At 72.0% G+C, this 55,493-nt stretch carries 55 protein-coding genes, 1 rRNA gene and 1 riboswitch (1 of these 57 running past the window's edge); of the genes, 34 read left to right on the plus strand and 22 right to left on the minus strand.

Features of this window, described 5'->3' with window-relative positions; translation table 11 throughout:
* Positions 1-3: 3 nt before the first annotated feature.
* The 11 genes from rrf to BGM09_RS20670 all read left to right on the plus strand — a co-directional run bounded on the left by rrf (position 4) and on the right by BGM09_RS20670 (position 10,210).
* Positions 4-120, plus strand: a 5S ribosomal RNA gene (gene rrf / locus BGM09_RS20620).
* Positions 121-235: 115 nt separating this feature from the next.
* A complete protein-coding gene (locus BGM09_RS20625; RefSeq protein ID WP_188283135.1) occupies positions 236-844 on the plus strand; it encodes a CDP-alcohol phosphatidyltransferase family protein in 609 nt (202 codons plus the stop codon).
* A gap of 22 nt (positions 845-866) precedes the next feature.
* A complete protein-coding gene (locus tag BGM09_RS20630) occupies positions 867-3,362 on the plus strand; it encodes a mannose-1-phosphate guanyltransferase (RefSeq protein ID WP_188283136.1) in 2,496 nt (831 codons plus the stop codon).
* A 63-nt stretch (positions 3,363-3,425) separates the two neighbouring features.
* Positions 3,426-4,367, plus strand: a complete 942-nt coding sequence (locus BGM09_RS20635) for a DUF881 domain-containing protein (RefSeq protein ID WP_188283137.1) — start codon at positions 3,426-3,428, stop codon at positions 4,365-4,367.
* Positions 4,364-4,696, plus strand: a complete 333-nt coding sequence (locus BGM09_RS20640; protein ID WP_033175851.1) for a small basic family protein — start codon at positions 4,364-4,366, stop codon at positions 4,694-4,696. Before BGM09_RS20635 ends, BGM09_RS20640 begins: the two co-directional genes overlap by 4 nt.
* 7 nt (positions 4,697-4,703) lie before the next feature.
* Positions 4,704-5,531, plus strand: a complete 828-nt coding sequence (locus BGM09_RS20645) for a DUF881 domain-containing protein (RefSeq protein ID WP_188283138.1) — start codon at positions 4,704-4,706, stop codon at positions 5,529-5,531.
* Between the two features lie 358 nt (positions 5,532-5,889).
* On the plus strand, positions 5,890-6,423 hold the full coding sequence (locus tag BGM09_RS38935; RefSeq protein WP_317452800.1) for an FHA domain-containing protein: 534 nt from the start codon (positions 5,890-5,892) through the stop codon (positions 6,421-6,423).
* A gap of 56 nt (positions 6,424-6,479) precedes the next feature.
* Positions 6,480-7,214: a MerR family transcriptional regulator gene (locus BGM09_RS20655; RefSeq protein WP_188283139.1), complete on the plus strand. Its 735-nt coding sequence runs from the start codon at positions 6,480-6,482 to the stop codon at positions 7,212-7,214.
* 178 nt (positions 7,215-7,392) lie between these two features.
* On the plus strand, positions 7,393-7,866 hold the full coding sequence (locus BGM09_RS20660) for a bifunctional nuclease family protein (protein ID WP_031518684.1): 474 nt from the start codon (positions 7,393-7,395) through the stop codon (positions 7,864-7,866).
* A 223-nt stretch (positions 7,867-8,089) separates the two neighbouring features.
* Positions 8,090-8,638 (plus strand): MerR family transcriptional regulator, encoded by a 549-nt coding sequence (locus BGM09_RS20665; protein ID WP_411158343.1) that lies wholly within the window; start codon positions 8,090-8,092, stop codon positions 8,636-8,638.
* Positions 8,639-8,719: 81 nt separating this feature from the next.
* Complete coding sequence (locus BGM09_RS20670; RefSeq protein ID WP_188283141.1) at positions 8,720-10,210, plus strand: DNA polymerase IV; 1,491 nt, start codon at positions 8,720-8,722, stop codon at positions 10,208-10,210.
* Here the strand turns inward: BGM09_RS20670 and BGM09_RS20675 are convergent.
* Entirely contained in the window at positions 10,126-10,503 is a 378-nt protein-coding gene (locus BGM09_RS20675) for a PRC-barrel domain-containing protein (protein ID WP_188283142.1), read from the minus strand. The two genes, BGM09_RS20670 and BGM09_RS20675, sit on opposite strands and share 85 nt — an antisense overlap.
* Positions 10,504-10,661: 158 nt before the next feature.
* Positions 10,662-10,757: riboswitch (glycine riboswitch) on the plus strand.
* A gap of 185 nt (positions 10,758-10,942) precedes the next feature.
* Here BGM09_RS20675 and gcvP point away from each other — a divergent pair.
* Entirely contained in the window at positions 10,943-13,837 is a 2,895-nt protein-coding gene (gcvP, locus tag BGM09_RS20680; protein WP_188283143.1) for an aminomethyl-transferring glycine dehydrogenase, read from the plus strand.
* Between the two features lie 161 nt (positions 13,838-13,998).
* Here the strand turns inward: gcvP and BGM09_RS20685 are convergent, their stop codons facing one another.
* The gene (locus tag BGM09_RS20685; RefSeq protein WP_188283144.1) at positions 13,999-14,205 is read right to left on the minus strand and encodes a DUF5999 family protein; all 207 of its coding nucleotides are present in this window, start codon (positions 14,203-14,205) and stop codon (positions 13,999-14,001) included.
* Between the two features lie 254 nt (positions 14,206-14,459).
* The gene (locus tag BGM09_RS20690) at positions 14,460-15,056 is read right to left on the minus strand and encodes a hypothetical protein (protein WP_188283145.1); all 597 of its coding nucleotides are present in this window, start codon (positions 15,054-15,056) and stop codon (positions 14,460-14,462) included.
* Between the two features lie 457 nt (positions 15,057-15,513).
* Here BGM09_RS20690 and BGM09_RS20695 point away from each other — a divergent pair, with 457 nt between their 5' ends.
* Positions 15,514-17,004 (plus strand): glutamate--cysteine ligase, encoded by a 1,491-nt coding sequence (locus BGM09_RS20695; RefSeq protein ID WP_188283146.1) that lies wholly within the window; start codon positions 15,514-15,516, stop codon positions 17,002-17,004.
* Between the two features lie 45 nt (positions 17,005-17,049).
* Here the strand turns inward: BGM09_RS20695 and BGM09_RS20700 are convergent, their stop codons facing one another.
* Positions 17,050-18,846, minus strand: a complete 1,797-nt coding sequence (locus BGM09_RS20700; RefSeq protein ID WP_188283147.1) for a substrate-binding and VWA domain-containing protein — start codon at positions 18,844-18,846, stop codon at positions 17,050-17,052.
* A gap of 118 nt (positions 18,847-18,964) precedes the next feature.
* On the opposite strand from BGM09_RS20700, the gene BGM09_RS20705 reads away from it, so the two are divergent.
* Complete coding sequence (locus BGM09_RS20705; RefSeq protein WP_317452801.1) at positions 18,965-19,750, plus strand: type II CAAX endopeptidase family protein; 786 nt, start codon at positions 18,965-18,967, stop codon at positions 19,748-19,750.
* 86 nt (positions 19,751-19,836) lie between these two features.
* Here the strand turns inward: BGM09_RS20705 and BGM09_RS20710 are convergent, their stop codons facing one another.
* A complete protein-coding gene (locus tag BGM09_RS20710) occupies positions 19,837-20,658 on the minus strand; it encodes a PhzF family phenazine biosynthesis protein (RefSeq protein ID WP_188283149.1) in 822 nt (273 codons plus the stop codon).
* Between the two features lie 203 nt (positions 20,659-20,861).
* Between BGM09_RS20710 and BGM09_RS20715 the strand changes: the two genes are divergently transcribed.
* Complete coding sequence (locus BGM09_RS20715; RefSeq protein WP_188283150.1) at positions 20,862-21,479, plus strand: PadR family transcriptional regulator; 618 nt, start codon at positions 20,862-20,864, stop codon at positions 21,477-21,479.
* 68 nt (positions 21,480-21,547) lie between these two features.
* On the opposite strand, the gene BGM09_RS20720 is transcribed toward BGM09_RS20715, so the two are convergent.
* Positions 21,548-22,567 carry a LacI family DNA-binding transcriptional regulator gene (locus BGM09_RS20720; protein WP_317452802.1) on the minus strand — a complete coding sequence of 340 codons (1,020 nt, stop codon included), beginning with the start codon at positions 22,565-22,567 and terminating at the stop codon, positions 21,548-21,550.
* Positions 22,568-22,814: 247 nt separating this feature from the next.
* Between BGM09_RS20720 and BGM09_RS20725 the strand changes: the two genes are divergently transcribed.
* Complete coding sequence (locus BGM09_RS20725; protein WP_188283151.1) at positions 22,815-25,034, plus strand: glycoside hydrolase family 3 N-terminal domain-containing protein; 2,220 nt, start codon at positions 22,815-22,817, stop codon at positions 25,032-25,034.
* Positions 25,035-25,107: 73 nt separating this feature from the next.
* Here BGM09_RS20725 and BGM09_RS20730 read toward each other — a convergent pair whose 3' ends face one another.
* On the minus strand, positions 25,108-25,563 hold the full coding sequence (locus BGM09_RS20730; protein WP_188283152.1) for an SRPBCC family protein: 456 nt from the start codon (positions 25,561-25,563) through the stop codon (positions 25,108-25,110).
* 77 nt (positions 25,564-25,640) lie between these two features.
* The gene (locus BGM09_RS20735) at positions 25,641-26,180 is read right to left on the minus strand and encodes an HAD domain-containing protein (RefSeq protein WP_188283153.1); all 540 of its coding nucleotides are present in this window, start codon (positions 26,178-26,180) and stop codon (positions 25,641-25,643) included.
* Positions 26,181-26,275: 95 nt separating this feature from the next.
* Between BGM09_RS20735 and BGM09_RS20740 the strand changes: the two genes are divergently transcribed.
* The 4 genes from BGM09_RS20740 to BGM09_RS20755 all read left to right on the plus strand — a co-directional run bounded on the left by BGM09_RS20740 (position 26,276) and on the right by BGM09_RS20755 (position 30,301).
* Positions 26,276-27,175, plus strand: coding sequence for a pyridoxal 5'-phosphate synthase (locus BGM09_RS20740; protein ID WP_188283154.1), 900 nt, complete (start codon positions 26,276-26,278; stop codon positions 27,173-27,175).
* 110 nt (positions 27,176-27,285) lie between these two features.
* On the plus strand, positions 27,286-27,801 hold the full coding sequence (locus BGM09_RS20745; protein WP_188283155.1) for a Clp protease N-terminal domain-containing protein: 516 nt from the start codon (positions 27,286-27,288) through the stop codon (positions 27,799-27,801).
* A gap of 12 nt (positions 27,802-27,813) precedes the next feature.
* Complete coding sequence (locus BGM09_RS20750) at positions 27,814-28,773, plus strand: EamA family transporter (RefSeq protein ID WP_188283156.1); 960 nt, start codon at positions 27,814-27,816, stop codon at positions 28,771-28,773.
* A 547-nt stretch (positions 28,774-29,320) separates the two neighbouring features.
* Positions 29,321-30,301 (plus strand): DMT family transporter, encoded by a 981-nt coding sequence (locus tag BGM09_RS20755; RefSeq protein ID WP_317452803.1) that lies wholly within the window; start codon positions 29,321-29,323, stop codon positions 30,299-30,301.
* A gap of 4 nt (positions 30,302-30,305) precedes the next feature.
* Here BGM09_RS20755 and BGM09_RS20760 read toward each other — a convergent pair whose 3' ends face one another.
* A complete protein-coding gene (locus BGM09_RS20760; protein WP_188283157.1) occupies positions 30,306-30,992 on the minus strand; it encodes an FMN-binding negative transcriptional regulator in 687 nt (228 codons plus the stop codon).
* 10 nt (positions 30,993-31,002) lie between these two features.
* Complete coding sequence (locus BGM09_RS20765) at positions 31,003-31,677, minus strand: pyridoxamine 5'-phosphate oxidase family protein (RefSeq protein WP_188283158.1); 675 nt, start codon at positions 31,675-31,677, stop codon at positions 31,003-31,005.
* 35 nt (positions 31,678-31,712) lie between these two features.
* On the opposite strand from BGM09_RS20765, the gene BGM09_RS20770 reads away from it, so the two are divergent.
* Entirely contained in the window at positions 31,713-33,062 is a 1,350-nt protein-coding gene (locus tag BGM09_RS20770; protein ID WP_188283159.1) for an aminotransferase class I/II-fold pyridoxal phosphate-dependent enzyme, read from the plus strand.
* Here the strand turns inward: BGM09_RS20770 and BGM09_RS20775 are convergent.
* Positions 33,053-34,198, minus strand: coding sequence for a DMT family transporter (locus tag BGM09_RS20775; RefSeq protein ID WP_188283160.1), 1,146 nt, complete (start codon positions 34,196-34,198; stop codon positions 33,053-33,055). The two genes, BGM09_RS20770 and BGM09_RS20775, sit on opposite strands and share 10 nt — an antisense overlap.
* Before the next feature lie 72 nt (positions 34,199-34,270).
* On the opposite strand from BGM09_RS20775, the gene BGM09_RS20780 reads away from it, so the two are divergent.
* Positions 34,271-35,176: a LysR family transcriptional regulator gene (locus BGM09_RS20780; protein ID WP_188283161.1), complete on the plus strand. Its 906-nt coding sequence runs from the start codon at positions 34,271-34,273 to the stop codon at positions 35,174-35,176.
* 160 nt (positions 35,177-35,336) lie between these two features.
* On the opposite strand, the gene BGM09_RS20785 is transcribed toward BGM09_RS20780, so the two are convergent.
* Positions 35,337-35,831: a pyridoxamine 5'-phosphate oxidase family protein gene (locus tag BGM09_RS20785; RefSeq protein WP_188283162.1), complete on the minus strand. Its 495-nt coding sequence runs from the start codon at positions 35,829-35,831 to the stop codon at positions 35,337-35,339.
* Between the two features lie 143 nt (positions 35,832-35,974).
* On the opposite strand from BGM09_RS20785, the gene BGM09_RS20790 reads away from it, so the two are divergent.
* Positions 35,975-36,604: an isochorismatase family protein gene (locus BGM09_RS20790; RefSeq protein WP_188283163.1), complete on the plus strand. Its 630-nt coding sequence runs from the start codon at positions 35,975-35,977 to the stop codon at positions 36,602-36,604.
* A 229-nt stretch (positions 36,605-36,833) separates the two neighbouring features.
* Here BGM09_RS20790 and BGM09_RS20795 read toward each other — a convergent pair whose 3' ends face one another.
* Both BGM09_RS20795 and BGM09_RS20800 read right to left on the minus strand, forming a co-directional pair.
* A complete protein-coding gene (locus tag BGM09_RS20795; RefSeq protein WP_188283164.1) occupies positions 36,834-37,361 on the minus strand; it encodes a Rieske (2Fe-2S) protein in 528 nt (175 codons plus the stop codon).
* A 76-nt stretch (positions 37,362-37,437) separates the two neighbouring features.
* Positions 37,438-39,585, minus strand: a complete 2,148-nt coding sequence (locus tag BGM09_RS20800) for a prolyl oligopeptidase family serine peptidase (RefSeq protein WP_188283165.1) — start codon at positions 39,583-39,585, stop codon at positions 37,438-37,440.
* Between the two features lie 30 nt (positions 39,586-39,615).
* Between BGM09_RS20800 and BGM09_RS20805 the strand changes: the two genes are divergently transcribed.
* From BGM09_RS20805 to BGM09_RS20835, 7 genes are all read left to right on the plus strand, one after another.
* Positions 39,616-40,437: a HipA family kinase gene (locus tag BGM09_RS20805; RefSeq protein ID WP_188283166.1), complete on the plus strand. Its 822-nt coding sequence runs from the start codon at positions 39,616-39,618 to the stop codon at positions 40,435-40,437.
* On the plus strand, positions 40,398-40,817 hold the full coding sequence (locus tag BGM09_RS20810) for a DUF3037 domain-containing protein (protein ID WP_188283167.1): 420 nt from the start codon (positions 40,398-40,400) through the stop codon (positions 40,815-40,817). The genes BGM09_RS20805 and BGM09_RS20810 overlap by 40 nt, the downstream gene beginning before the upstream one ends.
* 226 nt (positions 40,818-41,043) lie before the next feature.
* Positions 41,044-41,805, plus strand: coding sequence for a 3-oxoacyl-ACP reductase FabG (fabG, locus tag BGM09_RS20815; RefSeq protein ID WP_188283168.1), 762 nt, complete (start codon positions 41,044-41,046; stop codon positions 41,803-41,805).
* 54 nt (positions 41,806-41,859) lie between these two features.
* Positions 41,860-42,618, plus strand: coding sequence for an SDR family oxidoreductase (locus BGM09_RS20820; RefSeq protein ID WP_188283169.1), 759 nt, complete (start codon positions 41,860-41,862; stop codon positions 42,616-42,618).
* 136 nt (positions 42,619-42,754) lie between these two features.
* Entirely contained in the window at positions 42,755-43,720 is a 966-nt protein-coding gene (locus BGM09_RS20825) for an aldo/keto reductase (RefSeq protein ID WP_188283170.1), read from the plus strand.
* Positions 43,721-43,833: 113 nt separating this feature from the next.
* Positions 43,834-44,514 (plus strand): uracil-DNA glycosylase, encoded by a 681-nt coding sequence (gene ung, locus BGM09_RS20830; protein ID WP_188283189.1) that lies wholly within the window; start codon positions 43,834-43,836, stop codon positions 44,512-44,514.
* 66 nt (positions 44,515-44,580) lie between these two features.
* Positions 44,581-45,078, plus strand: coding sequence for a hypothetical protein (locus BGM09_RS20835; RefSeq protein ID WP_188283190.1), 498 nt, complete (start codon positions 44,581-44,583; stop codon positions 45,076-45,078).
* Between the two features lie 109 nt (positions 45,079-45,187).
* On the opposite strand, the gene BGM09_RS20840 is transcribed toward BGM09_RS20835, so the two are convergent.
* A complete protein-coding gene (locus BGM09_RS20840) occupies positions 45,188-45,676 on the minus strand; it encodes a hypothetical protein (protein WP_188283171.1) in 489 nt (162 codons plus the stop codon).
* A gap of 207 nt (positions 45,677-45,883) precedes the next feature.
* Here BGM09_RS20840 and BGM09_RS20845 point away from each other — a divergent pair, with 207 nt between their 5' ends.
* On the plus strand, positions 45,884-46,804 hold the full coding sequence (locus BGM09_RS20845; RefSeq protein ID WP_188283172.1) for a Gfo/Idh/MocA family protein: 921 nt from the start codon (positions 45,884-45,886) through the stop codon (positions 46,802-46,804).
* On the opposite strand, the gene lnt is transcribed toward BGM09_RS20845, so the two are convergent.
* The 3 genes from lnt to BGM09_RS20860 form a co-directional block, all read right to left on the minus strand.
* Complete coding sequence (lnt, locus tag BGM09_RS20850; RefSeq protein WP_188283173.1) at positions 46,776-48,302, minus strand: apolipoprotein N-acyltransferase; 1,527 nt, start codon at positions 48,300-48,302, stop codon at positions 46,776-46,778. The genes BGM09_RS20845 and lnt overlap by 29 nt on opposite strands.
* A gap of 222 nt (positions 48,303-48,524) precedes the next feature.
* A complete protein-coding gene (locus BGM09_RS20855) occupies positions 48,525-49,073 on the minus strand; it encodes a DoxX family protein (RefSeq protein ID WP_188283174.1) in 549 nt (182 codons plus the stop codon).
* 140 nt (positions 49,074-49,213) lie between these two features.
* A complete protein-coding gene (locus tag BGM09_RS20860) occupies positions 49,214-49,810 on the minus strand; it encodes a histidine phosphatase family protein (protein WP_188283175.1) in 597 nt (198 codons plus the stop codon).
* A 194-nt stretch (positions 49,811-50,004) separates the two neighbouring features.
* Here BGM09_RS20860 and BGM09_RS20865 point away from each other — a divergent pair, with 194 nt between their 5' ends.
* Positions 50,005-51,441, plus strand: a complete 1,437-nt coding sequence (locus tag BGM09_RS20865) for a dihydrolipoyl dehydrogenase family protein (RefSeq protein WP_188283176.1) — start codon at positions 50,005-50,007, stop codon at positions 51,439-51,441.
* Positions 51,442-51,605: 164 nt separating this feature from the next.
* On the plus strand, positions 51,606-52,052 hold the full coding sequence (locus tag BGM09_RS20870; RefSeq protein ID WP_188283177.1) for a hypothetical protein: 447 nt from the start codon (positions 51,606-51,608) through the stop codon (positions 52,050-52,052).
* Between the two features lie 17 nt (positions 52,053-52,069).
* Here BGM09_RS20870 and BGM09_RS20875 read toward each other — a convergent pair whose 3' ends face one another.
* Positions 52,070-52,777 carry an SDR family oxidoreductase gene (locus tag BGM09_RS20875; protein WP_188283178.1) on the minus strand — a complete coding sequence of 236 codons (708 nt, stop codon included), beginning with the start codon at positions 52,775-52,777 and terminating at the stop codon, positions 52,070-52,072.
* Between the two features lie 163 nt (positions 52,778-52,940).
* On the opposite strand from BGM09_RS20875, the gene BGM09_RS20880 reads away from it, so the two are divergent.
* Complete coding sequence (locus tag BGM09_RS20880) at positions 52,941-53,540, plus strand: TetR/AcrR family transcriptional regulator (RefSeq protein WP_188283179.1); 600 nt, start codon at positions 52,941-52,943, stop codon at positions 53,538-53,540.
* 140 nt (positions 53,541-53,680) lie between these two features.
* Here BGM09_RS20880 and BGM09_RS20885 read toward each other — a convergent pair whose 3' ends face one another.
* The 3 genes from BGM09_RS20885 to BGM09_RS20895 form a co-directional block, all read right to left on the minus strand.
* A complete protein-coding gene (locus tag BGM09_RS20885; RefSeq protein WP_188283180.1) occupies positions 53,681-54,190 on the minus strand; it encodes a beta-class carbonic anhydrase in 510 nt (169 codons plus the stop codon).
* Between the two features lie 73 nt (positions 54,191-54,263).
* Positions 54,264-55,394 (minus strand): LLM class flavin-dependent oxidoreductase, encoded by a 1,131-nt coding sequence (locus BGM09_RS20890; protein WP_317452804.1) that lies wholly within the window; start codon positions 55,392-55,394, stop codon positions 54,264-54,266.
* 83 nt (positions 55,395-55,477) lie between these two features.
* Positions 55,478-55,493: the 3' portion of a hypothetical protein gene (locus BGM09_RS20895; RefSeq protein WP_188283182.1), read on the minus strand. The gene runs 179 nt beyond the window's last position; only the last 16 of its 195 coding nucleotides appear in the window; the start codon falls outside the window, past its right edge — the gene reads right to left on this strand; its stop codon occupies positions 55,478-55,480.

Genomic DNA, 55,493 nt, shown 5'->3' on the forward strand with positions numbered 1-55,493 from the left:
TGTTTCGGTGGTCATAGCGTTAGGGAAACGCCCGGTTACATTCCGAACCCGGAAGCTAAGCCTTTCAGCGCCGATGGTACTGCAGGGGGGACCCTGTGGGAGAGTAGGACACCGCCGAACAATCTTTATGGAAGAGGCCCGGCCTCGGATCTTAGGATCCGGGGGCCGGGCCTCTTTTGCGTCTGCGGTAGAGTCTGGCCGGAAACGTCAGGACATACATACAGGAGGGGCCCCGGTGGAGGTCCAGGAGACAAGGGTGCAAACGGATCGGATCTTCACGATCCCCAACATCCTGAGTATGGCCCGCCTGGTGGGCGTACCCGTGTTCCTGTGGCTGATTCTGTGGCCCGAGTTCGGTGGTCCGAAGGCTGACGGCTGGGCGCTGCTCGTACTCGCCCTGAGCGGCATCAGTGACTATCTGGACGGCAAGCTGGCCCGGCGGTGGAATCAGGTCAGCAGTCTCGGCCGGGTTCTCGATCCCGCGGCCGACCGGCTGTTTGTACTGTCCACGCTGGTAGGTCTCACATGCCGCGACATCCTCCCACTGTGGGTAACGGTCCTGCTGCTTGCCCGTGAGGCCGTGATGGCGGTGATGCTGCTGATTCTGCGGAGGCACGGGTACGGACCTCCCCAGGTGAACTTCATCGGGAAAGCGGCTACCTTCAACCTCATGTACGCCTTTCCGCTGCTCCTCCTGAGCGACGGAAGCGGATGGCTTGCGACACTGGCGTCTATTTTCGGCTGGGCGTTCGCAGGTTGGGGTACAACCCTGTACTGGTGGGCAGGGATCCTCTATGTGGTGCAGGTCCGCCGACTTGTGCGGGCGGACACCACGGCTGACTGAGTCACGAGGAGGACGTTCCGACATGAAGGCGGTTGTCATGGCCGGCGGTGAAGGCACTCGCCTTCGCCCAATGACCTCGAGCATGCCCAAACCTCTGCTGCCAGTGGTGAATCGCCCGATCATGCAGCATGTTCTGACACTGCTCAAGCGGCATGGACTCACTGAGACGGTGGTGACTGTCCAGTTCCTTGCCTCCCTGGTGAAGAATTATTTCGGGGACGGCGAAGAATTTGGAATGGAGCTCACCTACGCCAACGAGGAGAAGCCGCTGGGGACGGCCGGAAGCGTCAAGAACGCCGAAGAGGCGTTGAAGGACGACTCTTTCCTCGTGATCTCCGGTGATGCCCTGACGGACTTCGATCTCACCGAGCTGATCGAATTCCACAAGGAGAAGGGAGCCATGGTCACGGTCTGTCTGACCCGGGTCCCCAATCCCCTCGAATTCGGTATCACCATCGTCGACGACGAAGGCAAGGTGGAACGCTTCCTGGAGAAGCCCACCTGGGGCCAGGTGTTCTCCGACACGGTGAACACCGGCATTTACGTGATGGAACCCGAGGTCTTCGACTACGTCCAGGCCGACGTGTCCGTCGACTGGTCGGGCGATGTCTTCCCGCAGCTCATGAAGGAAGGCAAGCCCGTCTACGGCTTCATCGCCGAGGGCTACTGGGAGGACGTCGGCACCCACGAGAGCTACGTGAAGGCCCAGGCCGACGTGCTCGAGGGCAAAGTCGACGTCGACGTCGACGGCTTCGAGATCTCCCCTGGCGTGTGGGTCGCGGAAGGCGCGGAGGTGCACCACGACGCCATCCTTCGCGGCCCGCTCTTCATCGGTGACTACGCCAAGGTCGAGGCGGGCGCCGAGATTCGCGAGCACAGCGTCATCGGCTCCAACGTGGTGGTGAAAACAGGCGCGTTCCTACACAAGGCCGTCATCCACGACAATGTCTACATCGGTCAGCAGACCAATCTGCGCGGTTGCGTCATCGGCAAGAACACCGATGTGATGCGGGCCGCGCGGATCGACGACGGCGCGGTCATCGGCGACGAGTGCCTGATCGGCGAGGAATCGAACATCGCCGGCAACGTACGCGTCTATCCGTTCAAGACGATCGAGGCCGGCGCCTTCGTCAACACCTCGGTCATCTGGGAGTCGCGCGGGCAGGCGCATCTGTTCGGCGCCCGCGGGGTGTCCGGCATTCTGAACGTCGAGATCACCCCCGAGCTGGCCGTACGGCTGGCGGGCGCGTACGCGACCACGTTGAAGAAGGGCGCGACGGTCACCACCGCGCGTGACCACTCACGTGGCGCGCGTGCGCTCAAGCGGGCGGTGATCTCCGCGCTCCAGACCAGCGCGATCGACGTGCGCGACCTGGAGAACGTGCCGATGCCCGTGGCGCGGCAGCAGACCGCCCGCGGCAGCGCGGGCGGCATCATGATCCGGACCTCACCGGGTCGGCCGGACTCGCTGGACATCATGTTCTTCGACGAGCGGGGCGCGGACCTGTCCGCGGCCGGGCAGCGGAAGCTGGACCGGGTCTTCGCCCGTCAGGAGTACCGCAGGGCGTTCCCCGGCGAGATCGGAGACCTGCGGTTCCCCGCCACGGTCTTCGACTCCTACACCGGCGCGCTGCTGCGGGCCGTCGACATCTCCGGGATCGCAGACGCCGGTCTGAAGGTCGTGGTCGACGCGGCCAACGGCAGTGCCGGGCTCGTGCTGCCCAGCCTCCTCGGACGGCTCGGCGTGGACGCGCTCACCGTCAACCCCGGTCTGGACGAGGCCCGTCCGACCGAGACGACCGAGAGCCGGCGGGCCGGACTCGTACGCCTCGGTGAGATCGTTGCCTCGGCGCGGGCCGCCTTCGGCGTGCGCTTCGACCCGGTCGGCGAGCGGCTGTCACTGGTCGACGAGCGGGGCCGGATCATCGAGGACGACCGGGCGCTGCTGGTCATGCTCGACCTCGTCGCGGCCGAGCGCCGCAGCGGCCGGGTGGCACTGCCGGTGACCACGACGCGGATCGGGGAGCAGGTCGCCGCCTACCACGGCACCCAGGTCGAGTGGACGACGACGTCGCCAGACGACCTGACCAGGGTCGGCAGGGCCGAGGGCACCATCTTCGGCGGTGACGGGCGCGGCGGCTTCATCATTCCGGAGTTCAGCAGCGTCTTCGACGGATCGGCCGCCTTCGTGCGGCTGATCGGACTGGTGGCGCGTACGCAGCTCACGCTCAGCCAGATCGACGCCCGTATCCCGCGCGCTCATGTCATCAAGCGGGACGTGCCGACACCGTGGGCCGTCAAGGGTTCCGTGATGCGGCGCGTGGTGGAGTCGGCGGGCGACCGCTCGGTGGACACCACCGACGGCGTGCGCGTGGTCGAGGCGGACGGACGCTGGGTGATGGTGCTGCCCGACCCGGCGGAGGCCGTCACGCATCTGTGGGCCGAAGGGCCCGACGACACGTCCGCGCAGGCACTGCTCGACGAGTGGGCGGAGGTCGTGGAGAGCGCCGGGCGCTGATCCTTCGGCCGAACGGCGCGCCGCGAGGGGGCCATTCGAGTGTGGCGGCCCCGACGTGCGACGATGTGCGGCATGCCGCAGCAGCAACCCGATCGGAGCAGCCCCGTCCCCGGGGCTGCCCGGCGGCGTCCTGATGCCTCGATGTCGTTGCTCACCAACGTCATGGAGCACAGTCTCGACGACGGGTACGCGGAGGCCGCGGCGCGCCGCGGCGAGGTCGGCACCTCCAGGCTGCCCAAGCGGCTGAGCGGAAAGCTGGGCCTGGCCGCGGGTCTCGTACTCGCCGCCATCGTGGTCACGGTGGGCGCGGCCCAGACGCGGGTTGCCGCGCCCACGGAGGCCAAGGAGCGGCAGAAGCTGATCGACCAGGTGAAGACCGAGACCGACAGCGCCGACAAGCTCCAGAGCAGTGTGGACAGCCTGCGCGACACCGTCGCCGCCGAGCAGCGGGCCGCGCTGGAGGACCACGGCGGCGACAGCAGCGCGCTGGTCGAGCTGCTGTCGGGCGCGACCGCGGTGGACGGTCCCGGCGTCAAGCTGGTCGTGGACGACGCCAAGGAGGCGTCAGAAGGCGGCACAGGCGGCCCGCGGGAGAGCAGCGGCTTCTCCGACACCGGCAGGGTCCGCGACCGCGACATGCAGCGCGTGGTGAACGGGCTGTGGTCCTCGGGAGCCGAGGCGATCACCGTCAACGGCCAACGGCTCACCGCACTGTCCGCCATCCGGGCCGCCGGTGACGCCATACTGGTCGACAACAAGCCGCTGGCGCCGCCGTACACGGTGCTGGCGATCGGGGACGGGGAGCGGTTGAGCGCGGCATTCCAGGACAGTGCGGACGGTCAGTACCTGCATGTCCTGGAGCAGAACTACGGCATCCGCGCGAGCGTCTCCGTCCAGGGCAAGCTGCACCTGGCCGCCGCGCCCAGCCTGATCGTGCGGTATGCCAAGCCGGTCCCCGGCCGGCAGAAAGCCGACTCCGCCACAACAGGGAAGGGTTCGAAGTGATCGCCGTACTGGGCCTCGTCGTGGGAGTCGTGGTCGGGCTCGTGGTCCGTCCCGTGGTGCCGACCGGGGTCGAGCCGTATCTGCCGATCGCCGTCGTCGCCGCTCTCGACGCGGTCTTCGGCGGCCTGCGGGCGATGCTTGACGGGATCTTCGACGACAAGGTCTTCGTGGTCTCCTTCCTGTCCAACGTGGTGGTGGCGGCGCTGATCGTCTTCCTCGGGGACAAGCTCGGGGTGGGCGCGCAGCTCTCCACCGGCGTCGTGGTCGTCCTCGGTATCCGGATCTTCTCCAACGCGGCGGCCATCCGCCGCCACGTCTTCCGGGCGTGACGACGGTATGAGCGACGAGCACAACGAGTCCGCGGACGACGGGCAGGAGCCCGAGCCGCACGCCCCGGCCCACGCCGCGCACGCCCATGAGCCGGAGCACGCCGCTCCGCCGGTCACCGGGCGGCAGCGGCTGATCGCCGGGCTGTGGCCGCCGCGGCTGTCACGCGCCCAGCTCACCGTGGCAGTCCTGCTGTTCGTCCTCGGCCTCGGGCTGGCGATCCAGGTCAGCTCCACGAGCGACAGCGGCGGCGCGCTGCGCGGCGCGCGCAAGGAGGACCTGGTCCGCATCCTGACCGAGCTGGACAACCGCACCCAGCGGCTCGAGGACGAGAAGCGGGGTCTGGAGAGCCAGCGGTCGGAGCTGGAGACCAGCTCCAACCAGGCCGCGGAGGCGCTCAAGCAGACCCAGGCCAAGGCGCAGCAGCTCGGCATCCTGGCGGGCACGGTGGCCGCCCAGGGACCGGGTATCACGCTGACGATCACCGACCCCAAGGGCGGTGTCCAGGCAGACTCGCTCCTGGACACCCTCCAGGAACTCCGGGCGGCCGGTGCGGAGGCGATCCAGATCAACGACGTACGGGTCGTCGCCGACACGTACTTCACGGAGGGTACGGACGGTGTGCTCATCGACGGACACAAAGTGTCCCAGCCGTACGAGTTCAAGGTGATCGGAAATCCGCAGGATCTGGAGCCCGCGCTCAACATCCCGGGCGGGGTCGTGCAGACGCTGGAGAAGGAGCAGGCCACGGCCGATGTCGTCAGGTCGCAGAAGATCGTTGTGTCCGCCTTGCGGCCGTCGAAGCAGCCTGACTACGCTCGGTCGTCGTCCCAGTGAGACGGGGGGTCGGGGCATCTGTGGGGTGCTGTGTGGTGGAAACTGTGTGTAGCGAGGGTTCGTCCTGCCCCACGGGCGGGTCTGTTTCTTTCAAGGGGAATCGCCCGTGAAGTTGTTTGGGAAGTTTTTCGGCAAGAGCGCGCGGCAGTCGGGTGACCCGGCGACGGCGCGTCACCGTGCTCCGCGGAACACCGGGGAGGAGAGCCAGTCAGGCGACCGCCCGCTGTTCCGGCACGAGGACCAGCAAGGCGGCGGCGAATTTTCCGGTGGCCCCGGCGTGGCGCCTGTTGACCCTGCCTCGTCCCCCCGCATAGGTTTCGGGGAACCATCAACCTCAACCCCGGGTGGAGGGTTCGGCTTGCCGGTTTGTACGAGGTGCGGGCACACGAACGCGGAGGCGAGCCGCTTCTGCAACAACTGCGGTGCGCCGCTGCGCGGTTCAGGCGCCGGGCAGGAACGCGCGTCCGAGACCACCTCCACGATCTCCATCTCGGGCCTGGAGGCGTACGAGGCGGAGGTCACCGGCCAGCATGTGACGCCGTCGCTCTCCTCCGAGGCGCAGTCGGCCGTGGACGCTCTGCCGATGGGCTCCGCGCTGCTGATCGTGCGACGGGGGCCGAATTCGGGAAGCCGCTTCCTGCTGGACGGTGAGCTGACCACGGCCGGCCGCCACCCGCAGAGCGACATCTTCCTGGACGACGTCACCGTCTCCCGTCGCCATGTGGAGTTCCGCCGCGGCCCGGACGGCGGCTTCACCGTCTCCGACGTCGGCAGCCTCAACGGCACGTACGTCAACCGGGAGCGGATCGACGCGGTGCCGCTGGCCAACGGTGACGAGGTCCAGATCGGCAAGTACAGGTTGGTCTTCTACGCGAGCCAGCGGGGGATCTAGCAGCGGGGATCTAAGGGGCCCCGGACCCGGTCCGGGGGACCCCAGGGAAGGTGTTCATGCCGAGAACGCAGGGCGGTGCCGGAGACGGCACCGCCACCGCCGACAGCGCGCTGTTGAGCATCGGCGCCGTCCTGGGGCAGCTCCAGGACGAGTTCCCCGAGGTCACCATCTCCAAGATCCGTTTCCTGGAGGCCGAGGGCCTGGTCGAGCCGCAGCGCACCCCGTCCGGATACCGCAAGTTCGCGGCCCGTGACGTCGAGCGGCTCGCCTACATCCTGCGCGTGCAGCGTGACCACTACCTGCCGCTGCGGGTGATCAGGGAACACCTGGACGCGCTCGACCGCGGCGAGCACGTGGCGCTGCCGGGTCCCGCGGAGTCCAGGGAGGCCCAGGAGGCCGCCATCGAGCCCCAGGCGCCCGCGGAGCTGCGGATCGGCCGTACGGAGCTGCTGGCCGCCACCGGGGCAGACGGCGAGGAACTGGACCAGTGGGAGTCCTACGGCCTGGTCGAGGCGGGCCGGGACGGCGGGTACGACGCCGACACGGTGAACATCGGACGGCTCATCGTCGATCTCGGCCGTTTCGGGCTCGAACCGCGCCATTTGCGGGCGGTGAAGGCCGCGGCCGACCGGGAGGCGGGTCTGGTGGAGCAGGTCGTGGCACCGCTGCGGCGGCATCGCAATCCGCAGACGCGCACCCACGCCGAGGTCACCGCGCGCGAGCTGGCCGCCCTCTCCGTTCGGCTGCACGCGGCCATGGTGCAGTCCGCGCTGCGGGTCAAGCTCCGCTGAGCGGTTTTTTGGCTTTTCCCACGCCCGGTAAAGGCGCCGGTACCGGGCGGGTACGGGCTTTCACCGGTCTTCTGCCGGGCCGGTGCCGACTTTTTGCCGGGCTTCACGAAGCCGCCGAAGTCCGGCCCAGGGGGTGCCCGACTACCCAAACCCGGCAGGCACGTCCTAGGGTTGCTGTGTGAACGAGCTCGACGTTGTGGGTGTCCGGGTCGAAATGCCCTCCAATCAACCGATCGTGCTCCTGCGTGAAGTGGGAGGCGACCGGTACCTGCCCATCTGGATCGGGCCGGGAGAGGCGACGGCCATCGCTTTCGCGCAGCAGGGCATGACGCCTGCGCGACCGCTCACGCATGACCTCTTCAAGGACGTACTCGAAGCGGTCGGACAGACGCTGACCGAGGTCCGTATCACCGACCTGCGCGAAGGCGTCTTCTACGCCGAGCTGGTGTTCGCCAGCGGCGTGGAGGTCAGTGCCCGCCCGTCCGACGCCATAGCCCTCGCGCTGCGCACCGGGACGCCGATCTACGGCAGTGACGGGGTGCTCGACGACGCCGGGATCGCGATCCCGGACGAGCAGGAGGACGAGGTGGAGAAGTTCCGCGAGTTCCTCGACCAGATCTCGCCCGAGGACTTCGGCACGAGCAACCAGTGAGCCGTTCCCGGTACGGGGACACGCCAAACCACTCGTGGGGTGAATATCACTCGGCGTGCCGAGTGTGGCGATCGTTGACGCACCCCTGGCGACTGCCTACCTTCGGAGAGGAAAGTCCCGATGGCACGTGCACGCGGCCCCGGGACGCGAAGGGACGGAGGGCGGCGTGAGAAGCACCGGCGACGGTCTGGCGACCGGCGGCCCGTATCCGACCCAGGGGGCACTGGCCCGCGCCACCGCTGACGCGGGCGGCGGCGGGGCGGCACAGGACGTAGCACCCGAGCAGATCGGCTACCGCGGGCCCACCGCGTGCGCCGCGACCGGCATCACCTACCGCCAGCTCGACTACTGGGCCCGTACCGGCCTGGTCGAGCCCAGCGTCCGCCCCGCCTACGGCTCGGGCACGCAGCGGCTCTACAGCTTCCGGGACGTCGTCGTCCTGAAGATAGTGAAGCGGCTCCTGGACACCGGCGTCTCGCTCCAGAACATCCGGACGGCGGTACGGCACCTGCGCTCCGTCGGGCCGACGGAGCTGGCAAGGATGACGCTGATGAGCGACGGTGCCACGGTCTACGAGTGCACCTCGCCCGACGAGGTGGTGGATCTGCTCCAGGGGGGTCAGGGGGTCTTCGGCATCGCCGTGGGCGTGGTCTGGCGGGACGTGGAGAGTTCGCTGTCCCAGATGCACGGTGAGCGGGTGGACACCGGCGAGACCCTGGTCGGCGACAATCCGTCCGACGAGCTGGCGAGACGGCGCAATCGGGCGGTCTGAGCGGCCGCCGGTCCAAGAGCGCGCCGCCGTGCCGTACACGTGTACGGCGATTGTCGGTGCCGTGCGGCACGATCGGTACTTGTGAGAAGTGCGCCGACGATCCTGCATCTGGACATGGACGCGTTCTTCGCCGCGGTCGAACAGGCGTCGAAGCCGAGCCTGCGGGGCAAGCCGGTGGTGGTCGGCGGCCTCGGCCCCCGCGGCGTCGTATCGACCGCGTCCTATGAGGCGCGCGTCCACGGCGTCCACTCCGCGATGGCGATGGCCCACGCCCGCCGCCTCAGCCCCAACGCCGCCTATCTCGTACCGCGCTTCGGCATCTACCGGCAGATCAGCGAGGCCGTGATGGCGCTGCTGCACGAGGTGTCACCCCTGATAGAGCCGCTGAGCCTGGACGAGGCGTTCGTGGACCTGGAGGCGGGCGGGCACGGGGCGGACCCGCGGGCGGTCGCCCGGCGGCTGCGCGCCGAGATCCGGGCCGGCACCGGGCTCACCGCCTCGGTGGGGCTCGCCGGGTCGAAGCTGCTGGCGAAGATCGCCTCCGAGCAGGCCAAGCCGGACGGCCTGGTCGTCGTCGAGCCCGGCACCGAGCGCGCGCTGCTCGAACCGATGCCGGTACGCACCCTGCCCGGCGTCGGGCCCGCCACCGCCGAGCATCTGCGGCGCGTGGGCATCACCACCGTCGGCGAGATCGTGCACGCGGGGGAGCCGGAGCTGGTCCGGCTGCTCGGCAAGGCGCACGGCACGGGCCTGCACTCGATGGCCGCCGGCTTCGACAACCGCCCCGTGGTCGCCGACCGCGACGTCAAGTCCATCTCCGTCGAGGACACCTTCGACGCCGACCTCACCGACCGCGCCCATCTGCGGTACGAGATCGACCGGCTCGCCGAGCGCTGCGTGCAGCGGCTGCGCGGCGCGGGCCGCTCCGGGCGGACGGTGGTCGTCAAGGTCCGCAGATACGACTTCTCGACCCTCACCCGCTCCGAGACGCTGCGGGCGCCGACCGACGACCCGGGACTCGTACGGGAGACCGCCAGGCGGCTGATGGAGGCCGTCGACACCACCGGCGGTGTGCGGCTGCTCGGGGTGGGCGTCGCCGGGCTCGCCGACTTCACGCAGGAGGATCTGTTCGCGCACGCGACGGGCGAGGGCGAGGAGGACGGACACGCACCCGAGGAGCTGCCCTCGGCGCCGCCGCCCGCACCGGAGCGGGCCAGGCTCTGGTGGCCTGGCCAGGACGTGGAGCACGAGACGTACGGCTCCGGATGGGTGCAGGGCAGCGGGGTCGGACGGGTCACCGTGCGCTTCGAGGTGCCCTCGGACACCGTGCCCGGCCGGGTACGGACCTTCGCTGTGGACGACCCGGCGCTCGCGCACCGCGATCCGCTGCCGCTCGGCCCGGCGGACGCGGCGGGTGCAGGCCAGAGGAAGGAAAAGGGCCAGAAAAAGGGGGAGGGAAATGGGGAGGGAAAGGGGACGGAGGACGCTCAGTCCTCGCCCGCGAGCCGCCCGAAGTCCCGGTCGGGGGGCGGCGACGGCTCCGAGCCGGACGTCGGCACGTCCATCCCGTAGTGGTGGTACAGCTGCAACTCCTGCTCCGGCGACAGGTGGCGCCCCACGCCGAAGTCCGGCGCGTCCCTGATCAGCGCCTTCTTGTACGGCACCCGCAATTCGTCGTCCACCACTTCGCTGGGCTCCAGCGGTACGAACGCGTCGCGGGTGAACAGCCCGGTCCTGACGGCCGCCCACTCCGGTATGCCGGTCGCGTCGTCGAGGTACACCTCGTCCACAGTGCCGATCTTCGTACCGTCATGGTCGAAGACGCGGCGGCCGATCAGGCTGCGCGGATCGATGTCGGTCTGCACGGTCCCTCCAACCAATGACGAGCCAATGACGAGCCAATGACGAGCGATGTCTGGGTACAGCCAAAGGCACATCCTGGCCGGTGTCGACTCGGGCGGTGATCACCGCCCCCGCCCCCGCCGGGTCCCGCCGCCTCGCTGGTAGGCTGGTGATCGGCCGCAGACCCCGTGCGGGAGAGCCTCCGAGAGAGTGTCGGAGGCGCCGAAGGAGCAAATCCTCCCCGGAATCTCTCAGGCATCCGTACCGCATGGACGAGGTCACTCTGGAAAGCAGGGCACGCACCGGGAGCGGTTTCCCGGCACGGGCCCTCACCGACGGTGAAAGCCGCTCCCACGGGGGCGGTGAAGCTCTCAGGTTCTGATGACAGAGGGGGAGGCCGTACGGGTGTCCGCGCGTCGCGGCACCCCCCGAAGGTCGTGGCAGACCAGGAGGCCTCCGCAGATGACTTCCCGTCGCATTCCCCTCGCCGAGCTGGAAGCGGGCGTGCCGTTCGCCAGGCGCCACATCGGCCCCGACGCAGCGGCGCAGGCGAAGATGCTCGCCCAGGTCGGCTACGGCTCCCTGGACGAACTCACCGAAGCGGCCGTGCCCGACACCATCAGGAGCGCGCAGGCCCTGGCGCTGCCCGACGCCCGCACCGAGGCCGAGGCGCTGGCCGAGCTGCGGGCGCTGGCGGACCGCAACCAGGTGCTGGCCCCGATGATCGGCCTGGGCTACTACGGCACCTTCACCCCGCCCGTCATCCTGCGCAATGTGATGGAGAACCCGTCCTGGTACACGGCCTACACGCCGTACCAGCCGGAGATCTCGCAGGGCCGCCTGGAGGCGCTGCTCAACTTCCAGACCGTCGTCGCCGACCTCACCGGGCTGCCCACCTCAGGCGCCTCGCTGCTCGACGAGAGCACCGCGGCGGCCGAGGCGATGGCGCTGTCCCGCCGGGTCGGCAAGGTCAAGCAGGGCGTCTTCCTGGTCGACGCCGACACCTTCCCGCAGACCGTCGCGGTGATCCGGACCCGCGCGGAGCCGACCGGCGTCGAGGTCGTCGTCGCCGACCTGTCCGACGGCATCCCGGCGGAGATCGCCGATCGGGGCGTCTTCGGCATGCTGCTCCAGTACCCGGGCGCCTCGGGAGCCGTACGGGACCCGCGCCCGGTCATCGAGCGCGCGCACGAGCTGGGCGCGGTCGTCACCGTCGCCGCCGACCTGCTGGCGCTGACCCTGCTCACCTCGCCGGGCGAGCTGGGCGCGGACATCGCGGTGGGCACCACCCAGCGCTTCGGCGTCCCCATGGGCTTCGGCGGACCGCACGCCGGGTACATGGCCGTACGCGACTCCTACGCCCGCAACCTGCCGGGCCGCCTCGTCGGCGTCTCCGTGGACGCCGACGGCAACCGCGCCTACCGGCTGGCTCTCCAGACCCGCGAGCAGCACATCCGCCGCGAGAAGGCCACCAGCAACATCTGTACGGCGCAGGTCCTGCTCGCCGTGATGGCCGCGATGTACGCGGTCTACCACGGCCCCGACGGGCTCGCGCAGATTGCCGGCCGCACCCACCGCTACGCCGCGGTGCTCGCCGCGGGCCTGCGCGCGGGCGGCGTCGAGATCGTGCACGACGGCTACTTCGACACCCTCACCGCGCGGGTGCCGGGACGCGCCGCCGAGGTCGTGGCCGCCGCCCGTCAGGCCGGGGTCAACCTGCGGCTGACCGACGCCGACCTGGTCGGTATCGCCTGCGACGAGACTACCGACCGGGCCCGCGTCGCGGCCGTCCTCGACGCCTTCGGTGTCCAGGGGAGCGCCGCCGACCTCGACGCGCTGGACGCGGCCACCGAGGACGCGCTGCCCGCGGGACTGCTGCGCACCGACGCGTATCTGACCCACCCCGTCTTCCACCAGCACCGCAGCGAGACCGCGATGCTGCGCTATCTGCGGCGGCTGGCCGACCGCGACTACGCGCTGGACCGCGGGATGATCCCGCTGGGCTCCTGCACGATGAAGCTCAACGCGACCACGGAGATGGAGCCGGTCACCTGGCCCGAATTCGGCGCGCTGCACCCCTTCGCGCCGGTCGAGCAGGCCGAGGGCTACCTGGCGCTGATCCACGGCCTGGAGGACCAGCTCGCCGAGGTCACCGGCTACGAGAAGGTCAGCCTCCAGCCCAACGCGGGCTCTCAGGGCGAACTGGCCGGACTGCTCGCGGTCCGCGCCTACCACCGCGCCAACGGCGACACCGGCCGTACCGTCTGCCTGATCCCGTCCTCCGCGCACGGCACCAACGCCGCCAGCGCCGTGATGGCGGGCATGAAGGTCGTCGTGGTGAAGACCGGCGAGAACGGCGACGTGGACGTCACCGACCTGCACGCCAGGATCGAGCAGCACCGCGACCAGCTCGCCGTGCTGATGGTCACCTACCCGTCCACGCACGGCGTGTTCGAGGACAACATCACCGACATCTGCGCGGCCGTGCACGACGCGGGCGGCCAGGTGTACGTGGACGGCGCGAATCTCAACGCGCTGGTCGGTCTGGCCAGGCCCGGCCGGTTCGGGGCGGACGTCTCGCACCTGAACCTGCACAAGACCTTCTGCATCCCGCACGGCGGCGGCGGCCCCGGCGTCGGCCCGGTCGCGGTCCGCGCGCACCTGGCGCCGTACCTGCCGAACCACCCGCTCCAGCCCACCGCGGGACCGGCCACCGGCGTCGGCCCCGTCTCGGGCGCGCCGTGGGGCTCGGCGGGCATCCTGCCGATCTCCTGGACGTACGTACGGCTGATGGGCGCGGAAGGGCTCAAGCAGGCCACCCAGATGGCGGTACTGGGCGCGAATTACGTCGCCAAGCGGCTGGAGCCGCACTTCCCCGTGCTCTACACCGGCCCCGGCGGGCTGGTCGCGCACGAGTGCATCATCGACCTGCGGCCGCTGGCCAAGGAGACCGGCGTCAGCGTCGACGACATCGCCAAGCGGCTGATCGACTACGGCTTCCACGCGCCGACGATGTCCTTCCCGGTGGCGGGCACGCTGATGATCGAGCCGACCGAGAGCGAGGACCTGGCGGAGCTGGACCGTTTCTGCGATGCCATGATCGCGATCCGCGGCGAGATCGACCGGGTCGGCGCGGGCGACTGGCCGGCCGACGACAACCCGCTGCGCAACGCCCCGCACACCGCGGCGGCGCTGGGCGGCGACTGGGCGCACCCGTACAGCCGCGAGGAGGCGGTCTTCCCCGCCGGGGTCGTCGCGGCCGACAAGTACTGGCCGCCGGTACGGCGGATCGACGGAGCTTTCGGCGACCGCAATCTGGTCTGCTCCTGCCCGCCGCTGGACGCGTACGAGAGCTGACCGCGTTGGGCCGACCGGGTCGGGCGGTACGGGCCCGGCGGTCCCGCACGGCGGTGCCCCTACATGGCGAAGCCGGTTCCGCTGTCAGCAGTGGAACCGGCTCTGTGTGTGGAGCGGCGCGCGGTGCGGCGCGGTCTCGTGTGCGGGCGGCCCCGTACCGGTCAGGCCGCGGCGGTGATCTGTTCGGCGCCCAGGGGGCGGTGCGGCGCGATGATCTGCCCGTCGGGCAGCAGTTCGCCGGTGTCCTCGAAGAGGAGCACGCCGTTGCACAGCAGGCTCCAGCCCTGCTCCGGGTGGTGGGCCAGGGTGTGCGCGGCCTCACGGTCGGGGCACTCTGCGGTGGGGCACTGGGGCTTGTGCTGGCACATGGATGGTGTCTTTCGCTGCGAGAGGTGGCTGGTGCGGATGATTGGGCTGCCTGACTGGTTCATTTCCGTTCCCCCGTTGGTACGGCCGTTCCCAGTGTTGCTCTACTGACGTCGATCCGCAGGGATTTCACGCAGGCAATCCCTTGGAGGACAGGACGCGTCACTCCGCCGGACGGTTGCGAGGGCGGGACGCGACGGTGCCCCCGCCGGCCCAGTGGCTCGCGGGGGCACCGTCGAGAGGCGGCGACAGGCCGTCAGGCGGGCGACCCCAGCAGCGGCGGCGGCGCCATCCGTACCGAGAGCAGCGGCATCAGCTCCGCCAGCCGGTGCAGCCGGTGCGGGGCGATGCCGGGCGGCGCGGGGGCCAGCGGCACCAGGATGTCCGCGGGGGTGGGCTGGGCCGTCGAGGCGTCAGCGCGCGGGTCGCAGTGCAGCCACAGCGCCAGCATGTACAGGCTCGGCACGGACAGCAGATGCGGCTGGTAAGTGGCGGGCAGCGTGTCCCCCTGGCGCAGCGCCCGCTCGGTGGAGACCAGGAAGGGCCCCTCGGAGAAGCGCGAGAAGACCCAGCCGTCAGCCGTCGCCACGGTCTCGCCCGCCGCGACGGTGCCTTGCGGCCAGCCCCCGGCGAGGATGTGGAACCGCCAGCCGGTCAATCGTGCGCGAGGCAGGCCGCCGGGGACGTCGGCCGGTTCGAACACATGGACAGGGAGCGGGTGTTCGGCCGTGAGGGGCCCTTGGGCGTTCCGCAGCGCGGGCGTCCGGGCCTCCTGGACCGCGGTGGGAGAGCTGAGTGCGGCCAGGATGCTCCGCAGGGCGGGAGCAGGTGCTGGGGGGACAAGCAGCGGCATGGTGTCGCCTCTCACTGGGAGACAAACAGCGGTGCGGGGGCAGGGGTGCGGACGGCGCATGAGGGCGGAAAGGGGATCGGCTCAGGCGCGTCCGGCGAGGGCGGATGCTTTGCCTTGTTCGCGGAGTTTATACGACGTGTGTTCGCTCCGTGTTTCGTCTAGTCGCAGCCAGTATTACGCGCAAGGCGAGAAATCGCCTTCTTCTGTGATGGCCTACGAAGCATTCGTGCAGGGTGCGCGGTGTGCGCCGCATATTTCTGCCCGCTACGGACGGCTGGATCCCGCCGGTCGTATTCACGAAGTTTTTACGCCGCGCCGTGACCGTGGTATGTGCCAAGGGAACCCACTGTGTTAGCCGTTGTGCACAGCCTAGTGGCAGACGCGGGGCCGCCGTGGCGTTATCGATCATTTGGGTGGGCATCCTCCCGTGAGTATCCGCACGAGGAAGGACGCGTCGATGGGCGAGAAGGTCGTTGCCAACGGGTTCGACCTGGCCGACCGGAGGCTGTACCGGCGCAAGCTGCGGCAGTGTCTCGTGGGGCTGGAGCGGCTGTTGGACGAGAAGCGATTCGACCGGCCGCGCAATCTGATGGGTCTGGAGATCGAATTGAATCTCGCGGATTCCGACGGGCTGCCGCGCATGATGAACGAAGAGGTGCTTGAGCGCATCGCGAGCCGGGATTTCCAGACGGAGCTCGCGCAGTTCAATATTGAAGTAAACATCGCGCCGCACCGGCTTTCCGGCCGGGTCATGGACCGCCTCGCCGAGGAACTGCGGATCGGTCTCGGGTATGCCGACCGGATGGCCCGCGAGGTGGGCGCGCACATCGTGATGGTGGGAATTCTGCCCACCCTGGAGGCCCAGGACCTGGTCTCCGCCAACCTCTCCCGCGCCGACCGGTACACGCTGCTCAACGAGCGGATACTGGCGATGCGCGGTGAGGACATCACGCTCGACATCGAGGGCGCCGAACGCCTGCTCTACACCTCCGCGTCTATCGCGCCCGAGGCCGCCTGCACCTCCACCCAGATGCACCTCCAGGTCACCCCCGGCCGCTTCGCCGACGTGTGGAACGCGGCGCAGGTCGTGTCGGGACCGCAGGTCGCCGTCGGCGCCAACTCGCCGTTCCTCTTCGGCCGTGAGCTGTGGCGCGAGACCCGCGCGCCGCTCTTCCTCCAGGCCACCGACGTCCGCCCGGAGGAGCTGGTCGCCCAAGGAGTGCGGCCCATCACGTGGTTCGGCGAGCGCTGGATCGACTCCGCCGCCGACCTCTTCGCGGAGAACGTACGGTACTTCCCCTCGCTGCTGCCGATCTGCGACGAGGAGGACCCGTTGCGGGTGCTGGACGACGGGGGAGTGCCGCAGTTGCGCGAACTCACCCTGCACAACGGCACGGTCTACCGCTGGAACCGTCCCGTCTACCAGGTGGTCGACGGCGTCCCGCACCTGCGCGTGGAAAACCGGGTGATGCCCGCCGGTCCTACGGTGGCCGACGTCGTCGCCAACACCGCCTTCTACTACGGTCTGGTCCGCGCCCTGGCCGAGGCGTCCCGCCCGGTCTGGCACAAGCTGCCCTTCGCCGCCGCCGCGGCCAACTTCGAGGCGTCCTGCCGCGACGGCATCGGCGCGGTCCTCCAGTGGCCGCGTGGCCGCAACGGCGCCCTCGCGGAGATCCCCGCCACCGACCTGATCCTCGACGAACTGCTGCCGCTGGCCGCCGCGGGACTCGACGCGTGGGGCATCGAGGCCGTCGACCGCGACCACTACCTCGGCATCATCGAACAGCGCTGCCGCCGCCGTACCAACGGCGCCGAATGGCAGTCCGCGGTCTTCCACCGGATGCGGGACCGCGGCCTCGACCGGCGGCCCGCGCTCGCCGCGATGACCCAGCGGTACCGCGAACTCATGCTGGACGGCGAGCCGGTGCACTCCTGGCCGCTGGCGTGAGCCGTGGCGCGCGGGCCCGAGGCGTCGCGGGCCCGTACAGCGGCCTCAGGGCGCCTTCGCGGCGGCGTTGGTGGCCGCCGCCACGACGGCCTTCAGCAGGACCGCCTGGATCTCCGAGGGGTCGTTGACCTGATACGCGGCCCCGCCGGCGGCCTTCGCGATACGGTCGCAGGCCGCCTTGTCGGCGTTCGCGCCGACCGCGATGGCGATCAGCGGCACCGGCCGCGCCGGGTCGTCGAGCGCCTTCAGCTTCGATGTCAGGGCGTTGAGCGAGATGCTGCCCGGGTCCTCGTTGGCGCCGTCGGTGAGGATCACCACCGCGTTGAACTTGCCGGTCCCGTACGAGGACACGGCGCTTTGGTAGACCGCGAGCGCCGTGTCGTACAGGCCGGTCGAGCCGCCCGGCACCGGCTGGAGGTCACGGAAGGCGCTGTCGAGCCGCTGGCGGCGCGTGACGCCCTGGGCGACGGTGCCGCCGAGCGGGCCGGTGCGGACGACTTCCTGGTAGTCGCGCGAGCCGCTGAGCCGGGTGGAGAAGCGCCACAGCCCGATCTCGTCCTTCGGGGTGAACTGCGACAGCGCCTGCCGCAGCGACTCCTTGGTGATGTCGAGGCGCGACTTGCCGCCCGAGCCGGGGACGACATCGGCCATCGACCCGGACACGTCCACGACCGTGGTGATCCGCGCGCTCTGCACGGTGATCTGCCACATCAGCCGGAGCTTTTGGAGCTCGGGCGCGGAGGGTGAAGGCGCGGGCGTGGCCGACAGGGGCTGCGGAGACTGGCCGCCCGCGCGCCGTACGGTCTCCGTGACCGGATCGCCGCCGGGCGTACGGAAACCCGCGTCCGCGATCGTCCGCACGCCCTCGTCGTTGCCCAGCAGGGTCAGGAAGCGGTTGGCGGCCCGGCCCTGATCGGTGCTCAGATGCAGGTCGTCGACCATCGTGTACGGGTAGTCCAGGGTCGCCGCGCCGTCCGAGGGGTAGAACAGCCGCAGCGGCGGCGCGGAACCGCCGTTGTGCGCGAACGCCGCCTGCTCGGAAAGGATCAGCGCCTGGCTCCGCCCGGGGTCGGCCAGCTCCGCCGGCGTCGTGTCGCGCGGCAGCGTCGCGACCGCCTGCTCGTCGCTCGGCTCGGTGCGCTGCGCCAGGGCCTTCGCGGCAGCCGCCGACTCGGTGTCGGAGTCGGTCCCCTCGCTCCCGCCGGTCCGCGCGATCGACTCGTTGATCATCGCCAGCGCCAGCATGCCGGTGGAGTTGAGCGCCGGATCGGCCGTACCGAACCGCAGATCCGGCCTGCTGCCCGCCACCCCGGCCAACTCCGCCCATGTGTAGGTCTTGGACGGCCAGCCCAGCGTCTTGGCCTGCGGCTGGAGCGCGCCGACCACCACGGGGGACTCGGCGACCGACCGCAGCTTCGTCAGCGCCCTGGCGCTGCCGGTGGCGGACGTCTGGGCCACCCACAGGCTGTCGTCCGGCACCCACACCGCGAAGTCCGGCTTCTTGGTGTTGCCGACCAGTTCCGCGGCGACGTCGGCGGAGTTCCGCGCGGTCACCCGGACGTCCAGACAGCGGCCGTCGGTCGTGTCGTGCTCACGGCGCGCCCGGTCGGCGACGGCGGTCAGCGCGGGCGCGATGTCGGGCGAGGCGACCGCGCCGATCCGTACCGTGCCGCCGCGGCACGCGCCGCTCAGCGGCAGCAGCCCGCCGCGCAGCACCGCGAAGGTGCCCGCGCCCGCCGTGATCACCAGCGCGGTGGCCGCCGCCGTGGCACGGCGCCGGGTCCTGGCGGGCGGCGCTCCACCCGTCGGTTCCCGGCCATCGGATATGCGGTGACGGCCCATCGCTCCGCGCCTCTCCTGGGGTGGCTACGAACAGTAGACCCCGGCCTTCGTATCTTTGCCGGAGACCATAGCCATGCGCGGACGGCGCTGAAGCGGGATGACGTAAATGGAGGTCCGCGTGCACACAGGGTCATATGAGGTGGAGGCAGGGTTGCAGCGGCGGACGCTGCGCAGCGAGACTCTGATCGTCCTGGCGCTGTCGCTGGGCGCGAGCGGTGTTTCCGCGCTGATCGACTTCATCGGTTCCGTGACGAGGCCGGGCGCGCTCAAGGACCAGGCGGCCACCCTCGTCGGCTCGCAGGCACCGGGCCGGCCGTGGCTGGATCTGGCCTGGCAGGTCTTTTACATCGCCACGGCGCTCGCCCCGGTGGCGCTGGTCGCGCACCTGCTGGCCAGGGAGCGGGTCGGCATGCCCGTGATCGGCTTCGACCGCACCCGCCCGCGTCTCGATCTGGCCCGGGGCGCGGCCGTCGCGGCCGTCATCGGCGGCACCGGGCTCGCCTTCTACCTCGGGGTCAGGGCAGCGGGCTTCAACCTCACCGTCGTGCCCGAGTCGCTGCCCGACGTGTGGTGGAAGATCCCGGTCCTGATCGCCTCCGCCGTGCAGAACGCGGTCCTCGAAGAGGTGATCGTGGTCGGCTATCTGCTGCGCAGGCTCGGCCAGTTGGGCTGGAGCCCGGCCGCCGCGCTGGCCGCGAGCGCGCTGCTGCGCGGCTCGTACCACCTCTACCAGGGCGTCGGCGGCTTCGTCGGCAACATGGTGATGGGCGTCGTCTTCGTGCTGCTGTACCGGCGGTGGGGCCGGGTGGGGCCGCTGGTGGCGGCCCACTCCCTCATCGACACGGTGGCCTTCGTCGGCTACGCGCTGCTGGCTGGGAAGGTGGGGTGGCTGCCCACGGGGTGACGCGCGAGCCGAGCCCTTGCGCCGGCGCTTACGGCGCTTACGGCACTTGCGGCCCCATGGCGCCTCGCTGTCGCGGCGCCGCGGCCCTACGGCACCGCGTGCAGTTCGCCGTCCACCACGGTGACCGCGGTGCCGGTCAGCAGCACCCGCTCACCGCGCACCCGGGTACGGACCAGCCCGCCGCGCGGGGACGCCTGGAAGCCGGTCAGCGTCGTGCGGCCGAGCCGCTGCGACCAGAACGGCGCCAGCGCGGTGTGCGCGCTGCCGGTCACCGGGTCCTCGTCGATGCCGACGGCGGGGAAGAAGCCGCGCGAGACGAAGTCGTATCCGCGTGAGTCGTCCTCGGCCGCCGCGGTGGCGATCACCCCGCGCCGCGAGTGCCGGGCGAGCGCCGCGAAGTCGGGCGCCAGCGCCCGTACGGTCTTCTCGTCGGTGACCTCGATCAGCAGGTCACCGCAGTCGGGGCCGGTGTCCAGCACGGTCAGCGGCTTGGCGCCGAGCGCCGCCGCGACACCCGTCGGCGCGGTCACCGGCGTGAGCGGGGCGGCCGGGAAGTCCAAGGTGATCGAGCCGTCCCCTGCCGCCTCCGCCGACAGCACACCCGCGCTGGTACGGAACCAGACCGTGCCCTTGTGCGCGCCGCTGGTGCGCAGCACATGAGCGGTGGCCAGCGTGGCGTGCCCGCACAGCCCCACCTCCGTGACCGGGGTGAACCAGCGCAGCGCCCAGTCCGCTTCCGGCGCGTCGGCCAGCCGGTGCGCGAACGCGGTCTCTGACAGATTCAGCTCCGCCGCGACCTGCTGAAGCCACCGGTCCGGCGGAAACTCCTCCGAGTCGAGCAGCAGCACCCCCGCCGGATTGCCGGTGAACGGGCGGTCGGTGAAGGCGTCGACTATTCGGATGCGCATGGCGAGAGCGTAGCGGCGCGCCCCACGCCCGGCGGGCCGTGTTCGGCGGATTCCGCTTCCGGTGACCGTGCCCGCTCCTGACCCGCGAGGAGCCTGCCCTGTCGCCCTTCCGCCGCAGCCCGCGACCTGGGGCCTTGCTATCCGAACAGTTCCGATATATCGTTGAGCCATCGCGAACGATCAACGATGAAAGGAGCGTCATCATGCGTTCCCAAGGACACGAACATGGACACCGCGGCCCCGGACATCACGGTTGGGGCGAGCGGGACGAGCGACGGTCGGCCTTCGGGCCGTTCGGACCGCCCTTCGGCGGGGGCCCCTTCGGGCCCGGCGGCCGGGGGCGCGGCGGACCGCGCGGCAGGGCACGGCGGGGCGACGTACGCGCCTCGATCCTGGCGCTGCTGAAGGACCGCCCGATGCACGGCTACGAGATGATCCAGGAGATCGCCGAACGCAGCGGCGGCGCGTGGAAGCCGAGCCCCGGCTCGGTCTACCCGACGCTGCAACTGCTGGAGGACGAGGGCCTGATCAGCAGCGCGAGCGAGGGCGGCAAGAAGCTCTTCACGCTCACCGACAACGGCAGGACAGAAGCCGACGCGGGCCCCGAGGCCCCGTGGGAGGACGCCGGCCGCGGCGTCGACTGGGATGCCATGAACGAGATCAGGAAGGCGGGCGGCGGTCTCATCGAGGCCTTCCGTCAGGTGTGGGCCACCGGCACACCCGAGCAGCGCGCGAAGGCGCTGACCGTGGTGAACGACGCCCGCAAGAAGCTCTACCTGATCCTGGCCGACGAGGACGTCACGGACCTCACCAAGGAGTGACGTCGGCGGTCACCGGGCGCCCGGTCCCGTACCGGCGCCGCCCGCAACTCACGAGTCGGCCCGGAGCGTCATGCTCCGGGCCGACTCGATCCGCGTATCAGGAGGCGGGTCGGGATGATCCGCGGCTCCGCCGTGTCGACCGGCGCCGCGTCGATCAGTTCGCGCAGCGCCTCCACGGCCGCCTCCCCGAGCCCGCGCTGGTCCTGCGCCACCGTGGACAGCGCCGGGCGCACCAGCGCTGCGGCGTCGATGTCGTCGAAGCCGACCACCGCCAGATCGCGCGGCACGGAAAGCCCGGCGTCCGCCGCCGCGTGCATCGCGCCGACCGCCATCTGGTCGCCCGCCGCGAAGATCGCCGTCGGCGGCTCGGCCACCGCGAGCAGCCTGCGGGCCGCCGCCTCGCCGCTGTCGAGGAAGAAGTCGCCCTCGGTCACGTACCGCGGCGGCACCGGGAGCCCCAGCCGGGCGCAGGCACGCTCGTAGCCCGCCAGCCGCTCGGCGGCCGGGGGAAGGTGCAGCGGCCCGGTGATGGTGGCGATCCTGCGGTGTCCCAGCGCGTACAGATGCTCCACCGCCGCCTCCGCGCCCGCCGCGTTGTCGGAGCTGACCCGTACCGTTCGCGGCCCGGTGAACGCGGTGTCGATACCCGCGCAAGGCACGGCGGACGCGGCCAGGACGCGCAGGCAGCGGTCGTCGGCGGGGGTGGTCAGCACGATGACGCCTTCGAGATTGTGCCGCCGCACCGCTTGCAGATGCGCGGCGTCCGGGTCCTCGGGGCCCGGCGTCGTCAGCAGCATCAGGTGGTAGTCCGCCTCGGACAGCGCGGTGCGCACCGCGCTCAACAGGCCGAGCAGAAAAGGGTTGTGGAGTCCCTGCGCCTCCTGCCCGCTGTCCCAGATCAGACCGATGGTGTCCGAGCGGCGCCTGACCAGAGTGCGGGCCGGTTCATTGGGCGAGTAGCCCAACTCGATCGCCAGTTGCCGGATTCGCGCGCGGGTGGCCTCGCTCACCTCGGCGCGGTCGTTGAGAGCCCGGGATACGGTGGCGGTGGACACACCACTGCGGCGGGCGAGTTCACGAATGTTCACGGCGTACCTGATTCTGCGCGAGGGGAACAACGTGGAAACTTGGGACAGGCGAAAGGTGACTCCTGCGTACAGTCTTGACGATCAGTCAAGGCGAGGACAGACTTCCGGCCGATCGGAAACGTTTACGGCACTAGGTCCCGCAACCCGCCGGGACCCCGACAGGAACGGGACGCCTGCGATGCCTACGAACGCACGACGACGACCACGCCTCAGAATCATTCTGACACTCGCCACCGCCGCAGCGTGTGTGGCCGCGGTCGCTTCCGTACCGGCGGAGGCCGGGGACAATCCGACGTACACCAACGCGAAAGCACCGGTCGACGTCCGGGTGAAGGATCTGCTGAAGCGGATGACACTGGCCGAGAAGATCGGTCAGATGGACCAGATCTCCGTGGTCAGAATGCAGGGCGACTGCGAGTGGAGCGGTGGCGAATTCACCGAATCCTGCATGAAGAGCGTGCTTCTCGACAACGCGGCCGGATCCGTACTGTCCGGGGGCGGCGCGGGACCGGCGGTCAACACGCCTGAGAACTGGGCGAAGATGGTCAACGCGGTGCAGAAATACGCCGTCGAGAAATCCCGGCTGCACATCCCGGTCATCTACGGCGTCGACGCCGTGCACGGTCACAACAACGTGCTGGGTGCCACGATCTTCCCGCAGGAGATCGGCCTCGGCTCCGCCTGGGACCCGAAGCTGGCCAAGGACTCCGCCGCCTCCACCGCCAAGGCGGTCGCGGCCACCGGCATCGACTGGAACTTCGCGCCGGTCACCGACATCGCGCGCGACCAGCGCTGGGGCCGCTACTACGAGACCTTCGGCGAGGACCCGCTGCTCGCGGGCACGCTCGCCGCCGCGGCGGTCGACGGCATCGAGGGCGCCAACGGCGCCAAGAACGTCGCCGCGACCGTCAAGCACTTCCCCGGCTACGGCGAGCCCGGCAACGGCCACGACCGCGTGCCCGGCGACGTCTCGATGCGCTACCTCCAGGACACGCTGCTGCCGTCGTACAAGCAGGCCATCGACGCGGGCGCGCAGTCGGTGATGATCAACTCCGGTGCTGTCAACGGCATTCCGGCGACCGCCTCGCACTACCTGCTCACCGATGTGCTGCGCAAGCAGTGGGGCTTCGACGGCGTCGAGGTCAGCGACTGGGCCGACGTCGCCGCGTTGCAGACCGCGTACCACGTCGCCGCCGACTACCCCGAGGCGATCGCCAAGGCCGTCAACGCGGGCCTGGACATGGCGATGGAGCCGTACGACGCGCAGGGCTGGAGCACCGGCCTGAAGACCGCCGTGCAGCGCGGCCTGGTCACCGAGAAGCGCATCGACCAGTCCGTGTCCCGCATCCTGAGGATGAAGTTCGAACTCGGCCTGTTCGAACACCCCTACGTGGACGCCTCGAAGGCCAACGGCCGGGTGCTCGGCGCCGACACCGCGCTGGCGCGGCAGGCGGCCGACGCGTCGCAGGTGCTGCTGCGCAACGACGGCAATGTGCTGCCGATCTCGTCCTCCGCCAAGAAGATCGTGGTCGCCGGTTCCTACGCCGATGACATCAACGACCAGGTCGGCGGCTGGACGGTGGGCTGGCAGGGCGTGCCCGACGGGGTGACGCTGCCCGGCACCACCGTGCTCCAGGGCATCAAGAAGGCGGCGCCCTCCGGTACGAAGGTCGTCCAGGCCACGACCGCGGACGACGCGGTGGCGCAGGCCAAGAACGCCGACCTGACCGTGGTGGTCGTCGGCGAGAAGGCGGCGGCCGAGGGCGCGGCGGACAGCCCGCGGCCCGAACTGACCGCCGACCAGGTGGCGTTGGTGAAGTCCCTGAAGGCGACCGGCAAGCCGGTGGTCACCGTGGTGCTCGCCGGACGCCCGCTGGTGCTCGGCGAGGCGGACGGCACCCAGGGCCTGTTGATGTCCTGGCTGCCCGGCAGCGAGGGCGGCAACGCCGTCGCCGACGTGCTGTTCGGCAAGGTCAACCCGAGCGGCCGGCTCAACGCGACCTGGCCCAAGGACATCGGCAACGAGCCGATGTACTACCAGCAGTTGCCCGGCACCAACGGCGGCCCCGAGTCCTTCGTCGACGCCGCCTACCCCTTCGGGGCGGGCCTGTCCTACACCGCCTACGGCTTCGACTCGGTCAAGGCCGACTCGTCCACCGTGCGGGCCCGGGACACCGTCCACCTGAAGGTGAAGGTCTCCAACTCCGGTCACCGTGACGGCGATCTGGTGGTGCCGGTGTTCGTGTCGCAGCCGTCGAGCGACGTGCTCGCCCCGTCCCGGAAGCTGGTCGCCTTCACCAAGGTGCACCTGAAGGCCGGGCAGTCCCGTACCGTCGCGCTCGACGTGCCGCCGAGCCGTCTCGCGGTCACCCCTGGTGACGTCAACGGCGCGGGCAAGCAGGAGGTGGCACGCGGCGCCTACGTCTTCACGGCGGGGACGCAGACCGCCACGGTGACGGTCCGCTGATCCACGCTCGTCGCCGGACCGTGCGAGGGACGACCCCCTCGTGCGGCCCGGCGCTTCGCGTACGGGCCGGCCGTCACGCGCCCGGCGCGGGGGGCTCCGCCGGTTCGACGAGCCCGGCGATGGCGCGCAGCGAGTCGTTGAGCGCGGTCGTCGCCGAGTCCTTCAGCTTGCCCGCCATGAGGGAGACGGCGGCCCCGGTGAAGGTGCCGTCGATCCGTACCTCGGTGGCGTCGCCGTCGGGCGTGAGCGCGTACCGCATCCCGAGGCTCACCCCCATCGGCCCCTTGCCGCTGCTGCCCAGCACCCGCTCGGGCTCCAGCTCGTCGACCGTCCAGGTCACGTCCGCGGGGAAGCCCATCATCCGCAGACTCTCCTGGTACGTGGCCCCGGCCGTCAGCGACCGCGGGCCGCCGTCCGGGAAGGCGGTGTGGGTGGCGTTCCACTCGCCGTAGGAGGAGAAGTCGGTCAGCAGGTCCCAGATCTTCCCTGCGGGGGCCGCGATACGCGCCTGTGCGGAGACTTCGGCCATGCGATCACTCCCTGAGTACCGGTCCACTCCCTGAGTACCGGTCGTGCCGCGCACCGTAACCGCGGGCGCCGCAACACTCAATACTGATGGACTGTCAGATATGGCGAGTGCGGCCTGCCGACGCTGCGCGACAGCGTCGGGGGAGCGGCCAGCAGCCGGTTCACATGCGCCCACGGCAGACCGTGCGCCGGATTGACCGGCAGCAGCAGCCGGTCAGGACGGAACCTGGCCCTGCGGACCAGACGGCGCGGGATCACGTCGTCGGTCCAGGCGAAGGGGCGGCCCGCCGCGTACCGCAGGATCGGCGCCCACTTGCGCGCCGAGTACCGCTCCGCCTCGCGCGGCGGCGGATCGCCGGGCCGCGGCCGGTAGCCGCTGAATTCCACCACCGGCAGCGGCGGCAGACCCAGGCGCGGGGCTATGTGCGTGTTCGCCTCGTGCTCCCAGGTGGTCGCCCACACGAGGTCGTACATATCCGCCAGTTCGCGCAACCACACGCCGTGCCTGGCGGACAGCAGCACGGTGTGGGTCAGGATGTCGTGCACGGTGAAGTCCGGCGAGGGCAGCACCGGATTGAGCACGCCGTCGACATCCAGGAAGAGCAGCGGTCGGACCATGGAACTCCTTCCCCGGCGGCGGGGCAGGTCGGTGTTTGTCGCCAGAGAGGGACGAGGCGACGGCCGGTACGGTTGCGGGTCGGACGGGAGGACATATGCGCGAAGACGACGGTCCGGCTACCCCCGACGGCGGAAGCGACGCGTCAGCCGGGGGCGCGTCACCCGATGATGCGGCACCCGGCGGGGCGGCAGTCGGTAATGCGCCGCCGGACGAGGCGGTACCCGGCGGGCCGGGACACGGCCGTACGTCGCCCGGCGACCCCACGCCGGGCGACGCGGCGCTGCTCGCCAGGCTGCGGGCCGCCCCCGTACTGGCCGGGCCGCTGCCGGAATTCGACCCGGCCGACGCACCCGACAGCCCCGGCCCGCTCTTCGCGACCTGGCTGGAACTGGCGCTTGCCGACGCGCTGCCGGAACCGCACGTCATGACGCTCGCCACGGCCGCCGCCGACGGCACGCCCAGCGCCCGCGTCCTGATGCTGCGCGGCGTCGACACCGACGACTGCGCCTTCGACTTCGCGTCCGACGCGGTCAGCCGCAAGGGCCGCGACCTGGCCGCGAACCCCGTCGCCGCGCTGACCTGGTACTGGCCCGCGCACGGGCGGCAGATCCGGATGACGGGACCGGTCGACGTACTGGACGAGGAGACCGCCCGGCGGGACTTCCTCGGCCGCTCCCCGGCCTCCCGCGCCGCCGGCTTCATCGGGCGGATGAGCGGCCCGCTGACCGGAGCGATGGAGTACGAGCGGGCGCGCGCCGCGGCGGACGCCCTGGTGGCCGCGGAACCGGAGCGGATTCCCGAGGGCCACACCGTCTACCGGCTGCGCGCCCGGGAAGCGGAGTTCTTCCAGGCCGACCCCGGCCGCTTCCACGTGCGGCTGCGGTACACCCGCTCCGATCAGGCGGGGAAGGGCGGGGACAAGCCCGGCGACGGGGACACGGACGCAAACGGGGACACGGACGGCGGCTGGACCCGGACCCTGCTGTGGCCGTGACTCATCCCTGGGGATGACGCGGGAACCGGCCAACCCCCTCCACGGGCGGAGGCACGGATGGCCCCCGGTGCGGATGCGCCACACCGGGGCCGCCTGATGAGGTGGATGGCGTGTACAGCAACCACGGGCCGCCGCTCGACCTGAGCCACCTCGCGGACGACCTCCGCCTCACGGTCGAACTGCGTTCCGTGGCGGCCAGCGCGCGCCGCCGGGCCACGCGCGACGCCGACCAGCAGATCGACACCGCCCACCTGCTGCACTCCCTGCTGGAGATCGACCCCCTGGCGCGGGCCGCCTGCGACGCAGGGACCGGCCAGGTCGTCCGCGTGCTCGGCTACCTGGTGCAGCGCAGCATCGGCTACGGGCTGCGCTGGCGCGGCACCGTCGAGGACTCCGGCGCGCTGCCCACCGTCCAGGCCGTCGCCGGCACCGGCTGGAGCCCGTCCGCCGCCGCCGCGATGCGCAACGCCGTCGCCCTCGCCCGCCGCCGTGGCCGCACCCAGGCCGACGGCATCGACCTGCTCGACGCGCTCGCCTCCGACCCCGAATGCCGCGCCGTGGACGTGCTGCGCGCCGCCGGACTCGACGTCAGCGGCTACCGGGATGACGGTCCTGTCGCGAGCTGACATCATGACTCGATGCACGTAACTCAGCGGCGAAACGGGGGCCTCGGGCTCGCTCTGGTGTCCGCCTTCGCCTTCGGCGGCTCGGGCGTCGCCGCCAAACCGCTGATCGAATCAGGGCTCGACCCGCTGCACGTGGTCTGGATGCGCGTCGCGGGCGCCGCGCTCATCCTGCTCCCCGTCGCCCTGCGCCACCGCGAACTGCCCCGCCGCAGGCCGGGACTGATCCTCGGATTCGGCCTCCTCGGCATCACCGGCTGCCAGGCCCTGTACTTCGTGGCCATCTCCCGCATCCCGGTCGGCGTCGCCATCCTCGTCGAATTCCTCGGCCCCGCCCTGCTGTTGGGCTGGGTCCGCTTCGTCCAGCGCCGTCCCGTCAGCCGGTCCGCCGCCCTGGGCGTCGTCCTGGCCATCGCCGGCATGGCGGCCGTCGTCGAGATCTGGTCCGGCCTGGCCTTCGACCCGCTCGGCCTGCTCCTCGCCTTCGGCGCCGCCTGCTGCCAGGTCGCCTACTTCGTCCTCGCCGACGACGGCGCCGAGCGCGGGGACGCGCCGGAACCCATCGCCGTCATCGCCTACGGCCTCCTCGTCGGCACCGTCGTCCTCTCGGTCGTCGCCCGCCCCTGGAACATCGACTGGGCGATCATCTGGCAGCAGTCCGCGCTCGGCGAGCGCGAGGTCCCCGCCGTTCTCCTCGTCGCCTGGATCGTCCTCGTCTCCACCGTCGTCGCCTACCTCGCCGGTGTCCTCGCCGTCCGCCGCCTCACCCCTCAGATCGCCGGGGTCGTCGCCACCCTCGAAGCCATCGTCGGCACCGTCCTCGCCTGGGTCCTCCTCGACGAGCACCTGGGCGCCGCCCAGGTCGTCGGCGGCGCCCTCGTCCTGGCGGGAGCCTTCACGGCCCAGACGGCGAGCCGCGCCAAGCCGGCGGCGACGCCGGACCCGCTCCCGGAACCGGACCTGGCCGACGCCTGAGCCCTCCCGGGGGGTTCGCCGCCGGGTCACCGCAGGGCGGTGGGGTGCGTCGGTAGCTCAGCTCTGCGGCGAGCCCCCCCGTGGGGGCGCCTTGGGTAAGGGAGCCGTTGCGGCGGACGGTTGTGCGTGAGCTCACTGTGGCGGCGAACCGTGCGTGGGAGCCCCCTTGCGCAAACTCACCGCGATCCCCTCTTTTTGCCGCCCTCTCGCCTCCGGCGGCTTAAATCCGGTGTCGACGGTCGATCGTGCTCGCTCCCTCGTTCCTCGGTCACTGTGCGCGTTCTCCCTTTCGACACCGGCGCCGCCTTTGGCTCGCTGGCTACCGGCGAACCCACCTACGCAGAGGTGCCCCAGGGGTGCGCGTAAGCTCTCCCCATGCATCTCACCGTTCTCCCGCCTCCTGCCGTCTGACGCGGGCGGCGACATTTCGGAAGACCTGGGGCCGGACCCGGCGCGGTGACTCGCGTTCGAGGTGAACGGCCGGGTCGTCGCTGTCCGCATATGGCGACCGGCGACCTCACCCCACCTCTTCCGCGGGAGAATTCTCGTGTCACTCACGCATGTCCACACCCCGGCCGACGCTGCCCTGTCGACGAACCGGGGCCTGATCTATGTCGTTTTCGCGGCCACCGCCTGGGGCACGGCGGGCGCCGCGGCGGCGCTGTTGTACGACGGGAGCGGGCTCGGCCCGCTGTCGCTGACCTTCTGGCGCGCGGTCGGCGGCTTTCTGCTGCTGTTGGCGGTACGCGCGGTGCGTCCGGCCGCCGCGGTGCGGGTGGTGCGGGCGGAGCCGCGGCGGCGCAAGGCGGTGCGGATCCTGGTCACCGGCGCGGGGCTGACGCTCTTTCAGGCCGCGTATTTCTGCGCGGTGAAGTCCACCGGGCTGGCCGTGGCCACGGTGGTGACGCTCGGCTCGGGCCCGGTGCTGATCGCGGTCGTGGCGCGGCTGGCGATGGGGGAGCGGCTCGGGCGCGGCGGTACGGCGGCCGTGGCGGGCGCGCTCGGCGGCCTCGCGGTGCTGGTGCTGGGCGACGGCGGCACGGGCGTACGGCCGCTCGGTGTGCTGCTCGCGGTGCTGTCCGCCACGGGGTACGCGGCGATCACGCTGCTCACCCGGTGGCTGGGGCGCACCGGCTCCGCGGGCGACCCGCTGGACACCTCGCTGTGGTCGTTCGGCATCTGCGCGGTGGCGCTGCTGCCCGCGGCCTGGGCCGAAGGGCTGTTGCCGCAGGCGGCGGGGCTCGGCCGTACGGTGCTGCTGCTCTGCTATCTGGCGTCGGTCCCGACGGCCGCCGCGTACGGGCTGTACTTCGCGGGCGCCGCGGTGCTGCGGGCAGCGACCGTCTCGGTGATCGCCCTGATCGAACCGGTCTCGGCGGCCGTCATCGCCGTGGCACTGCTCGGTGAACACCTCACGGCCGCGACGGTGACCGGCACCGTGATCCTGCTGGTGGCCGTGACCGGTCTCGGTCTTGAGGAGGCCAGGTCCGCGTCGGCGGCGCGGAGGGCGGCGCCCGTCGTGGGGTGAGCCCTCAGGCGCCGGTCCCGGCGTCGGCCGCCGCGGACAGGCGGCGGATCTGATGGGTACGGGCCGCCGCGTCGTGCGGCCCGTCCCGGTCCGCGAGCAGGTCCATCACGCGCCGCCGCAACTGCTCCGGCTTGTTGCCGCCGTACTTGAACTTCGCCCGTACGTCGGTGACGTCGAGGCGCACACCGCGGATGCCGGGCAGCATGCGTCCGAACGGCTCCTGGCCAGGTTCCACGGGCGCGGTGCCGCCTCGCGGCTGGAAGTGGCCGACCTGGCGTCGCAGGAGGTCGGCCTTGAGCTGGGGGTCGTCCACGATGTGGGCGGTGCAGTACAGCAGGACTGCGGTGTAGAAGCTGGTGGGTGTGCCGTGTTCCGTGGGGGCGCCCTCGGGCGTGTGCCAGGGGCCGGGGATGAACGTGTAGTCGTCCACGACACTGAGCGTGACCCGCGGGCTTGCCTCCAGCGCTCGCCAGATCGGGTTCGGGCGGGCGAGGTGCGTGACGGCCTCGCCCAGCCCGGCCGGGCCGGGACCGTCGGCGCCGGCCCGCGGGTCGTAGGCGAAGTGCAGCGGCTGGACGAACGGCGGCTCTCCGTCGAGGCCGTTGACGGTGAGCTGGCCGAAGTCGTGTACGGCCAGCCACTCCCGCCACTCGCTGTCGGAGGTGGGCGCGTCCCAGGGGTGGATCAGCATGCCGCGGCCCTCACTTTCGCGGCCGGCCGGGCAGGTAGCCGGGCAGCGGTATCGACGGGTCGAGGTCGTCCGCCGGGATCGGGGCGCCGTAGGTCCTGGCGACCGGGACCACGCCGGTCCAGTAGGGGAGCGAGACGTCCTCCGGCTCGTCGTTGGGGCCGCCGGTGCGGAGCTTCGCCGACACCTCCAGCAGGTCGAGCCGGATGACGGCGGTGGCGGCCAGCTCCTTCGCGTCCGCCCGGCGGGAGTCGGCGGCGCGTCCGGGCACGGCCTGCTCGACGATCGCGTCCAGCGCGAGCGACCGCTCGGCCGGGTCGGTCACCTGGTGGGCGATGCCGTGCACCACCACCGAGCGGTAGTTGATCGAGTGGTGGAAGGCGGAGCGGGCCAGCACCAGGCCGTCGACGTGGGTGACGGTGAGGCAGACCGCGAGCCCGTCGTCGGCCCGTGCCCCGCGCAGCGGCCGGGACCCGGTCGAACCGTGTACGTACAGCCGCTCGCCCGACCTGGCGTAGAGCGTCGGCAGCACGACCGGCGCGCCGTCCCGGACGAAGCCGAGGTGGCACACATAGCCCTCGTCCAGGATGCCGTGCACCATCTCCCGGTCGTACGCGGCGCGTTCGCGGCTGCGGGTCGGGACGGTGCGGTCGGTGGGCGGATATCCGACGGGAGGTGCGGAGGCCATGGCGAGATCCTTTGCACTAGTGCATAATAAGGTTTGTGCTAGGAGATTACCGGATCACAGGTCGGGGCGCATCGGATATCGCCGCCAGCGTCGAGAGCGCGGTCGGCACGGGTGCGCTGCGGCCCGGTGAGGCGCTGCCGCCGCTGCGGGCGCTGGCCCAGGAGTTGGACGTCAACCCGAACACCGTGGCCGCCGCCTACCGGCTGCTGCGCGACCGCGGGGTGATCGAGACGGCGGGGCGGCGCGGTAGCCGGGTCCGGTCGCGGCCCGCCACCGCGCCCCGCGACGAGATCCGGATCGACGTCCCGGCGGGCGTCCGCGACATCGCCTCCGGCAACCCCGACCTCGCACTGCTGCCGCCGCTCGACGGTGCGCTCGCCGCCGCCGCTGCCCGCCACGCGGAGGCCCCCGCGCTCTACGGGGCCGTCCCGGTCGATCCCGAACTGGCGGCGGCGGCCCGCGCCGCGTTCGACGCGGACGGCGTTCCCGGCGGGCCGATCGGCATCACCTCCGGCTCGCTCGACGCCATCGAGCGCGTCCTGGCCGCCCATCTGCGGCCCGGCGACGCCGTGGCCGTCGAGGACCCCGGCTGGGGCAGCACCCTCGACCTCGTCCCGGCGATGGGGCTGCGCGCCGTCCCGGTTGGAGTGGACGACGAGGGACCGCTCACCGAGGACGTGGCACGGGCCCTGCGGGCGGGCGCGCGGGCGCTCGTCGTCACCGACCGGGGGCAGAATCCGACCGGCGCGGCCGTCTCGGCCGCCCGCGCCCGCGAGTTGCGCGCCCTGCTCGCCGGCCACCGGCAGGTGCTGGTCATCGACGACGACCACGTACACGGTCTTGTCGACCTGCCGCTGCACTGCCTGTCCGGGGTCACCGACCACTGGGCGCTGGTCCGCTCCACCGCCAAGGCGTACGGCCCCGACCTGAGGCTCGCGCTCTACACCGGCGACGCCGTGACCGTCGACCGCGTGCGCGGGCGGCACCGCCTCGGCGCCGGATGGGTCAGCCACCTGCTACAACGGGCCGTCGTCCACCTCTGGGAGTCCGGCGCCGTCGATCCGGCCCGCACCGCGCGGTCCTACGGCGAGCGGCGCGACGGGCTGGTGCGGGCCCTGGCCGAGCGCGGGATCACCGCGCACGGCCGCAGCGGCATGAACGTATGGGTGCCGGTCAGTGACGAGACCGGCGCGGTGGCCGGACTGCTCCAGCGCGGCTGGGCGGTGGCGCCCGGCGCCCGCTTCCGGCTGGCCTCCCCGCCGGGCATCCGGCTGACCGTCTCCGCGCTCGCCCCCGCCGACGTCCTCCCGCTGGCCGACGCCGTCGCCGCCGTACTGCGCCCGGCGGGGCCGGGCACGGCGTCAGGCGCGGGCCGCTACGGCTGAGCCCTGACGGCCGTCACGGGTACGTTCGCTCCGGGCTCGGCCGCGGACCGGGGCTCCGCGGCGGGCAGCGCGTCCTCCGTCCGTATCAGTGTCTGGAGCTGGACCTCGGCCGCCACGGGTACGGCGACCATTTCCGGTTCCGGTTCCGGTGTGGGCACGGCCTTGGGGCGGCGCTGGGTGAGGGCCGCGCCGACCAGGATGACGGCGGCGCCGAGCGGCTCGTTCCAGCTCAGTGCCTCGCCGAGCAGCAGGACACCGGCGGCGGTGGCCACGATCGGGATGAGGTAGGTGACCATCGAGCCGATCGTCGGCCCCTTCTCCGCGACCAGGCCGTACTGGATGAGGAAGGCGAAACCGGTGCCGAGCGCGCCCAGCGCCAGCACCGACAGCACCGACGTGAGCGGATACGAGTCGGGCATCGACGTGAAGAACGGTGTGACCAGCAGCAGTTGCGCGGTGCCGATGCTCAACTGGCTCGCGGACATCGCCAGGTGGGAGCTGCCTGTGCCGGACAGGGTGCGGCGCACGTACGCCCAGCCGACCGCGTAGCTGAAGGCCGCGGTGAGCGCCATGATCGTGCCCTTGGGGTCCTGTCCCGAGAAGCCCTGCCAGGCGCCGAGCACGGTCAGCACGCCGATGAAGCCGAGGCCGACACCCGCGAAGCGCTGCCGCGAGGGCCGGTCCTCCGACAGCGCGACCACGGACACCAGCATCGAGAACAGCGGCGTCGCCGCGTTGCATATCCCCGCCAGCATCGACGGGATGGTCTGCTCGGAGTAGGCGAACAGCGAGAACGGCAGCGAATTGAGCAGGACCGCGGCGACCGTCAGGTGCAGCCAGACGCGCGGTCCGCGCGGCAGCCGCTCGCGCTTGACCGCGACGGCCACGGCCAGCACCGCCGTGCCGAAGACCATCCGGCCGAGGGTGACCTGGAGGGGCGCGAACGCCTCGTTGCCCACCTTCATGAACAGGAAGCTGAAGCCCCAGACCAGGCCGAGCGCGGCGAAGCGGATCCGCCAGTCGACGGTCCCGCGCGGTATCCGGCGCGAGGTCCGGACGGAGCGGGGCGAAGAGGAGGCGGGTGTCGGGGAGACGGGAGCGGAAGCGGCTGTCCTGGGCTCGGCGGATGCGGTCATGCGACTACGATGACGCGTTCGACCTCGTAGAACAAGCGAGAATTTGTACACGGACGATGTAGGATCACTAACATGTTGAGTCTGGAGCGCCTGCGCGTCCTGCACGCCATCGACACCTACGGTTCGGTGTCCGCCGCGGCGGACATGCTGAGCGTGACGACCTCGGCCGTGTCGCAGCAGATGGCGAAGCTGGAGCGGGAGACCGGCCAGTCGCTGCTGACGAAGAACGGCCGGGGCGTGCGGCTGACCGACGCGGGACGGCTGCTGTCCGGGCACGCCGACCGGATACTGTCCCTGGTCGAGCTGGCGCACGCCGACCTGGAGGCGCACCGGGGCGCCGCCGTCGGCGAACTGCGGACCGGCGCGTTCCCCACCGCCGTCCGCGGCCTGTTCCCCGAGGCCCTGACCGCGCTGCGGCGCGAGCACCCGCAGCTCAGGACCGTTGTGCACGAGCTGGAGCCGCAGGAGTCGCTGGCCCGGCTGGCCCGCGGCGACATCGACCTCGCGGTGGTCCTCGACTGGTACAACAAGCCGTTGTCGCTGCCCGGCGGCCTCGCCAAGGCGCCGCTCGTCGACGACATCGTCGACATCGCGCTGCCCGTGGGGCACCGGCTGGAGGGCTGTGACCAGATCGAGCTGGACGAACTGATCGACGAGGACTGGATCGCCTGGCCCGACGGCGGCTTCTGCAACGAATGGCTGCTCTTCACCCTGCGCGGCAAGGGCATCGAACCGCGGATCGCGCACCACGCCGAGGAACACGCCACCGTGCTCGCCCTCGTCGCCGCCGGTTTCGGCGTCGCCGTCATGCCCCGCCTCGGCCGCGACCCGATGCCCGGAGGCGTCCGTATCGCCCCGGTCCAGCACACCATGCGCCGCCATGTCTACGCCGTCTGGCGCGAGGACGCGGACCGCCGCCCCGCCATCCGCGTGGCGGTCGAGGCTCTGCGCCGCTCGGCGGGACGCGTGGGCGACTGACCCCCGGCGAAGCAGCGCGGCCCGTAGTCCGGTCCCGAGCCCGGTCCGCAGTCCGGTCCTGAGCGCGGCCCGTAGTCCGGTCCCGAGCGCGGTCCGCAGTCCGGTCCCGAGCCCGGCCTGAAACGCGGTCCGACAGTGAGGCTCGCGCCGCTCGGCGGATTCAGGAACGCCCCGGCTCCGGCCGCGCCGCCGCGGCGGCCATCTTCGTGAAGTCCCACGAGACGACCCGCTCCGGTGTCAGCCGCAGCCACGCGTGCCGCCCGTCGTGCGGCATCTCGGACAGGCCGAAATTCCGCTCGGAGAAAAGGCGTTCCGGTGTGTCGAGTTCGGGGTGCGGCACGCCGGTACGCGGGGCCTCGCCGACGAATTCGACCGTCCCGGACAGCTCGACGCCGCGCAGTTCGCCGTAGTCCTCGCCGTCGTCCACGACCACGGCGATCCGCGGGTCGCGCCGCAGGTCGGCCCAACGGCGGCTGCGGACCAGGGAGTAGAGCCAGAGCGAGGTGCCGTCCCAGGCGAACCACAGGGCGCCCGCGTGCGGACGGCCGTCCGGCGAGACGGTGGCGACCCGGCAGGTGCGGTGCCCGGCGAGGAAGGCGTCGATCTCGGCCGGGCCCATCATGATCCTGCGGCCCCGACGCTGGATGGCGGTCATGGCACCTCCGTGCGCATCGCCCATCGCTGACGAAGAGCTGATCTCACATCAGATCCTCCGCCCGGAATCATCCGGCACCGCGCCGCAAGGGTCCAGACCCTGATCCCTTCCGATCTGACGGACCGTCAATTATGGTGCGCGCCATGACCTCCGCCGACCGCCTCGCCGCACTGCTGGGGCCCGCGACCACCGCGCTGCTCACCGTCGAGTGCCAGCGCGGTGTGGTCGGGCGTGACAGCGCGCTGCCCGAACTGGCCGCCGCGGCACGCGACTCGGGCGCGCTGGACCGCGTCGGCGGACTGGTCGCGGGCGCGCACGCCGCGGGCGCCGCCGTCCTGCACGCCGTCGCGATCCGCCGCCCGGACGGGCGCGGAGCCAACCGCAACGCCCGGCTGTTCCGCGCCGCCGACCGGCTGCCGGTCAAGCAGCTCGACGGCACCGACGCCGTACGGCTCACCGAGGAGATCCCGGTCGCCGACACCGACCTGACGGTCACCCGGCTGCACGGCCTCTCGCCGATCGCGGGCACCGACGTCGACGCGCTGCTGCGCAACCTCGGCTGCCGGACCCTGATCGTCACCGGGGTCTCGCTCAACATCGCGATCCCCAACGCGGTCTTCGACGCCGTCAACCTCGGCTACGACGTGGTGCTGCCCGCCGACGCCGTCGCCGGAGTCCCCGCCGACTACGCGGCGGCCGTCGTCCGGCACACCCTGTCGCTGGTCGCCACGGTGACGACGACCGACGACATCCTGGCCGCCTGGAGACAGTGACACGGTCGCCACAACACCACGGCGACGGCGCGCTGTTGGCCGCGTCCGGCACCGGTCGCCCCACGTCACCCGGCACCGGACGCGGCACCCACCCGCCGCGCCCGGCGCCGCAGCCGACGACGTAGCCCCGTAAGCCCGCAAACCCGTAAGCCCGCAGCCCCGTAAGCCCGTTGACCCGTAAGGGCACAGACCCGTAAGCCCGTACGCCGTCGCCGTACGTCCGTCCCGATCAGCTACCGAGCATCACCTGGTCGCCCGACACCGTCACGTTCTCCGTAGGCAGGGGCTTTGTCGCCGGGCCGCTGGCGACGCTGCCGTCGGCCACGTGGAACTTGCTGCCGTGGCAAGGGCAGTTGATCGTGCCGTCGGACACGCTGCCGACCTGGCAGCCCAAGTGGGTGCAGGTCGAGGAGAACGCCTTGTACTGCCCGGCGGTCGGCTGGGTGACGACCACCTTCTGGTCGGCGTAGATCTTCCCGCCGCCGACCGGGACGTCCGAGGTCTTGCCGAGCGCGGTGCCGCCGCCACCGGCGGCGGACGAGGTGGGCGCCGTGCCCGCGTCCGACGTGGTGGGGTCCGCGCCGGCCGAGGTCGTCGGCGCCCCGGCGTCCGACGGCGACGAGGAGTCGGAGGCCGCGTCCGACGAGCCGTCCGAACTGCCGCAGGCGGCCAGGGCCGCGGCGAGTCCCACGCCGCCCGCCGCCGCTACGAAGCCGCGACGCGTGGGAGGCACGGAGAATCGGGGGGTCTCTGCCATGAGGTGCGTCCTGTCCGTTCGTGGGGCCGGGCGGCGGAGGGACACCGCCCGGCAGCGTGGTGTCACGCGTGCTGTCTCATACGGGCGTCCGCTCCGGAACGTTCAACGCCGCACGCAAGAAGTTCACCTGGTGCCTCAGGAGTCCCTCCACCACCGTCTCGTCCGTCGGCGAGTGCGTGACGTTCGACAGCGGCAGCACCTGGTGCGGGCGGTGCGCCGCCAGCAGGGCCGCCGACATCCGCAGCGTGTGCGCCACCACCACGTTGTCGTCGGCCATGCCGTGCACCAGCAGCAGCGGGCGCCGCAGGTCCGCGGCCTCGCCGATCGGCGACGAGCGGTCGTACGCGGCGGGCTCCTCGTCCGGGTGGCCGAGGAAACGCTCCCGCCAGTGCGTGTCGTACAGCCGCTGGTCGCTCGGCGCCGCGCCGCTGACCGCCGCGTGGAAGACCTCGGGCCGGCGGATCACCGCGGCGGTGGCCAGCGTGCCTCCGTACGACCAGCCGCGGATCCCGACCCGCCCGAGGTCGAGGTCGGGGCAGTGCTCGGCCGCCGCGCGCAGGGCCGTGACCTGGTCCTCGATCGGCGCGCTGAGCGAGTCGCCGCGCACGGTCTTCTCCCAGGCCGGGCCGCGCGCCGGTGTGCCGCGCCCGTCCGCGACGACCACCGCGAAGCCCTCCTCGGCGAACCACTGCGCCTCGTACATCGGCCAGCCCCCGCCGCGCGTCACCAGCCGCATCGCGGGGCCGCCGTAGGAGGCGACCAGCACCGGCAGCGGCTCGCCGCCCCGCTCGTACCAGGACGGCAGCAGCAGCGCCGTACGGATCTCCAGCTCACCGGCCCGCAGCCAGGTCACGCGCGGGGTCAGGACGGGCTCCGCGGCCAGACACGCGACCTCCGTGTCCTGACCGCCGTCGCGCAGCAGCGTCGTGCGGTGGCCGCGCTCGGTGCGGGAGTCGAGCAGCAGCGTGCCGCCCGCGCGCAGGCCGGTGTGCACGCCGGGACCGGCGCTGAGCCGTACCGGGCCGCGCTCGCGGTCGTACGACCACAGGTGCTCCTCGGTCGGCTCGTCGCAGGCCGTGAAGAGCACCGACTCGCCCGACGCGCCGAGCACTTCGCGCACGTGCAGGCCGTCCGGCGTCACCGGCTCGCCGCCGACCGTCAGCCGCCGGGACCCGCCGGTGTCCGCGGTGTGCACCAGCGCGCCGGACGCGGTCCTGGCGGGCGTGCCGGGGATCAGTTGCACCCACGCCGGGTCGCGCTGCTCGTGCAGCGGCCGTGTCCCGCCGCTGCCGGGGTCGGCGGCGAGCACCCGTACCGTCCGCTGGTCCCGGCTCTGGACGGCCAGCAGCGGGCCGTGCGCGTCCCAGTCCGCGCTCGTCAGATATTCGTACGCCGCGCGGTCCCAGCGGACCTCGGTGCGCGTCCCGTCCAGGCCCAGCACGTGCAGCGAGACGTCGGCGTTGGCCGTGCCAGCCGTCGGGTAGGGCACCGCGCGCGGCGGCTTGGCGGGATCGGCCGGGTCGGAGATCCACCAGCGTCGGACGGGGGCGGTGTCGACGCGGGCGGTCAGGACCGCGGCGCCGTCGGGCGACCACCAGTAGCCGCGGTACCGGTGCATCTCCTCCGCCGCCACGTGCTCGGCGAGCCCGTACGTCACGTCCGCGGTCTCCGGCGCGGCGAGCAGCAGATCGGCGCCGCCGTCGAGGTCGGCCACGCGCAGCGCGCCCTGCGTCACATACGCCACGCGCCGCCCGGCCGGGTCCGGCCGCGGGTCGACCACGGGCCCCGCGGTGGCGACCTGGCGCGCCGCGCCGCCGTCGGTCCGCACCGTCCACAAGCCGCCGTCCAGCGCGAAGACGACGGTACGCGCGGCGGCGTCGGTGGCGTACGCGACGATGCCGCCGCTGCGTTCCCTGGCCCGCTCGCGCCTGACCAGCTCGGCTTCCGGCACCTCGCCCGGCGCGGCGCCGAGAGCGTCCGGGTCGACCAGCAGCCGCTCCTCGCCGTCCGCGAGCAGCCACAGACAGCTCGTACGGTCCTCGCCGCCGCGGGTGCGCAGGAAGAGCAGCGTCCCGCCGTCGGGGGAGAGGGTGAAGGAGCGGGGCACGCCGAGCGAGAAGCGCTGGGTGCGGGCGAGTTGGCGGGGCAGGTCGCCGGAAGGGGTACGGAGCGGGTCGCGCGCCGGGTCGCGCGAGAGGTCAGGTGCCGGGTTATCGGTGTCCATGAGGGGACTCTGGCCCATTAACCTGGGGCGATGTTGAGAGAAGTGACGGGCATCCGCTATGTGACGCCGCTGCGCGAGGGCGGCTCGGTGCCCGGTGTCGTCGAGGCCGACGATCTCGGTACGTACGTCGTGAAGTTCACCGGCGCGGCCCAGGGCCGCAAGGCGCTGATCGCCGAGGTGATCGCGGGCGAGCTGGCCAGGCGGCTGGGGCTGCGGGTGCCGGAGCTGGTGCGCTTCCACTTCGATCCGGCCATCGCGCCCGGCGAGCCCGACCAGGAGATCCAGGATCTGCTGAGGGCGAGCGGCGGGCTCAATCTCGGAATGGACTTCCTGCCCGGATCTCTCGGCTTCGATCCACTGGTCTTCCCCGTGGACACCGCGGAGGCGAGCCGTATCGTCTGGTTCGACGCGCTCATCGGCAACGTCGACAGATCGTGGCGGAATCCTAACATGCTGGTCTGGCACCGGGACTTGTGGCTGATCGACCACGGCGCCTCGCTGATCTGGCACCACAACTGGCGTACGGCGCAGGCCGCTTCCGACAAGCCGTATGCCGCCGCCGACCACGCGCTGTCCCGCTTCTCGCCCGATCCGGCCGCGGCGGCGGCCGAGTTGGCGCCACTTGTGACCGACGCGCTGCTCACCGAGGTCACCGCGCTGGTCCCCGACGAGTGGCTGACCGACGAGGCGGGATTTGACTCGCCCGACGACGTACGCCGCGCCTACCGCGAGCTGCTGCTGGCCCGCGCCGGGGACGTACACCTGCGGACCACGCTCGCGCCCCGGCAGGAGGAGAAACAGCCGCCGCCGGAATGGCTGCGGACCTGGGTCGAGGGGAAGAACGCCCAGTGACCGGCCGGGACGTCTTCGAGTACGCGCTGGTGCGCGTGGTGCCGCGGATCGAGCGCGGCGAGATGATCAACGCGGGCGTGCTGGTGTACTGCCGTGCGCAGGGCTTCGTCGGGGCCCGTGTGCACCTGGACGAGGCGAGGCTGCGCTGCCTGGACGCGGAGGTGGACGTGCTCGGCGTGCGGGTGGCGCTGCGCGGCTACGAGGACATCTGCGAGGGCGGCGAGCGGGCGGGGCAGGCGGCGGGGGACGACCCCGGACGCCGTTTCCGCTGGCTCACCGCGCCGCGCAGCACCATCGTGCAGCCGGGCCCGATCCACACCGGTCTCACCGCGGACGCGGCCCGGGAGGCGGACCGGCTGCTGGAGCTGTTGGTGCGCTGAAGCCCGCCGGCGGGTCCGGGGCGCCGTACGCGAGCAGTGCCGTACGCCGGTCGGGCCCTTCGCGGCGCGCGGAAAGCCGTGCCCTGAGCCACATCGGCCGTGGTGGCGTTGACACAGGGTCACGGCGCTCCTACGGTTTCGGCAACGGGACCTACTAAGCGGTCGCTCATGTGCCAGGCGCGGGCCGGGCACGGACGGCGCCGCACCACAGGGCTGAGGAGATCAGATGTCCACCACCGAGCAGCGCGTCGCGATCGTCACCGGTGCCGCGCGCGGAATCGGCGCCGCCACCGCGGTGCGCCTGGCCGCCGAGGGCCGCGCCGTCGCCGTACTCGACCTCGACGAGAGCGCCTGCAAGGACACCGTCGAGACGATCACCGCGGCGGGTGGCAAGGCCATCGCGGTCGGCGCCGACGTGTCCGACGAGGCGCAGGTCGAGGCGGCCGTCGCCAAGGTGGTCCAGGAACTGGGCGCGCCGACGATCCTGGTGAACAACGCGGGCGTGCTCCGCGACAATCTGCTGTTCAAGATGAGCGCGTCCGACTGGGACACGGTCATGAACGTGCATCTGCGCGGCGCCTTCCTGATGACCCGCGCCGTCCAGAAGCACATGGTGGACGCCGCGTTCGGCCGCGTCGTCAACCTCTCCTCGTCCTCCGCGCTCGGCAACCGCGGCCAGGTCAACTACTCGGCCGCCAAGGCCGGTCTCCAGGGCTTCACCAAGACCCTCGCCTTCGAACTCGGCAAGTTCGGCGTCACCGCCAACGCCGTCGCGCCCGGCTTCATCGCCACCGACATGACCGCCGCCACCGCCGCGCGCGTCGGCATGGGCTTCGACGACTTCAAGGCCGCCGCCGCCACCCAGATCCCCGTCCAGCGGGTCGGCGACCCCGACGACGTCGCGAACGCCATCGCCTTCTTCACCGGCGAGCAGGCCGGTTTTGTCTCCGGCCAGGTCCTGTACGTGGCCGGTGGCCCGCTCGACTGACGCGCGCCGCGTCGACCGAGTGACCCACAACCGACAGGCCGGAGGCCCCAGACCATGACCCAGCCCCCCGACAGCGGGCGCGTCGCCCTCGTCACCGGCGCGAGCCGGGGCATCGGCTACGGCATCGCCGAAGCCCTCGTCGCCCGCGGCGACCGGGTGTGCATCACCGGGCGCAACGAGGACGCGCTCAAGGAAGCCGTCGAGAAGCTCGGCGCCGACCGCGCCATCGGCGTCGCGGGCAAGGCCCACGACGAGGCGCACCAGGCCGTCGCCGTGGAACGCACCATGGAGGCGTTCGGCCGCGTCGACTACCTCGCCAACAACGCGGGAACCAACCCGGTCTACGGGCTGCTCGCCGACCTCGACCTCGGCGTCGCCCGCAAGGTGTACGAGACCAACGTCATCTCCGCGCTCGGCTTCGCCCAGCGGACGTGGAAGGCGTGGCAGAAGGAGAACGGCGGCGCGATCGTCAACGTCGCCTCCGTCGCGGGCCTCGCTCCCTCGCCGCTCATCGGTGCCTACGGCATCAGCAAGGCCGCGATGATCAACCTCACGGTGCAGCTCGCCGCGGAGATGGCGCCCGGCGTCCGGGTCAACTCCGTCGCGCCCGCCGTGGTGAAGACGAAATTCGCCGCCGCGCTGTACGAGGGCCGGGAGGCGGAGGCCGCGGCCGCGTATCCGCTCAGGCGGCTCGGTCTGCCCGAGGACATCGGCGGCGCCGCCGCCTTCCTGCTGTCCGACCAGGCGAGCTGGATCACCGGGCAGAATCTCGTCCTCGACGGCGGGCTCTTCCTCCAGGCGGGGGTCGCCTGAGGGGCGTTGGCCGGACAAGAGCCGTACGCGAGGGCTTGCCTTCGTCCGTACTCCAACGTGCACAGTCCTCGTGCGGGTGGCCGGGACGGTCGCCCGCACAAGGACTTCCCACGTTACGGATTTACGGAGACCGCACATGCGATATCGCACACTCGCAGGAGGCCAGGGGCCCGAGGTCAGCGCCCTGTGTCTGGGCCTCCTGCCGTTCGGCACGACCGTGGACGAAACCACGGCCTTCGCGATCCTGGACCGTTTCGCCGAGGCGGGCGGCACCTACGTCGACACCGCCAACAACTACGCGGCCTGGGTTCCCGGCGGCACCGGCGACGAGAGCGAACTGCTGCTCGGCCGCTGGCTGCACAGGCGCGGCGCCCGGGACCGTACCGTCGTCGCCACCAAGGTCGGCGCCCGGCCGCCCGTCGGATCGACCGCCGTGTGGCCGAACGCCTGGGAAGGGCTGTCGGCCAAGGTGATCGAGGCCGGGATCGAGGGCAGCCTGCGGCGGCTGGGCACCGACCACGTCGATGTGTACTACGCGCATGTCGAGGACCGCGACGTGCCGATGGCCGAGACCGTCCAGGCATTCGCGGACGTCGTGCGCGGCGGCAGCACCCGCGTCCTGGGGTGCAGCAACCACGCCGCCTGGCGGGTCGGCGCGGCCCGGCAGTACGCCGCCGACCACGGGCTGCCCGGCTACACGTGCGTGCAGCAGCGCTACACCTACCTGTGGCCCGTGCCGGGCGGCGAGTGGGGCGCGCAGTGGTACGCCCGCGACGACATGCAGGATCTGGTCGCCTCGAACGACGACATGACGCTGATGGCGTACGGGCCGTTGATGAGCGGCGCCTACACCCGCACCGACAAGGAACTCCTCGCGCAGTACGACCACGCCCTGTCGCACCGCAGGCTCGAAGTGCTGCGGGAGGTCGCGGCCGAGTCGGGCGCGACGCCCAACCAGGTCGTCCTGGCCTGGCAGATGGGCGGCGCGCTGCCGGTGGTCCCTGTCGTCGGTGTGAGCAGCCTCGCGCAGCTCGAAGAGGCTCTGGGCGCCGTCGAGTTGGACCTCGACCCGGAGCTGCGCGCCCGGCTGGACGCGGTCTGAGTCCCGGCAGGTGTGCTGAGTCGGCCGACAGGTGCGGGGATGTCAGTGGGTGGCGGTACGTTCTGGGGCAGTAGCAAACGGATCGATTGCCGGAGGTTCCTGACGTGCCCAGCATGCTGCCCGACTCCTGGGAGACCGTTCTCGGCGAGGAGTTGGACAAGCCGTACTTCCAGCAGCTCACCGAATTTGTCGAGGCCGAGCGGGACGAGCACCGGATCTTCCCGCCGCGCGACGAGGTCTTCGCGGCGCTGGAGGCGACGCCGTTCGACCGCGTCAAGGTGCTGATCCTCGGTCAGGACCCTTACCACGGCGCGGGACAGGGGCACGGGCTGTGCTTCTCGGTGCGGCCCGGTGTGAAGACGCCGCCCTCGCTGCGGAACATCTTCAAGGAGATGAAGGAGGAGCTGGGCCACCCCGTTCCGGACAACGGCTATCTGATGCCGTGGGCGGACCAGGGCGTCCTGCTGCTCAACGCGGTGCTGACGGTCCGCGAGGGCGAGGCCAACTCGCACAAGGGCAAGGGCTGGGAGAAGTTCACCGACGCGGTCATCAAGGCCGTGGCGGCCCGCCCCGATCCGGCCGTCTTCGTCCTGTGGGGGAACTACGCGAAGAAGAAGCTGCCGCTGATCGACACCGAGCGGCACGCCGTCGTCCAGGGCGCGCACCCCTCGCCGCTGTCGGCGAAGCTCTTCATGGGCAGCCGCCCCTTCACCCAGATCGACAAGGCCGTCGCGGACCAGGGGCACACCCCGATCGACTGGCGCATCCCCGATCTCGGGGCGTCCGCGAGTTAGCTTCGTGGGTGAGGCGAGGAGGCTCGGGTGGAGCGACGGGACGAGCCGGGTGGACCGGACGCGATCATGACCAGGATCGGACAGGTCGTGATGCTGCTGCACGCCGGGGACCGGGAGGAGGCCAGAACCCGGTTCGGGGCGCTGTGGGACGAGATCGGGGAGCGGGGCGACCCCCTGCACCGCTGCACGCTGGCGCACTACATGGCCGACACGCAGGACGACCCCGAGGACGAACTGGCCTGGGACCTGCGGGCGTTGCGGGCCGCCGACGCCGTCACGGCGCGCGGCGGCGCCGAATCCGGCGGGGGTCCGGGTGCTCCCGGCAGATCCAGCGAGCCCGGCCGCTCCACCGGCCTCGCGCAGATCCGCGGCTTCTACCCCTCGCTCCACCTCAATCTCGCCGCCTCCTACGCGAAGGTGGACGAGGCCCGGCTGGCCCGCAGCCACCTCGGCCTGGCCCGCAAGGCGTGCGACGCGCTCGCCGACGACGCGTACGGGGACGGGGTGCGGGCCGCCGTGGCCCGGATGGAACTGCGGCTGCTGGGCTCCGACCAGCTTCCGTAGCGGTGAGCCGTCAGCGGTCAGCCGTCAGCGGTGAGCGGTGAGCGGTCAACTTTTGGCCGTCAGCCGTCAGCCGCCGCGAGGCGTGCCGCCCGTCCGGCCCCGGCCCGGCTCACCGGCCGTAGGACTGGCGGCAGATCCGGGCCGCGTCCCCGTCCTTCGCCCAGCCGCCGTACGTCTCGCCCAGCGCGCAGACGTCGGCGGCGCCGGGCAGCGCCGTCGCCGGTCCGCGCGGGAGGGATCTCGGCGGCGGGACCGAGCGGGAGCGGGGCACCGGCCGGTGCCCCGGCTCACGGCCCGGCCGCGGCCCTGGATCCGCGGAGTACGGGCCCGCGCCCGGTCGGCCGCCCGCCGTCCCGGCACCGCCCTCCGGCTCGGGCGACGGCGTCCTGGAAGGGGCCGGATCCGGCCCCGCAGTCTCCAGCAGCACATGGTCGGGCCGCGGTACGAGCGGCCCGCCGTCCGGCGCCGCCACCCGTGGCGCGCCGCTGCCGGGCACGGGAGCGGTAGCGGGGACGGGGGCCGGGGGAGCGGAGACGGTGGTGCACCCGGCCGCGGCGGAGGCCGCCACCAGGAACACGACCACGGGGAGGCGGCGCATTTCGACAACTGTGCCGAAACACGGCGGAGTCGGGTATGCCCCGCAGGGGTGAGCGGCCGGGCGAGGCGTACCGCGCGCTCACCCGTCCGGGGGCTGATCCGCCGCGAGGCCGAGCCGTACGCCCGCTCCCCGAAGGCCCCGGAACCGTCCCCGAACCCTCCCCGTATGCTGCGGGGACACCGCGAGAAGGAACGACAGGAGCAGCGCATGGCATCCGGCAGCGCCCCACGGAAGATCGGCGTGATCGGGCTCGGTGACATCGCGCAGAAGGCGTATCTGCCGGTCCTCGCCTCGCAGCCGGACCTCGAACTGCACCTCCAGACCCGCACCCCGGCAACCCTCGACCGGATCGGCGACGCCTACCGGCTGCCGCACCGCCACACCTCACTGGACACGCTGCTCGACCAGGGCCTCGACGCCGCTTTCGTGCACGCGCCCACCGAACACCACGTCGAGATCGCCGGACGGCTGATCGAAGCGGGCGTCCCCGTCTACCTCGACAAGCCGCTCGCCCGCGACCTGGACGGCGCGCGGCAACTGGTGGCCCTCGCCGAGGAGCGCGGCGTCCCGCTCATGGCGGGTTTCAACCGCCGTTACGCGCCCGCCTACGCGCAGTGCCTGGACCACCCGCGCGACCTGATCCTCATGCAGAAGAACCGCGTCGGCCTCCCCGAAGAGGCCCGCTCGATGATCTTCGACGACTTCATCCACGTCGTCGACACCTTGCGCTTCCTGGCCCCCGGCACCGTCCGGGACGTGCACGTCTCCGCCAAGGTCCGTGCCGGGCTCGTCCACCACATCGTGCTGCACCTGTCCGGTGACGGCTTCACCGCGATCGGCTCGATGAACCGGATGAGCGGGTCCACCGAGGAGAGCCTGGACGTCAGCGGTGACGACACCCGCCGCCAGGTGCTGAATCTCGCCGAGGTCATCGACCACAAGGGCCAGCCGACGGTACGCCGCCGGGGCGACTGGGTGCCGGTGGCCCGGCAGCGCGGCATCGAGCAGATCACCCTCGCCTTCCTCGACGCCGTTCGCGCGGGCAAGCACCTCGACGCCCAGGACGCGCTGCGCACCCACGAGCTGTGCGAGCGGGTCGTCACCGAGGTCCGGGAGCTGACCGCCTGACCAGCACCACGCGCCGGATCTCGTACGCGGCGGCCAGCACGACCAGCAGCAGCGCCAGATGCGGCACCCAGTCGCCGAACCGGTCGTACGGGCTGCGGCCGGTGGCCAGCGGCACCGCGTAGACACGCGCCGTACTGCCGCTCTCGCTGATCCGCTGCCCGACCGGGCGGCCGTTCGCGTCGTAGACGGCGCTGATCCCGGTCAGTGTCGCGTGCACCATCGGCCGCCAGCTCTCCGCGGCCCGCAGCGCCGCGAGCGAGGCGTGCTGCGCGGGTGCCCACGACCCCTGGAACGACGAGGTGGACGACTGTGCCACCAGCACCTGGGCGCCCTTGTCCGCGAGATTGCGGCTCATGTCGGCGAAGGCGGACTCGAAGCAGATCAGCGGCCCGATCCGTACTGTCCCGGTGTCCATCACGACCTGGTGGTCGCCGCGCTGCCGGTCCTCGCCCGCGGCCTTGCCGACCGAGGTGGCCCAGCCGAGCAGCGACCGGAAGGGGATGTACTCGCCGAACGGCACCAGCCGCATCTTGTCGTACGTGGGGCCGGTGACGCCGTCCGGGCCGATCAGCACCGACGTCTTGGAGATGCCGGTGCCGTCCGCGCGCTCCGCGTCCACATTGACCAGGATGTCGGCGCCGACCTGCTGGGAGAGGGCCGCCAGCTCTTCCGCCAGTTGAGGCCGTGAGGTGAGGTCGAAGCCGACGCTGCTCTCGCCCCACACCACGAGATCCGGGTGGCTGCCCACCAGGCCGCGGGTGAGCGCCACCTGCCGGTCGAAGCGGGCCTCGGGGCCCACGACGACGCCCGGCTGGACGACCGCGACCCGCGCGTCACCGGACTGCTGCGGGTGCGGCGCCCACAGCCACACCATGCCGGTCAGCACGGCGGCCGTGGCCAGCGCGGTCGCCGCGGGCCTGCGGACGGCGGGCACCGCGACGAGCGCGGTCAGCGCGGTGTTGACCAGCACCACCAGGAGGCTGACCAGCCACACCCCGCCGACGGAGGCCAGCCGCAGCGCGGGCCGCACCTGCCACTGGCTGGCGCCCAGCAGCCCCCAGGGCCCGCCGAGATACTGCCAGGAGCGCACCAGCTCCACCATCAGCCAGCCGCACGGCACCAGCACCATCGCCGCCGCGGCCCGCCGCGACCCGGTGCCCTCGCCGAGCAGCCTGCGCACCAGCCAGCCCCACGGCGCCCACAGCGCGCCCAGCAGCAGAGCGAGCACGACGATGAACACGTTCAGACTCGCGAAGAGCCAGTGGTGCACCGCCAGCATGAAGCCGGCACCGCCCAGCCAGCCGTCCAGCGCCGCCCGCCGCGCGCTGCCCGCCGAGCGCGCCAGCAGCATCCACGGCACCAGCGCCACGTACGCCAGCCACCACAGCGACGGCGCGGGGAAGGCCAGCGCCGGGAGCGCCCCGGCGGCGGCGGCGCCCAGCCCGCGCGCCCACGGCGAGGACAGCCGTGACCGCTGCTCCTGGGCCGTCACCGTCATGCGTGCTCCCTCGCCGCCGTTCACTGTCGCTCTGTTCCGCCCTGTTTCCGCCGTGTTCCGGCCCGGTCCGCGCTGATCCGCTCCGGCGTTCCTGGCTCCGGCCTACCCTGCGCGGATGGCGGCATGCGGACGACGGCGTGTCGTCCGCATGCCGCCATCCGCGCAGGGTCCCTGCCGCTGCCCCGGTCGGTACGGCGTTCCCCGCACCGGTCCGTGGGCGGCTCAGCCGTCCTGGTCCTCCAGCACGGCGAGGTCTTCGGGCGCGGGACCGTTGCCGACGGCGCGGCGGCGTACGACCGTGAAAGCGGCGGCTGCCGAGCCGGTGAAGGCCGCGGCCACCACCCATGGGCGGTTCAGGACATGGCCGCTCAGATGGTCCAGAGAGTAGCGGCCGGGTCCCGTGACACCCAACGCGGCGGCGCAGAAGCCGAGGAAGGCGGGGTACTCGTAGCCGCCCGAGGTGTTGAAGAAACCGGCGGGGGCGTGGACGGAGACCGCGCCCGCCATGGCGCCGGCCGCCGCCGCGCCCGCGGCCGGGGTGGCGATCCCCAGGGCCAGCAGCAGCCCGCCGCCCGCCTCACCGAGCCCGGCCGCGACGGCGCTCGCCCGCTCCGGCTTGAAGCCCATCCGCTCCATGGCCGCCGAGGTGCCGTCGATCCCGCCGCCGCCGAACCAGCCGAAGAGTTTCTGCGCGCCGTGCGCGAAGAGCACGCCGCCGGTCCCCGCGCGCAACGCCAGCAGTCCGATGTCCTTGCGGTGCGCGAGTGCCATGACCGGGTCCTCTCCTGCTGCCGGGCCCCGGTCCCGGTCCGACTCCGGACCGCCGGGCTGCCCCCAGTCTTCGCGGACCCCACCGGGTGCCGCCGCTCCTGGCGGTCCGTCCGGGCTACGCCACAGGCGTCACCGCCCGCTCAGGGCAGCCGGTTCCACGCGGTCAGCACATGGCGGCCGTGTTCCAGACCGAGTCGGCTGACGGTGCCGGTGGCGAGCTGGAACAGGGCGCCGTCGGCCGGGGGCAGTCCGAGTCTCCGGGCGGTCAGCACCCGGAGGAAGTGGGCGTGCGCGACCAGCACCACATCGCCGCCGTCGCTGTTGGTGAACGCCGCGTCGGCGAGGGCCAGCACCCGGTCGGCCCGCTCACCGACCTGTTCCGCCGTTTCCCCCGGATGGCCCTCGGGGCCCTCGGGGACCCCGTCGGTCCACAGATCCCACGCGGGACGCGTGCGGTGGATGTCACGGGTGGTGACACCCTCGTAGCCGCCGTAGTCCCACTCGCGCAGGTGGGCGTCGACCCGTGTGCGCTCGAGCCCGGCCAGCTTCGCGGTGTCCCGCGCGCGACGCATCGGGCTGGTGATCACGGTGGAGATGTGCCTGCTGGCCAGCATCGGAGCCAGCGTCCTGGCCTGCTCCTCGCCGTCGGGAGTGAGGGCCAGATCGGTGTAGCTGGTGTGCTGGCCGGTCAGCGTCCACTCGGTCTCGCCGTGACGGATCAGTACCAGTTCGCCCATCGGTACACCTCCCGCGGCGCCCCTCGGCGCCCCGAAGTGATCATACGTCCGCCCGGTCCCGTCAGTAGGATGGCGGCCTGGCCACCCCCTCCGCGCGTGACCCGGATGTGTGAACACCGACATGTGAGTACAGATGTGTGGGCACAGACGTGTGCACATCAACGCGTGATCCAGACAGCAGCACAGGAGCCGGTATGAACGACGCTGCCCGTACCTACGACGTGATCGTCATCGGAGCCGGACCGGTCGGTGAGAATCTCGCCGACCGCACGCAGGCCGCAGGGCTCAGCACGGTCGTCGTGGAGAGCGAACTGGTCGGCGGCGAGTGCTCCTACTGGGCGTGCATGCCGAGCAAGGCGCTGCTGCGCCCGGTGGTCGCCCGCGCCGACGCGAGCCGGCTGCCGGGGCTGGCCCGCGCGGTCGCGGGACCGCTGGACGCCGCTGACGTCCTGGCCCGCCGCGACGAGTTCACCTCGCACTGGAAGGACGACGGCCAGGTGGGCTGGCTGGAGTCGGTCGGCGTCGATCTCGTACGCGGCCACGGCCGCCTGGACGGTCCCCGGCAGGTCGCGGTGCTGACGCCGGAGGGCGAGACCGTACGGCTGACCGCGCGGCACGCCGTCGCCGTCTGCACCGGCACCTCCGCCGCGCTGCCCAAGCTGCCGGGCATCGCCGACATCAACCCGTGGACCAGCCGCGAGGCGACCAGCGCCAAGGAGGTCCCCGGCCGCCTGGTCGTGGTCGGCGGCGGTGTGGTGGCCGTCGAGATGGCCACCGCCTGGCAGGCGCTCGGCTCGCGGGTGACCATGCTCGTGCGCGGCGACCGGCTGCTGGAGCGCATGGAGCCCTTCGTCGGCGAACTGGTCACCGAGGGTCTGCGCGAGGCGGGCGTGGACGTGCGCTTCGGTACGAACGTGCCGGTCGTCGAGCGCGACGGCGCGGACGGCGAGGTGCGGGTCGGCCTGGAGGGCGGCGGGCGGGCCGTCGCCGACGAGATCCTCTTCGCCACCGGCCGCTCGCCGCGCACCGGCGACCTCGGGCTGGAGACGGTCGGCCTCCGCCCCGGCGACTGGCTCGGTGTGGACGTCACCTGCCGGGTCACCGACGTAGCGGACGGCTGGCTCTACGCGGCGGGCGACGTCAACCACCGCGCGCTCCTCACCCACCAGGGGAAGTACCAGGCCAGGATCGCCGGGGCCGTGATCGCCGCCCGCGCCAAGGGCGAGCCGGTCGACGACGCGCCCTGGGGTCCGCACGCCGCCACCGCCGACGACGCCGCTGTGCCGCAGGTGGTCTTCACCGACCCCGAGGCGGCCTCCGTGGGCCTCACGGCGAGCGAGGCGGAGGGCGCCGGACGCCGGACCAAGGTCGTGGACTACGACCTCGGCCAGGTCGCGGGCGCCTCCCTCTACGCCGACGGCTACCGCGGCAAGGCCCGCATGGTCGTGGACCTCGACCGCGGCATCCTGCTCGGCGTCACCTTCGTCGGCCCCGGCGTCGGCGAACTCCTGCACTCCGCGACGGTCGCCGTCGCGGGTGAGGTGCCGATCGAGCGGCTGTGGCACGCGGTCCCGGCGTATCCGACGATCAGTGAGGTGTGGCTGCGCCTGCTGGAGGAGTACCGGGGCTGACCGCGGTCACGGCCGCGGCGGAGCTGCCCTGACGTTTGTCAGGAGCGGCGCGGACGGGGCCCTTCTTAGGGTGCCTGGTGTGGCCCCTCGGGGCCGGCTCCCCGGAGTCCGGGGAGCCCCGCGACCATGCGCGCCGCAGGCGCCGCTCCTGGGAAGGCACCGCCATGAACCGCTCCGTTTCCCGTCCGCGCCGTCCGCGCAGTCCACGCCGTCCACGCCGTCCGGGGCGCGCCGCCGCGATATTCGCCGGGGCCGCCGCGCTGGCGGGCGCGGCCGTCTTCGGCGTCGCGTCGCCCGCGTCCGCGGCGGGCTACTCCTGCTCGCACGACGGTCACGCCATATGGTGCGCCACCGTGACGGCCATCAACCCCGGCTCGTACCTGGCCTCGCACTACGGGCCGAGCTACGGCTCCGGCCAGACCGGGCAGCGCTACTACAACGGTGAGGAGATGGAGCTCACCTGCTGGACCACCGGAGACGGTGACGCCGACGGGCACGGCGACCACTACTGGTTCATGCTCGACTTCGACGGCGACGGCGGTTACGTCAACGACTGGTATCTGACGACCGGTTCCGCCGCCCAGTGGCAGCCGCACGTACCGCACTGCTGACGCTTCGTCAGAAGCGTTCAGCTCGCCGCGAGTTCGGCGTACAGAGCCGAAGGGTCCGCGGCGAGTCCGGCCTTGACCTGACGGCTGGTGTCGTCGGCGAGCACCTCGTACAGCCCGGCCTCGACGCCGTCGAGCGCGATGCGGGCGATCTTGGCGGGGTCCGACTTGGGGGCGCTGACGCTCGCCGCCATGTCGGTGTCCATGTAGCCGACGTGCAGGCCGGTGACGAGGGTGCCCTGGCCGCGCAGCGCCAGCCGGGTGGCGTTGGTCAGGGACCACTCGGCGGACTTGGCGGCCGAGTAGACGGCGCTGCCCGGCGTGGTGAACCAGGACAGGGCCGACAGCACGTTGAGCACCGCGCCGCCGCCGTTGCGGGCCAGGATCGGGGCGAAGGCGCGGCTGACGGCGAGCGTGCCGAAGACGTGGGTCTCGAACTCGTTCCTGACCACGTCCATGTCGCTGGTGAGCAGGTCCACCCCGTTCGAGGCGCCCGCGTTGTTGATCAGCAGGGTGACGTCACCGGCCACCTCGGCCGCCGCCCGTACCGACTCGGGGTCGGTGATGTCCAGTGCGAGCGGTACCGCGCCCGGCACGGTGACCGAGGCCGGGTTGCGGGCGGCGGCGTAGACCTTGGCCGCGCCCGCGTCGCGCAGGGCCTGGACGAACTTCTCGCCGAGGCCGCGGTTGCCTCCGGTGACGAGGGCGACAGCGCCGTTGATCTGCATGGGAGTGCCTTTCGGGAGGAGAGCGGTCCGTGGCCGGTACGTGCGCGGCCCGGGAGGTCGCGTGCGGTGCGTACGGATGCGGCCGACCATGGAAACCGATCGGTTTCCACTACCGTATACCGATCGGTTTCCGATGCCAAGCCGGCGCGGTAACCTCGGGGTTATGACCACGACACAGAAGTCCGGCGCCGCGGAGAAGTCCGGTACGCGCGACCGTCTGCTCGACGCCGCGGCAGGGCTCTTCTACCGGGAAGGCGTCGGCACCGGCATCGACGCGCTGTGCAAGGCCGCCGGGGTGTCCAAGCGCTCGATGTACCAGCTCTTCGCCAGCAAGGACGAGGTGCTGGCCGCCGCGCTCGACCGGCAGGGGCCGCCCGTGGAGGCCCGGCTGCTGCCGCCGCCCGGCGTGCCCGCGACGCCGCGCGACCGCGTCCTGTACGTCTTCGAGCGGCTGGAGGAGACCGCCGCCTCGGCCGACTACCGCGGCTGCCCCTTCCTCGCCACGCAGGTCGAGCTGAAGGACCCGGAGCACCCGGCGAGCGTCGTGGCCCGCCGCAACAAGCAGGTGCTGACCGACTTCTTCCGCGCGGAGGCCGCGCGTGGCGGCGCCGCCGACCCCGCGCTGCTGGCCCGCCAGCTCACCCTGGTCTTCGACGGCGCCAGCGCCCGCGCCGGAATCAAGGCGGAGGTCCTGGACGGCCTGGCGCTGAGCACGGCCGTCGCCGTACTGGACGCGGCGGGCCTGACGGTTCGGCGGCCCTGACGGCGCGGGCGGCCACGGACGACACGGGCACGGCCCCGCGACCGGGCGCGACGCCCGCGCACTGAGCGGCGCGGCGCGGCACCCGAGGACATCGGCCGCCGCGCCGCCCATGATCCGCCGGACAGGCCCGCGGACACGCCCTAGCCGGGCAGTGCCACCTCGGCGAGCCTGCCGCTCGCCACGTCGAACACGAAGCCGCGCACCACGTCGGTGTGCGGGATGAACGGGCTGTTCCTGATCCGGGCCGCGGACTGGCGGACGTCGGTCTCCAGGTCGGTGAACGCCTCGGCCGCCCACGGCGGTTTGATGCCCGTCTCCGCGCGGATCGACTCGCGGAAGGCGTCGTCGCCGAAGGTGAGCATGCCGCAGTCGGTGTGGTGGATCAGCACGATCTCCCGTGTGCCCAGCAGACGCTGACTGATCGCCAGCGACCGGATCGCGTCGTCGGTGGCGACCCCGCCCGCGTTGCGGATCACATGCGAGTCGCCCTCGGCGAGACCGAGCGCCCCGTACACATTGAGCCGGGCGTCCATGCACGCCAGAACCGCCGTGTGCCGGGCGGGCGGCAGCGGCAGCGGACCCTCGAAGGCCGCCGCGTACGCCGTGTTGTTCTCCAGATAGCCGTCGGTGGCGGTGGAGTCGTCGGTCATGGGAGCCTCCTGGTCGCGCTGAGCGGTGATGTCATGCGGATGACGTCATTCGGGTGACGTCGTGCGGGTGAGGTCATGCGGTCCGCCGCCAGGCGTCCGCCAGCAGTTCGAGGGAGCGGACCCGGTCCCGGTGGTCGTGGGTGATCGTGGTGACCAGCAACTCGTCGGCGCCTGTGGCCTGTTGGAGCACCCGCAGCCGGTCCACGACGCTTTCGGGGGAGCCGGTGAACTGGGTACGCACCCGGTCCTCCACCAGCGCCCGCTCGCCCGCCGTCCACGAGTGGACCGCGGCCTCCTCCGGGCTCGGGAAGGGGATCGCGCCCTGACCCGAGCGGATGCTGTGCACCCACAGCGCGTACGGCGAGGCCAAGTGCCGCGCGGCGGCGTCGTCCTCGGCGACCACGACATCGGCCGAGACCAGCACATGCGGCTCGTCGAGCGTGGCGGAGGGCACGAACGCCTTGCGGTACGCGTCCACCGCTTCGAGGACGGCGGCCGGACTCACGTGGTAATTCGCCGCGAAGGGCAGGCCGAGCGCGCCCGCCGCCTGCGCGCTCGCCCCGCCGCTGCTGCCCAGCACCCACACCTGGAGGTCGGCGCCCTCGCCGGGCACCGCGTGCGCGTCGAGCCCCTCCGGGGTCCGGTAGTCGCCGCGCAGCAGCCCGAGGATCTGGTCGAGCTGGTCGCGGTACTCGGGCAGTTCGGCCCCCGGGTACTGCACGAGCTGCGTGTAGCGGGTCAGCAGCGGAGAGCCGATCAGCCGGCTGACGTCGTACGGCGCGGGGATCAGCAGCCCCTCCGGTGTGTACCGGGCCTCGGTGCGGCGCGGCGCCGGGGGAGCGGCGGGCGCGCCGCCGGACGCGGGGGCCTTACGGAATCCGGTACGGCCGAGGCCCAGGTCGAGCCGGCCCGGGTACAGCGCGTCGAGCAGCCCGAACTCCTCCACCACCGACAGCGGGGTGCGGTGCCCGAGCTGCACCGCGCCCGCGCCCACCCGGATCCGGGAGGTCGCCGCCGCCACGAGCTGGATCACCAGCGCGGGCGACACCCCGGCGACCCCGGTCGTCAGGTGGTGCTCGGCCAGCCAGTAACGCGCGTATCCGGCGGCCTCCGCGCGTTGTGCGAGGTCCACGGTGTTGCGCAGCGCCTGCGCGGCGGTGGAGCCCGAACTGATCGGTGACAGGTCGAGAATCGACAGCGGCACCGACGCCGACCGCGTAGGCGAAGAACCTGAAGAACCTGGGGAACCTGAGGAAGCAGAAGCGTCCGGGGAAGCTGCGGGAACGCTCATGCGGCGTCGCCC

The organism is Streptomyces sp. CBMA29 (genome assembly GCF_014596445.1).
Taxonomy (GTDB): Bacteria; Actinomycetota; Actinomycetes; order Streptomycetales; family Streptomycetaceae; genus Actinacidiphila.

Bases quoted from the DNA above. Each gene is read 5' to 3' on its own strand.
- BGM09_RS20630 (WP_188283136.1), top strand. From the start codon at position 867: ATGAAGGCGGTTGTCATGGCCGGCGGTGAAGGCACTCGCCTTCGCCCA.
- BGM09_RS20635 (WP_188283137.1), top strand. From the start codon at position 3,426: ATGTGCGGCATGCCGCAGCAGCAACCCGATCGGAGCAGCCCCGTCCCC.
- BGM09_RS20645 (WP_188283138.1), top strand. From the start codon at position 4,704: ATGAGCGACGAGCACAACGAGTCCGCGGACGACGGGCAGGAGCCCGAG.
- BGM09_RS20655 (WP_188283139.1), top strand. From the start codon at position 6,480: ATGCCGAGAACGCAGGGCGGTGCCGGAGACGGCACCGCCACCGCCGAC.
- gcvP (WP_188283143.1), top strand. From the start codon at position 10,943: ATGACTTCCCGTCGCATTCCCCTCGCCGAGCTGGAAGCGGGCGTGCCG.
- BGM09_RS20685 (WP_188283144.1), bottom strand. From the start codon at position 14,205: ATGTGCCAGCACAAGCCCCAGTGCCCCACCGCAGAGTGCCCCGACCGT.
- BGM09_RS20690 (WP_188283145.1), bottom strand. From the start codon at position 15,056: ATGCCGCTGCTTGTCCCCCCAGCACCTGCTCCCGCCCTGCGGAGCATC.
- BGM09_RS20695 (WP_188283146.1), top strand. From the start codon at position 15,514: ATGGGCGAGAAGGTCGTTGCCAACGGGTTCGACCTGGCCGACCGGAGG.
- BGM09_RS20700 (WP_188283147.1), bottom strand. From the start codon at position 18,846: ATGGGCCGTCACCGCATATCCGATGGCCGGGAACCGACGGGTGGAGCG.
- BGM09_RS20710 (WP_188283149.1), bottom strand. From the start codon at position 20,658: ATGCGCATCCGAATAGTCGACGCCTTCACCGACCGCCCGTTCACCGGC.
- BGM09_RS20715 (WP_188283150.1), top strand. From the start codon at position 20,862: ATGCGTTCCCAAGGACACGAACATGGACACCGCGGCCCCGGACATCAC.
- BGM09_RS20730 (WP_188283152.1), bottom strand. From the start codon at position 25,563: ATGGCCGAAGTCTCCGCACAGGCGCGTATCGCGGCCCCCGCAGGGAAG.
- BGM09_RS20735 (WP_188283153.1), bottom strand. From the start codon at position 26,180: ATGGTCCGACCGCTGCTCTTCCTGGATGTCGACGGCGTGCTCAATCCG.
- BGM09_RS20740 (WP_188283154.1), top strand. From the start codon at position 26,276: ATGCGCGAAGACGACGGTCCGGCTACCCCCGACGGCGGAAGCGACGCG.
- BGM09_RS20750 (WP_188283156.1), top strand. From the start codon at position 27,814: ATGCACGTAACTCAGCGGCGAAACGGGGGCCTCGGGCTCGCTCTGGTG.
- BGM09_RS20760 (WP_188283157.1), bottom strand. From the start codon at position 30,992: ATGCTGATCCACCCCTGGGACGCGCCCACCTCCGACAGCGAGTGGCGG.
- BGM09_RS20765 (WP_188283158.1), bottom strand. From the start codon at position 31,677: ATGGCCTCCGCACCTCCCGTCGGATATCCGCCCACCGACCGCACCGTC.
- BGM09_RS20775 (WP_188283160.1), bottom strand. From the start codon at position 34,198: ATGACCGCATCCGCCGAGCCCAGGACAGCCGCTTCCGCTCCCGTCTCC.
- BGM09_RS20780 (WP_188283161.1), top strand. From the start codon at position 34,271: ATGTTGAGTCTGGAGCGCCTGCGCGTCCTGCACGCCATCGACACCTAC.
- BGM09_RS20785 (WP_188283162.1), bottom strand. From the start codon at position 35,831: ATGACCGCCATCCAGCGTCGGGGCCGCAGGATCATGATGGGCCCGGCC.
- BGM09_RS20790 (WP_188283163.1), top strand. From the start codon at position 35,975: ATGACCTCCGCCGACCGCCTCGCCGCACTGCTGGGGCCCGCGACCACC.
- BGM09_RS20795 (WP_188283164.1), bottom strand. From the start codon at position 37,361: ATGGCAGAGACCCCCCGATTCTCCGTGCCTCCCACGCGTCGCGGCTTC.
- BGM09_RS20800 (WP_188283165.1), bottom strand. From the start codon at position 39,585: ATGGACACCGATAACCCGGCACCTGACCTCTCGCGCGACCCGGCGCGC.
- BGM09_RS20805 (WP_188283166.1), top strand. From the start codon at position 39,616: ATGTTGAGAGAAGTGACGGGCATCCGCTATGTGACGCCGCTGCGCGAG.
- BGM09_RS20810 (WP_188283167.1), top strand. From the start codon at position 40,398: ATGGCTGCGGACCTGGGTCGAGGGGAAGAACGCCCAGTGACCGGCCGG.
- fabG (WP_188283168.1), top strand. From the start codon at position 41,044: ATGTCCACCACCGAGCAGCGCGTCGCGATCGTCACCGGTGCCGCGCGC.
- BGM09_RS20820 (WP_188283169.1), top strand. From the start codon at position 41,860: ATGACCCAGCCCCCCGACAGCGGGCGCGTCGCCCTCGTCACCGGCGCG.
- BGM09_RS20825 (WP_188283170.1), top strand. From the start codon at position 42,755: ATGCGATATCGCACACTCGCAGGAGGCCAGGGGCCCGAGGTCAGCGCC.
- ung (WP_188283189.1), top strand. From the start codon at position 43,834: ATGCTGCCCGACTCCTGGGAGACCGTTCTCGGCGAGGAGTTGGACAAG.
- BGM09_RS20835 (WP_188283190.1), top strand. From the start codon at position 44,581: ATGACCAGGATCGGACAGGTCGTGATGCTGCTGCACGCCGGGGACCGG.
- BGM09_RS20840 (WP_188283171.1), bottom strand. From the start codon at position 45,676: ATGCGCCGCCTCCCCGTGGTCGTGTTCCTGGTGGCGGCCTCCGCCGCG.
- BGM09_RS20845 (WP_188283172.1), top strand. From the start codon at position 45,884: ATGGCATCCGGCAGCGCCCCACGGAAGATCGGCGTGATCGGGCTCGGT.
- lnt (WP_188283173.1), bottom strand. From the start codon at position 48,302: ATGACGGTGACGGCCCAGGAGCAGCGGTCACGGCTGTCCTCGCCGTGG.
- BGM09_RS20855 (WP_188283174.1), bottom strand. From the start codon at position 49,073: ATGGCACTCGCGCACCGCAAGGACATCGGACTGCTGGCGTTGCGCGCG.
- BGM09_RS20860 (WP_188283175.1), bottom strand. From the start codon at position 49,810: ATGGGCGAACTGGTACTGATCCGTCACGGCGAGACCGAGTGGACGCTG.
- BGM09_RS20865 (WP_188283176.1), top strand. From the start codon at position 50,005: ATGAACGACGCTGCCCGTACCTACGACGTGATCGTCATCGGAGCCGGA.
- BGM09_RS20870 (WP_188283177.1), top strand. From the start codon at position 51,606: ATGAACCGCTCCGTTTCCCGTCCGCGCCGTCCGCGCAGTCCACGCCGT.
- BGM09_RS20875 (WP_188283178.1), bottom strand. From the start codon at position 52,777: ATGCAGATCAACGGCGCTGTCGCCCTCGTCACCGGAGGCAACCGCGGC.
- BGM09_RS20880 (WP_188283179.1), top strand. From the start codon at position 52,941: ATGACCACGACACAGAAGTCCGGCGCCGCGGAGAAGTCCGGTACGCGC.
- BGM09_RS20885 (WP_188283180.1), bottom strand. From the start codon at position 54,190: ATGACCGACGACTCCACCGCCACCGACGGCTATCTGGAGAACAACACG.